Source organism: Pseudoclavibacter soli DSM 23366 (assembly GCF_000423505.1).
Lineage (GTDB): Bacteria > Actinomycetota > Actinomycetes > Actinomycetales > Microbacteriaceae > Pseudoclavibacter_A > Pseudoclavibacter_A soli.
Genome location: NZ_KE384027.1, coordinates 57,672 through 113,776 on the forward strand (window position 1 = coordinate 57,672; position 56,105 = coordinate 113,776).

Genomic DNA, 56,105 nt, shown 5'->3' on the forward strand with positions numbered 1-56,105 from the left:
AGTGCCTTAACCGCACGCGGCCCCGGCAGCAGACGCCAGATCAGACCGTACATCAGCCCTCCTGAAGATAGTCGAGCACGGCCGGAGCGCCGGTCGCACGTGGAGTGAACGAGTCAAACACTGCGTACGCGATGATGCGTTCACCGTGCGAGAGCGGGTATGGGTTGCAGCTGGTGAGCGTGAGCAGTCGCGCCGTCGCCGTGACCCCGTCGCGCTGAGGCACCGCGTCGAGCACGCTGACTGCGGTCTCCATCACATACTCGGTGTTACGGAACGTGTAGACATACCACCCGTCAGGGGTCTCAATGGTGATCTTGTCACCGACCTGCAGTGTGTCGATATACCGAAAGCTCGAGCCCTGGCCGCCTCGATGCGCCGCGATGGCAAAGTTGCCGACCTGACCGGGCAGTTGCGTACTGGGGTACCACCCAGCGCCGATTGAGTCGAGCACCGGCTTGCGCTCGACGCCGCGAGCGATTGGACGCTGCCAGGTCGCGCCGAGACGCTCAGCATAGACCACGCCGAAGACCTCATTGCCCTGCGGATCGATGGTGGGGTCGGGGGGTGTGGTCGTGGTCTCGGTGTCTCCTGAGGTGTCTGGCGCCTGCGCCCACTGGTCTGAGTATTCGCTGGCCGCCTGCTCCTGTGCCGCATCGACCACCCCGTCATTGACCCAGAGCTTCCAGCCGATGAACAGCAGCACAAGCACGCCAGCCGTGAGCATCAACTCGCCGATCACGCCGACAACTGCACGCCAGCCTCCGCCAGATCGCCGTACAGCAGCCGCCGAAGCACGATCGCCGGAGCGTGCACGACGCTCGCGACGGGTCTGCGGTTCACTCACAGCTCAAAGCTCCTTAGGCTACACTCGTATCCGTGGCAAAGAAGACGAAAACGAACCGCAAGCCTGAGACCGTCGAGACCACCACTGGTGGCCGTAAGGTGCGCAAAGGCAACTCGCCGTGGTTCAAATACGTCATGTTCGGGCTCATGCTCATCGGCTTCGCCTGGATCATTGTCTACTATATAAGCCTGCCATCACAGTGGCCCATCCCCGCTCTCGGCCAGGGCAACATCTTGGCTGGCTTCGGCGTGCTGATGGCCGGCTTCCTGATGTCAACTCAGTGGCGTTCCTGAGTCTCGCTCAGCGGTACCACATGATGGCCGGCGTCAGATAGAAGAGCCCGACCACCACAAGCCCGAGAATGGCAAAGTAGACCTTCTGCAGTCCGCGGTCTTTGGGTGCACGCGTCTCGGCCAGAATCACACCACTGAGCAGACCGATGATCAGCCCGCCCAAGTGCGCCTGCCACGACACCCCACCAACGGAGAAACCGTAAACCAGGTTGATTGCGAGCAGCACGACCAGCTGCCCAATCTGGCCGCCGGCACGGCGCTGAATAACCAACACTGCGCCCATCAGGGCGAACAGTGCACCAGAGGCCCCCACGACCGCAGAGTTCGGCGAGAGAATGAACGCACCAAGCGCGCCTCCGGCAAGCCCGAACAGGTAAACCGTAATGTACCGAGCTCGGCCGATTGCTGGCTCTAGCACCATGCCGAACACCCAGAGGGTGTACATGTTCAGCAGCAGATGCCAGGGGATGAAGCTGCTGGTCGAGTGCACGAACCCGTAGGTGAGCACGCGCCAAGGCTCGAACTCGAAACCGCCGGTCAGTGCCCAGTTCGGTAGGTACTCGGTGGTCGTCAGGGTGCTGATGCTGGGCTCACCGGCCACGTAGGCGGGGTAGAACAGCATGAGGTCGGTGAACCCGGGCCACACCACTTGAATGGCGTAGGCCAGCACGCACAGCGCGATGATGGCATAGGTAGCCACGGGTGCCCCCGGTCGGCTGAGCCGATATCGGAGGCGCTGAGCGTATGTGCTCACCTCAAGCCTTGACGACGTCGATGCTCGTGATCACCACATCGTCGACCGGGCGATCGGCACCGGCGGTGGGCACTGCGGCGATCTCATCGACGACCTTGCGCGATGCCTCGTCGGCAACCTCACCGAAAATGGTGTGCCGGCCGTTGAGCCACGGAGTGGCGTCGACGGTGATGAAGAACTGCGACCCGTTGGTGCCGTGGCCGAAACGCTGACCGGCGTTGGCCATGGCCAGCAGGTATGGCGAGCTGAACTGCAGCTCGGGGTGAATCTCGTCGTCGAAGTTGTACCCCGGGCCACCGGTACCGGTGCCGATCGGGTCGCCACCCTGAATCATGAAGCCGGGAATCACACGGTGGAACACGACGTCTTTGTAGAGCGGGCCCTCCTGCGCCTCACCTGTGGCGGGATGCTTCCACTGCTTCTCACCGGTGGCGAGGCCCACGAAGTTCTCAACGGTTGCGGGGGCGTGCAGGCCGAACAGATCGACCACAATGTCGCCGTGGTTGGTGTGGATGGTTGCGGTGTGGGTGTGCTGAGTCATGCCTGCAATTCTTCCACACCAATCTAGGGCATTCGGTATGCACCCGCTGTGCCGTGGGCGAACGTCACCACCCAGATCAACAGATGTCAGACGAAGATGGCACAATGGGCATGAGGAGGTCATCATGGCTGAGAACACATCCGAGAGCATCGAAACCCTCAAGGCTCGTCTCGAGAAGGCGGTCGGCGATTTCGAGAAATTCACCGAGCATACCGTCAAGCCGTTGGCACAAAAGGGCGCTGAGGCGGTCAAGCCCCTCGCGCAGAAGGGCGCCGATCAGGCAGGCAAGGCCGCACAGGTCGCCAAAGATCGTTTCTACGCTGATGTCGTTCCCGCCGCGGTCGCGGCAGTCGGCACAGCCAAAGCTGTGCTTGAGGCGCTCAAAGACGCCCCAGCGAGCACCGAGGTGCGCACCAAGGTCTCCGAGGGGCTTGAGAAGGCCGCCGAGGCTGCCAAGCCCGCCAAGAAGCGCGGCGTCGGTCGTTTCATCCTCATCGGTGTCGCCGCTGCAGCGGCCATCGGCGTCGGCGTTGCCGTGGTTCGCGCAGTGACCCTCGCAGATGAACACTGGATCGGCATCGACGACGAGTTCGACTCCGACGCCCAGTAGTCGCACCCAAGCGTCATCTCAGAACGCGTCTCGTGGTTTCTCACCGCAAGGCGCGTTTCTGTCATGATTGAGCCTCCACCATGTCACCTGACCCCGGAGGCAGCATGACCGAGACATCGAAAACCACCCCAGACGGGTTCAGCGAAACCGAACGCGCAGCTATGCGTCAGCGAGCCGCCGAGCTGCAGGCTCAGAAAGGCCTGAAGGGCGCCGCGAAACGAGCCCTCGACTACACCGCCTGCCTCGAGGCCATCGCAGCCCTGCCAGAGCCAGATCGGCACCTGGCTGAGCGCTACCACGTCATCGTCTCTGAAGAGGCCCCACAGCTGAATCCCAAGACATGGTACGGCTTTCCCTCCTATGCCATCGATGACCAGGTGCTGACCTTTTTTCAGTCGGCCTCGAAGTTCGACACCCGCTACGCGACCATTGGCTTCAATGACGTCGCCACGCTCGACGACGGGGCGCTCTGGCCCACGGTGTTCGCTGTCACCGAGGTGACCCCAGCGGTCGAGCAGCGGCTGCGTGCACTCGTGCGGCAAGCTACCGCGCACCAGGGGTGAAAACCCGCACCAAGAGGAATTTCGCACCAGGGGTGAACGTGTGCGGTAGGGGTGAAGGTGTGCACTGGGGGTGAAAACCCGCGGTAGGGGTGAAGAAACCCGGATTTGTGCGGTGGGGGTGAAGCTGCATCACCCCTGCCGCGCAATTTCACCCCTACCGCGCACGCGCCGCGCGCAGCGCAGGTAAAAAGGGGTGAGAGGGTGCAGCCAGAACTGTGGAGCCTAGGGGAATCGAACCCCTGACCTCCTGCTTGCAAAGCAGGCGCTCTACCAATTGAGCTAAGGCCCCGTCTCGAGATGTGGGGGAGTGGATCACAGCCTCACGCTCGATGGCTGTGTGTTGGTGGGCCTACCTGGACTTGAACCAGGGACCTCTTCGTTATCAGCGAAGCGCTCTAACCACCTGAGCTATAGGCCCGTACACAGCACTGGAAGAGTCTACCCCATCAGTGCCGCCCGACTCAAACTGAGCCGAGATTTCTACTTGGCGTTGGTGAATGTGAGCTTCAGCCCGCCCACCACGCGAGTCACCGCGTTGTAGATCACGGCAAACAGCGCGCCCACCAAAGTGCCGAAGATGACCACGACGATGCCGCCAAGCACGGCCAAGCCGAGCACCGTGCCGAAGCTGAAGATCTTGGCGATGTTCTCGGCACCGTCAGAGGTGGTGGTCGCGAACAACTCGTTGATCGGAGCAAACAGCCCGAGCTGCGCGATCAACAGCCACAGCACGAACGCCACCACGATGCCGGCGATCGCCAGCCCGAGCGAGACGAGCAGCGAAACCTTGGCGGCAGAGAGCACGTTGATGTTGACCAAGCGCAGATGCACCAGGCGACGCCCGCCGTCGGAGCTCTTACCGGTCAAGCGCTGTGCAGTCGAGTTCATCGGGGTTCCTCTCAGTGCTGCGCGCCAGCCGCCGACTCTTCAGCTGCCGGGGCGGCCTCTTCGTCGACGTCGAGGCTGCGCTCCTCGTTGCGTGCCACCGAGATCACTCGGTCGTTGTCATCGGGCCGGGCGAACACGACGCCCATGGTGTCGCGGCCCTTGGCGGGCACCTCGGCCACTGATGAGCGTATCACCTTGCCACCAGCCAACACGACGAGCACTTCGTCGGCCTCGCCCACGATCAGCGCACCCGCCAGATCACCGCGGTCGTCGTTGAGCTTGGCCACCTTGATGCCCTTGCCACCGCGCCCCTGCACTCGGTATTCGCCAACGGATGTGCGCTTGGCATAGCCGCCTTCGGTCACCACGAAGACAAATGCGTCGTCGTTCGTGCTCTCGTCGCCTTCGGTGTCATGTGCAATCACCGATGCTGACAGCAGGCAGTCGCCTTCGCGGAACGAGATGCCCTTGACGCCCGAGGTGTCACGCCCCATTGGGCGCAGCGCCTCGTCATCTGCGGTGAACCGCAGACTCAGCCCCTTGCGAGACACCAGCAGAATGTCGTCGGTGGAGTTGACCAGCAGCGCCGAGACGAGTTCGTCGCCATCGCGCAGGCTCACCGCGATGAGACCGGCCGAACGGTTCGAGTCGTAGGCGCCGAGCGCAGTCTTCTTGACCAAGCCATTGCGGGTAGCCAGCACCAAGTACTCTGCCTGCTCGTAGTCGGCCAAATCGAGCACCTGGGCGATCTTTTCATCGGGTGCCAGCGCCAGCAGATTGGCCACATGCTGGCCCTTGGAGTCACGACCAGCCTCGGGCACCTCGTAGGCCTTGGCACGGTAGACCCGGCCGGCGTCAGTGAAGAACAGCAGCCAATGGTGCGTGGTGGTCACGAACAGGTGGTCGACGATATCGTCGGCCCGCAGCTGCGCGCCCTTGACGCCCTTGCCGCCGCGGTGCTGCGAGCGGTAGTTGTCTGAGCGAGTGCGCTTGATGTAGCCCCCGCGGGTCATCGTGATGACCACTTCTTCTTCGGGAATCAGATCTTCAACCGACATATCGCCGTCGTAGCCCAGCTGAATGTGCGTGCGGCGATCGTCGCCGAACTTGTCGACGATTTCGGTGAGCTCTTCGGCGATGATCTCGCGCTGACGAGCCTCGTCGGCCAGAATCGCATGGTACTCGGCAATGCGCGCCTGCAGCTCGTTGTACTCATCGGTGATCTTCTGGCGCTCCAGGGCAGCCAGCTGACGCAGCTGCATGTTGAGAATGGCGCGCGCCTGCAGCTCGTCGATGCCAAGCAGCTTCTGCAGCCCCTCGCGGGCGATCTCGACCGTGGCGGACGCCCGAATCAGCGCGATGACCTCGTCAAGCGCGTCAAGCGCCTTGAGATAGCCCTCGAGAATGTGGGCGCGCTCTTCGGCCTTGCGCAGACGGAAGCGCGTGCGCCGCACGATGACCTCGACCTGGTGGGTGACCCACAGCGACACAAACTGGTCGATCGTGAGGGTACGCGGCACCCCATCGACCAGCGCGAGCATGTTGGCGCCGAAATTGTCTTGCAGCTGGGTGTGCTTGTACAGATTGTTAAGCACGACCTTGGCCACGGCGTCACGCTTGAGCACGATGACCAGACGCTGACCGGTACGGCCCGAGGTCTCGTCGCGAATGTCGGCAATGCCTGCGACGCGCCCATCTTTGACCAGCTCGGCGATCTTAATCGCCAAGTTGTCGGGGTTGACCTGGTACGGAAGCTCGGTGATCACCAGACAGGTGCGATTGTGAATCTCTTCGATGTTGACCACGGCACGCATGGTGATCGAACCGCGCCCGGTGCGATACGCCTGCTCGATACCCTTACGGCCGAGAATCAGGGCACCAGTGGGGAAGTCTGGGCCCTTGATGCGCTCAATCAGCGCATCCTGCAGCTGTTCGCGAGTGGCCTCCGGGTGCTGCAGATGCCAGATGGCTCCCTGGGCGACCTCACGCAGGTTGTGCGGCGGAATGTTGGTGGCCATGCCCACGGCGATGCCCACCGAGCCGTTGACCAGCAGGTTGGGAAAACGCGCCGGCAGCACGACGGGCTCTTGGGTCTTGCCGTCGTAGTTGTCTTGGAAGTCGACGGTCTCTTCGTCGATATCGCGCACCAGCTCGAGAGCCAGCGGGGCCATCTTGGTCTCGGTGTATCGCGGCGCGGCTGCGGGGTCGTTGCCCGGCGAGCCGAAGTTGCCCTGACCCAGTGCGAGCGGGTAGCGCAGGCTCCACGGCTGCACGAGGCGCACCAGGGTGTCGTAGATCGCCGAGTCACCGTGCGGGTGATACTGACCCATCACCTCACCGACCACACGCGAGCACTTGTTGAACGCCTTGTCGGGGCGGTAGCCGCCGTCGAACATGCCGTAGACCACACGACGATGCACCGGCTTCAGGCCGTCGCGCACGTCTGGCAGCGCACGCCCGACGATCACGCTCATCGCATAATCGAGGTACGACTTCTGCATCTCGACGTTGAGGTCGACCTGCGAGATCTTGCCGTGGTTGTGCTCGGGTGCGGCCGCCTGGCCCTCACCGGTGTCTTCGGGGCCCTGGGTGTCGTTCGCCATGTTCTCGTCTCTCCTGTGGTGCGATTCGTCTGCTGTGCTCACGCGCTGGCGCGTCAGATGGTCAGATGTCGAGGAATCGCACATCCTTCGCGTTCGTCTGAATGAACGAGCGACGCGACTCGACGTCTTCGCCCATGAGCACCGAGAACACCTCGTCAGCCTTGGCGGCGTCATCAAGCTGCACCTGCAGCAGCGTGCGGGTCTCGGGGTCCATCGTGGTCTCCCACAGTTCTTGGTAATTCATCTCGCCCAAGCCCTTATAGCGCTGGATGCCCGAATCTTTTGGCAGCCGATGGCCGGCTTCGCGCCCGGCGGCCAGCAATTCGTCGCGCTCGTCATCGGAATATGCGAACTCGTGCTCTTGGTCGCTCCACTTGAGCCGGTAGAGCGGTGGCTGCGCGAGGAACACGTGCCCGTGCTCGATCAGGGGCTTCATGTAGCGGAAGAAGAAGGTCAACAGCAGTGTCGCAATGTGCGCACCGTCGACGTCGGCGTCGGCCATCAACACGATCTTGTGATATCGCAGCTTCTCGTAGTTGAACTCTTCGCCGATGCCCGAGCCGAAAGCCGTGATCATGGCCTGAATCTCGTTGTTCTGCAGCGCGCGATCGAGGCGGGCCTTCTCGACGTTGAGGATCTTGCCGCGAAGCGGCAGAATCGCCTGCGTCTCGGGGTTGCGCCCCTGCACCGCCGAACCGCCAGCCGAGTCGCCCTCAACCAAGAAGATCTCGCAAATTTCGGAGTTCTTCGACGAGCAGTCTTTGAGCTTGCCGGGCATGCCGCCCGACTCGAGCACGCTCTTGCGACGGGTGGCCTCACGCGCCTTGCGCGCGGCCAAGCGGGCCTGCGATGCCTGCTGCCCCTTGCGCACGATGTCTTTGGCCTGTTGCGGGTTGCGGTCGAACCAGTCGGCAAGCTGATCGTAGGTGACCTTCTGCACAAAGGCCTTGGCCTCGGTGTTGCCGAGCTTGGTCTTGGTCTGGCCTTCGAACTGCGGTTCGCCCAGCTTGATCGAGACCACTGCAGTGAGCCCCTCGCGCACGTCGTCGCCGCTGAGGTTCTCGTCTTTGTCTTTGAGGATGCCCTTCTCGCGCCCGTACTTGTTGATCAGTGTGGTGAGCGCAGCGCGAAAACCCTCTTCGTGCGTGCCGCCCTCATGGGTGTTGATCGTGTTGGCGTAGGTGTGCACGCTCTCGGTGTATGCGCTGGTCCACTGCAGCGCGACCTCAAGCGACAGCTGCTTCTCGGGGTCTTCTGACTCGAAGTCGATGATCGGGTCGTTGATGATCTCGACCTTCTTCGACTCGTTCAAAAACTGCACGTAGTCGACTAGGCCGCGTTCGTAGTGGTAGCGCACCTCATGAGGCTCTTCGCCCCGCAGGTCGGTCAAGGTGATCGTCAGACCCTTGTTCAAAAAAGCCATCTGCTGAAAGCGCTGACGCAGCGTCTCGAAGTCGAAGACCGTGGTCTCGAAGATCTCGCCGTCGGCCCAGAACGTCTGAGAGGTGCCGGTCTCGTCAGTGGCCTCACCGCGCTCAAGGCTGCCGATGGGGTGGCCGCCCTTCTCGAACGACTGTCGCCACACGTAGCCGTCGCGCCGCACCTCGGTGTCAACTCGGGTCGACAGAGCGTTGACCACCGAAATGCCCACACCGTGCAGACCGCCTGAGACCGAGTAGCCGCCGCCGCCAAACTTGCCGCCAGCGTGCAGCACGGTCATGACCACCTCAACGGTAGACTTGTGTTCGGTAGGATGCTCCGCCACCGGGATGCCTCGGCCGTTGTCGACCACTCGCACACCGTTGTCGGGCAGCAGGGTCACCTCGATGTGTGTGGCGTACCCGGCCAGCGCCTCGTCAACACCGTTGTCGACCACTTCGTATACCAAGTGGTGCAGCCCTCGCGGGCCGGTGGAGCCGATGTACATGCCTGGGCGTTTGCGAACGGCTTCGAGCCCTTCAAGAACGGTGATGTCACTGGCGTCGTACGAGTGCGGCTGCTGCGTCATGTCTGTATGGGCTCCTTGTGTGATGCCGATCAGCCCCCGGCCGACCAGCCTGTACAGTCTACCAAGAAACGCCGTTGAGCGGCCTGTTTTCGGCCTTCTGAGCGGGTTTTTTCTTCTCTCTGGTGTGTTTCGGCCAGATCACCCATAGGTGTCGCGCGGGCCGCGCCCTGGCACCGACCGAATGCCGCGCTTCCACGAGGGCGCATCGGGGCCGATGAACCGCATATCGCTGACCTTCAGATCAGGCAGCAGCTCGGTGATGCGCCCCAGCAAGCGCGACTTCATAAGTTTGAGATTCGCCGCCCAGGCCGTAGAGGCACATTGCACCTCGACAACAGTGCCGTTGAGCCGCGCTGATGTGTGCTGAGCGACGTCGTCACCAACGATGGTGTGCCACTCAGTGGCCAGACGAGCCTTCTCGAGCGTCGGTTCCCAGCCTCGCTCATGCGCCAGGCGATCGAGCACACGACCGAGCCCACGCGGGTCACGCCCGGGTTCGAAGGCCTCCTGCCCTTGATCGGGAGTGCTCGCGGCCTTGCGACGGCGACCCGAGAAGCGACGACGAAGCCGCAGATAAACGAGCGATGCCTCATCTCTGATCTCGGCCATCCACACCCCCCTGACTCTGCGTCACAACCCCGTCACCAGTGAGCACCCCGTGGTCGACGTGCACCACACGGGTCGGTCGGTCACCAAAATGGGGCACGTCTTCGAGCACCGCGGCCGTGATGAGCACCTGCTCGTAGTCAGCAGCAAGCTCGATCAGGCGCTGGCGACGAGCACTGTCGAGCTCGGCGAACACATCGTCGAGAATCAGCACCGGGTCGCCGGCCGGGCTCACCGCGCGCAGCGCCTCGGCCCCAGCCAGACGAAACGCCAGCGCAAGCGACCAGCTCTCGCCATGGCTGGCATACTCTCTGGCCGGCAACCCGTTGATCTCGAGCAACAGGTCATCGCGGTGCGGGCCGACGCTGGTCACGCCACGATCGAGGTCATCCGTGCGCGCTGCGATCAACTGAGCTCGCAGACTCTGCGTCACCATCTCGATATCACCGTCAGCCTCAGCCACTACATTGGTCACCAATGTCGCCGTCGCTCGTGCGTCGCTGTCGGCGATCAGGTCGTAGAGCCGATTGAGTGGCTCGGCCAGGCGCTGCACCAAGTCACGCCGAGCCAGCAGAATCTGCGCTCCGAGTGCCGCCAGCTGATCGTCCCACACATCGAGGGTAGAAAGGCTGTCGGCCCCGAGGCGATTGGCTCGAGCCGACTTCAACAGGGCATTGCGCTGACGCAGCACCCGCTCGTAATCGCTCAGCGTTTCGGCGAAGCGGGCGCGCACGCCAACGCTCAGCTCGTCAAGCGCTCGGCGTCGAACCTCTGGCCCGCCCTTGACTAGAGCGAGATCTTCGGGAGCGAAGAGCACTGTAGCGAACTGGCCGGCAACTTCGCCGACCTTGCGAGCACTGCGATTCAAACGAATCTGGTTGGCCGCGCCCTCGTTGAGCTGCACATCGATCTGCAGTTGCCGACCCGCATGCACGATCGCTCCGCGAATGACCGCCTGGGCAGTGCCCGCACGCAGCAGGGGAGCAAGCGACGAGACCCGGTGCGAGCCGAAGACCGACAAATAGCGGATGGCCTCGATCAGGTTGGTTTTGCCTTGGCCGTTGCGCCCCGCAAAGACCCAGATCTGCGGACCGAGGCTCAGACGCGCATGGGTGTAGTTGCGGAAGTCGTGCACCTCCAGCGACTGCACATACACGGTGACCTGCTAGCGCAGCAGCAGGTTGGGCTGCAGCAGGTAGCGGAAGCGCGCGGGGTCGACGTCGTTTTTGCTGGTCTGCCCGGTGATCAGCACGGGTCCGGGCTTGTGCGGGTTGTCGGTCTTGGTGAAACCGAGCTTGGCGAACTCGCTGCGCGTCGAAGCCAAACCGTCGATTAAGAACTGCGGCTTGAGCGAGAGCACCACGTCGTCTCCGGTGAGGAACGCCTCGACGTGCTCGCTCGCCTGCGCCTGGTCGGAGCCCAGCGCCTCAAGGGTGACCCCATCGAGGTTGAACGTGAAGCGCAGTGGGCTGTCGCGCTCAAGCACGACCTGCACGCGACGCACGGCCTCGATGAGCTCGGCGGTGTTCACGACTGCCGAATTCTCGACGGTCTCGGGAAACAGACGACGCACCGGCGGGTAGTTGCCCTTGATCAGCAGCGACGTCACCGTGCGACGATTCGCACTGAAACCCACGATCTCTCGGTCGTCGTTCTTGACCAGGGCGATCTTGACCGTGCCCTCGTGTGCGAAGGTCTTGGCGACCTCGCTCAGGGTGCGCGCGGGCACCAGGGCGGTCTCGGTCAGCTGTGCGGTGTTGTTCCAATCGATGCCGCGCACGGCGACTCGGTAGCGGTCAGTGGCCAGGAAGGTGAGCTCTCCGTCGGCGACCTCGATCTCGACACCGGTGATGACCGGGGTCACATCGTCACGAGACGCGGCCACGGCGACCTGTGAGATGGCGTCAGAGAAGCGCTCGGCGTCGACCTCACCCGACCAGGCCTCGATCTGCGGCAGATTCGGATACTCCTCAAGGGGCATCGTGAACAGCTCGAACCGAGCCGAACCACTGGTGACCAGCAGTTTGTTGTCTTCAACAGAGAGGGTGACCTCATCGGCAGGCAGCTTGGCCGCGATGTCGTTGAGCAGCCGGCCCGAGACCAGCACACTGCCCTCGGTCTCGACGTCAGCGGCGACTGCGGTCTGAGACGAGACCTCGTAATCAAAGGAGGCCAGGTTCAGATCTGAGCCGACGGCCTCAAGCAGGATGCCACCCAGGATGGGCAGTGTGGTGCGCTGAGGCAAGAGCTTGACGGCGAATGAGACAGCCTCGGCGAGCAGGTCACGATTGATCTGGAGTTTCACGACGCCTTCTTCTCGAAACACATGTGCCAACAGGCAGCAGGGCGCTGAAGACACAAAAACGGTGCTGACATTGTCTCACAGATGAGAGGTGTGTCGGTCGGCGAGATTTTGGTCACATGACGTATAGACGCGGGGAACACAACTCCGCTCAAGGTTCGTGGAATTCTCGTCGTCTGCAATGGAATTACATCAATCGCAATAACTCCTGTGGATTCCGTGGATGAATCTCGGAATCCCTTGTAATTCGCGAGAATCACATCCGTGTAAGTTGTGCACAGCTTGTGGAGAGAGCTGTGGAAAAACTCTTGTGGATAATTTTGCCGTGGCTGAATTACACAGATAAGACGTGGTTATCCACTGATTTCGACAGTTTTCCACAAGCCTGTGGAGAACTCTGTGGGTATTGCGAAGAAAAGGGTGTGGAAAAGTCAGCGATGTGCCTGTTTAACGGCAGTCGAGATATCGGTGACCTGGGTGTAGATGTTGCGACGCTCCTGCATGAGGCGAGCAATCTTGTTGTTGGCGTACATCACGGTGGTGTGGTCGCGATTGCCGAACAGCTGCCCGATCTTGGGCAGCGAGAGACTGGTCAGCTCACGGCAGATGTACATAGCGATCTGGCGGGCGAGCGCGATCTGCTGCGCCCTTGAGCTGCCGGTGATGTCGCTGACGCGCAGTGAGAAGTAGTTCGCGGTGGTCTGAATGATCGTCTCGGGGTCGATGACGTTGTCGTCGGCCAGGGTGATCATGTCTTTGAGGGCAGCCTGCGCGACTTGGAAGTCGACTGGGCGCTGTTCGATGCTGGCATAAGCGATAACCCGCAGCAGGGTGCCTTCGAGCTCGCGAATGTTCGACGAGACGCGACTGGCGATCAGCTCCAAAATGTCATCGGGTACGGCGCTGTGCTCGCTTTCGGCTTTGCGACGCAGGATGGCGATGCGCGTTTCGAGGTCGGGTGCCTGTACGTCGGTGGTCAGGCCCCATTCAAAGCGTGAAGTCATGCGCTCTTGAAAGCCGGTCAGCTGCTTTGGGGGCAGATCACTGGTGATCACCAGCTGCTTGTTGTGATCGTGCAGGGTGTTGAACGTATGAAAGAACGCTTCTTGGGTCGAGTCTTTGCCCTGCAGAAACTGAATGTCGTCGATCAGCAGAATATCGATGTCGCGATAGCGAGACTGAAACTCGGCGGTCTCATTGCGCTGAATTGAGTTGATGAAGTCGTTGGTGAACTCCTCTGAGCTCACATAGAGCACCCGAATGCCAGGAAACAGACTGATGGCGTAGTGGCCGATCGCGTGCAGCAGGTGGGTTTTGCCCAAGCCCGACTCGCCATAGATGAACAGGGGGTTGTACGCCTTAGCGGGTGTCTCTGCCACTGCGAACGCAGCGGCGTGCGAGAAGCGATTCGAAGCGCCGATGACGAAGTTGTCAAAGGTGTACTTCGGGTTCAGGCGAGAGTTCTTGGCGTTGCTGGTGGGTGTAGCGGCCGGCTGTGCAGGTTGCGCAGACACTACCGGCACGAAGCCAGTGGGCTCAGGTTCGGCTGGAGCGGTCACCAGAGCTGGAGCCGTTGTTGGTTCGGCCGGGTGAGTGACGTGTTCGGGGGCGCTGCGCAGTGACGAGTTGACCACTACTGCGAATGAGGTGATCACCGGGGTCTCTTGCACGACAGGCAGTGCGTCGATCAGGGGGCCGCGTGCCCGGTGCTCGATCATCTCGCGGGCGAGCTCGTCGGGTACCTCGAGAAAGATGGTGTCTCCGATGACGCCCTTTGGGTGGATGAGGCCCACGAAACCAGAGAGCTGGCCAGAGATGCGTTCATCTGTGCGCAAAGTGTTGAGAATCTCGGCCCAGAAGCCTTCGAGGTCGGCAGTCGCGTCGATATGCGGCATGCCTGCTCCCTGGGCGTCTTGAGAATTCCACAGAGTTTTGCACAGGGTTTCTCACATGTGTATAACTGTGGAAAGCGACTCGTTCCAAGCCGCTGTCGATACGCTACCGTGCTCTGCCCAATCATGGCAAATCAATTTCACAGCGTCATCGGCGTGTCATTGCGCAAACCGCATTGCAGCCAGTGATACTTGAGGGTTGCCGTTTTCCGCAGCTTGACCTGACCCCCCGCTTCGGATAGGTTTAAACGCTAGTTGCCCGACTCGCTGGCCGAGTCACACACAAACTTTCGGAGATACTCATGAGCAAGCGCACTTTCCAGCCCAACAACCGTCGTCGTGCCAAGAAGCACGGCTTCCGTGCCCGCATGGCCACCCGCGCCGGCCGTTCGATCCTGAACGCCCGTCGTCGCAAGGGCCGTACCGAACTCGCTGCGTAACACATGCTCGATCGGGCTCACCGCCTGAGGGCAGGCAGCGACTTTGCCCAGGTGAGCCGACGTGGTCGCCGTGCGCACACCGCTCATCTGATCGTGCATTTGCTGCGCACTGATGCGCAGCATGTCACACGCGTGGGTTTCGTCACCAGCAAGGCCGTGGGCAACGCGGTTACTCGCAACCTCGTCAAGCGCAGGCTTCGCGAGATCGCTCGAGAGCTGCTGCGCGAGCATCCGAGCGGCCTCGACGTGGTGGTACGAGCTCGCCCTGGCGCAGCCGAGGCAACCTTTGCCCAGCTGCGTGAGCAGGTGCTGTCAGCGGCGAGTGATCACAGAGGGCATGAGAGCAGGAGACCTTCATGAATGTGAGAGTGGTGCTGATGCGTGCCGCCGCATTCGTCTGGATGCTGCCGCGTAACGTCGCCATTTTCGTACTTCGGCTTTGGCGCAGATTCGTCTCTCCACTTTATGGTGACGTCTGTCGCTTTTATCCCACCTGCTCCGCTTATGCGGTCGAGGCTTACCAGCAGCGAGGCTTTGTGGTCGCAACCGGTCTTGTAACCTGGCGCCTACTGCGTTGCAATCCCTTTGGCAAGGGGGGCATAGAACCTGTGCCACATCGCCATGAGGGTTCTGGGCAATCTGATCTCACGTTCGGCCACGGTCGACTTCGTGTTCCGGCTCCCGTGCTGAGCACCGGCATCGGCACCCTTCCCCCGCAGAGAGAGAGTTGATGTGAACATCCTCGACAGCATTATGTGGCCCATCAAATGGATCATCGAGCTGGTTCTGGTTGGCTGGCACTGGCTCTGGACAGCCGTGGTCGGCCTGCCCAGCGCCTCCGGTGTTGCCTGGGCGTTGTCGATTGTCGGTCTTGTGCTGGTGGTGCGTGCGGCGCTGATTCCGCTGTTCGTCAAGCAGATACGGTCACAGCGAGTATCGCTCGAGTTGGCGCCCAAGATGCGCGCGCTGCAACAGAAGTACAAAGGCAAACGCGATCAGGCATCCCGCCAGGCCATGGCCGAAGAGCAGATGGCGCTGTACAAAGAGGCCGGCACCAACCCCCTGGCCGGGTGTCTGCCGATTCTGGTGCAGATGCCGATCTTCTTCGGTCTGTTCTCTGTGCTCAATGCCAGCTCGCGCGGTCAGGCCGGCGTCGGCCTGCTGAACGCAGATCTGGCAAGCGACTTCTCAGAGGCGCACCTGTTCGGCGCCAAACTCGCGACCACACTGATGAGTGCGATCAACGAGAATCCGGTGCAGTGGCCGGTTGTTGGCCTCGCTGCCGCGCTCGTGGTGTTCATGGTCGGCTCACAGCTCTATACGAGCGTGCAGATCATGGGCAAGAACATCTCAGCCGAGGCCAAAGAGTCGCCGATGTTCCGCCAGCAGAAAATGCTCATGTACGGCATGCCGTTCATCATGGTGTTCTCGGGTGTGGCTTTTCCGATCGGCGTGCTGCTCTACTGGTTCGTCAGCAATCTCTGGACGATGGTGCAGCAGTTCATCGTGATTCGCAACATGCCGACCCCGGGCAGCGAAGCATATTTCGAGCGTCAGCGTCGTCTGGCTGCCAAGGGCAAGCTGACCGATGCCGAGCAGGCGCAGCTCGAGAAGCGTGAGGGGCGACCTCAGGGGCAGCGGCAGCAGCCTGTGGGCAAGAACCGGGCAAAGAAGCAGGGTTCGAACACCGGGGCGGTGGCCAGTGAGAGCGATTCGCCGAGTGCCCCCAGCGGAGAGTCAGCCCAGGCAGCATCTGCCGATGATGAGACATCAGCCCCGAAACGCCCGCAGGGCAAGGGCTCAAACACCAGCAGGAAGAACAGGAAGGGCAAGTGATGAGCGAGCAGGAGACCACTGAGCCAGTGCAGGCAGAGACTGACGGCCGCAGCACTCTCGAAGTCGAGGGCGATATCGCCGCCGATTACATCGAAGAGCTGCTCGACATTGCTGATCTCGACGGAGACATTGATATCGATGTGCGCGACGGCAGGGCATATCTCGAGGTGAACTCTGACGAAGAGGGCACCAACCTTGACCGCCTGTCTTCACCGGCAGCGGTGAATGCCCTGCAAGAGCTGACTCGGCTGGCGGTGCAGCAGAAGACCGGTGAATTCACCCGTCTGGTGCTTGATGTGCAGGGTTCGCGTGAGCGCCGTGCCGAAGAGCTCGAGCAGATTGTCGCGAATGCTGCAGAGCGTCTCCGCGGTGGGCGCGACCGTGTTGATCTGCAGCCACTTTCTTCTTATGAGCGCAAGCTGGTGCACGACTTCGCGCGTGAGCGCAGCCTGAACAGCGAGTCTGAGGGGGAGGGGCGCTCTCGTCACGTGGTGCTGACACTCGCCGACTCTGCTGACGAGCAGCACTGAGTCACTCAGGCGGCTGACATGACACAGGAGCAATCGGAACTCGAGCCGGAACCGGCCGTTGTCGCTGAGCGCTTCGCCGATTCACGAGAGCTGCTCGTGCGTCTGGCTCATGATCTCTATGAGCACGGCGAGCGGCTGGGGCTGCTTGGCCCACGTGAGTATGCGCGTCTCTGGAGCAGGCATCTGCTGAATTGTGCGGCGATTGCCGAGGCCATCCCACAGAACGCTCGGGTTGCCGATGTGGGCAGTGGCGCTGGGCTGCCGGGCTTGGTGCTCGCGTGTGTGCGGCCTGACGCTCATTTCGTGCTTATTGACCCGATGGAGCGGCGTTGTGCCTGGCTCGAAGAGGAGAGTGCCCGGTTGGGCCTCACCAATGTGCAGGTGGTGCGTGCTCGGTCGCAGGAGGTATTCGACGAGTTTCAAGTCGATGTGGTCACTGCGCGTGCGGTGAGTGCACTGAAGACCCTGCTCGGTTGGACAGCGCCACTGCTGGTGCCGGGAGGCGAGCTGCTGCTCATGAAAGGGCGCTCGGCTCATGACGAGATCGAGGCAGCGGCCAAGGCGATTCGCAAGCAGCATCTTGAAGATGTGCGCGTGGAAGTGGTCGGCTCTGAGTACCTTGACGAACCGACGACGGTGGTACGCGGTCGACGCGCGGTCATTGTTGGCGAAGAATAGTCGGTGAGGTTTCACGTGAAACAGCCGAAGGTCAGGGCGAGCGAAGGAGCGCATAATGAGTGAGCCATTGCCTGGTGTGTCAGCGGAGGTCGCACCCGGATTGGGCGCTCCTGCTGATGAACTGCCGGTCGGGTCGAGTCTGGGGTGGCCCACTGTGGCTCCGGTGGGTCAGACACCTGATCAGGAGCGGGCTGACGAGGCGGCTGCGCAAGCGTAGGGCATCCAGCGGTCACTGGAGCATCGTTTGGCGGCCGTGTTTCACGTGAAACATGCTGTGGAGACACGCGGCGCGCCTGTCGGTGGGGCGCACTAGACTGGGTGCTGTTCACCATCACGCTGCAGGAGGGTTTCTTCGTGGATTTCGACGCATCGACCCCTCTGGCTCAGGAGATCGCGCGACTTTCTGATCGCCGCCGCCGCGCCGAGACGCTCGAGTTTCGTAAGCCAGCGCATACTCGCATTATCAGCGTGACCAACCAGAAGGGTGGCGTGGGCAAAACCACCACCACGGTGAATCTGGCGGCCGCTCTGGCCCGCGCTGGGCTGTCTGTGCTGGTGATCGATCTTGACCCACAGGGCAACGCCTCCACTGCGCTCGGTGTCGACATTCGTGATGGCCGTCCCGGCATCTATGACGTGCTCATCGGGGAGCAGTCGCTCGCCGACGTCATCACCACCAGCGGAGAGAACGAGCACTTGTTGGTCGCTCCGTCGAGTCTCGACCTCGCCGGCGCAGAAATCGAACTCGTGAGCATGCCCTCCCGTGAGTTTCGACTCTGGCAGGCGATCGACGCTTACCTGAGTCATCGTGAACACCACATCGATTTCGTGTTCATTGATTGCCCGCCGAGCCTGGGGCTGCTCACGATCAACGCGTTCGTCGCCGCCCGCGAAGTGCTGATTCCCATTCAGTGTGAGTATTACGCGCTCGAGGGGTTGAGCCAGCTGCTCAAGAACATCCTGCTCATCAACGACCATCTGAATCCTGATCTGACGCTGAGTACGATTCTGCTCACCATGTATGACTCGCGCACGCGTCTTTCTGAAGAAGTCGCGGCTGAGGTGCGCGAACACTTTGCCCAAGAAACGCTGACCACTGCAATACCGCGCACGGTGCGCATTTCTGAGGCGCCGAGCTACGGGCAAAGCGTTATTGCCTACGACCCGGGTTCAAAGGGCGCACTGTCATATATCGAGGCTGCATCTGAACTCAGCCAGCGAGAGGAGCATCATGCCCAGTAAACGCGGAGGACTCGGCCGTGGAATCAGCTCGCTCATTCCCACCAGCACCGAACAGCGCATTACTCACACCAAAGACGAGACGCACGCGAAACGCCCAGTTGATGTGTTCTTCGATGGCGCTCCGCGGCAGTCGAGTGACGAGGCGACGCAGGATGCTCCTGCTGCGGTTGATACCACCTCTTCGACTGCTGCCTCAGAACAGCCCGCAAAATCGGGCAAGTCGAAGGCGAAGCGTGCGGCCATGCCTGGGCTGGGTCTTGCTGCACATCGCACTGCGGTGTCGACCACTACGGCTGCCACACAGGCCCCGGCACCTGCCACCTCTAATAACACCTCGCACACCGAGGGAACCGACGTGACCGTCGCCCAAGATGAGACGCTCACTGAAGTGCCAGGGCTTCGTCTGCTCGAGGTCAATCCCAATGACGTCGTGCCCAATCCGGCACAGCCGCGCAAAGAGTTCGACGAAGAAGCGCTGAATGAGCTGATTCACTCGGTCAAAGAGTTTGGTGTGCTGCAGCCCATCGTGGTGCGATCACGTGCCGAGGGCGGCTATGAGCTGATTATGGGTGAGCGTCGCCTGCGGGCATCGAAAGCTGCAGGGCTCAAGGCGATTCCTGCGGTGCTGCGCGAGACGGCAGATGAAGACCTGCTTCGTGATGCGCTGCTCGAGAATCTGCATCGCTCCAACCTGAACCCGCTGGAAGAGGCGAGTGCCTATCAGCAGCTCCTGCAAGACTTCGGCATCACCCAAGATGAACTGGCCACTCGCATTGGCCGTTCACGCCCGCAAGTGAGCAATACTTTGCGTTTGCTCAAACTGCCGACCTCAGTGCAGACCAAGGTTGCCTCAGGTGTGCTCAGTGCTGGGCACGCTCGTGCGTTGCTGTCGCTTTCGGGCACGCACGATATTGAGAAAGCGGCCGAAAAGGTCATCAACCAGGGTCTGAGCGTGCGCCAGACCGAAGAGCTTGGTGCGTCTCCTACTCGGAAGAAGCGCTCGGTGGCTCGTGCTGGCCGGGTGCAAGACCAGCTCGGCGAGGTTGCTGAACGACTGGAAGATGCGCTCGACACCAAGGTGCGCATCAGCTTGACTCGCAAGAAGGGCCAAGTGGTGATCGACTTCGCGACCATTGGTGACCTCAACCGCATCGTCAAGCAGATGGGTGTGAAGGGGTTCGGCGAATAGGGTTCGCTGGGCGAGTGGGTCGCCGTCCGTTTCACGTGAAACGCGCAGCAGTGACGCGAAGCAGTTTTCATTGACGCAGTGCTTTCTTGCGGCAGGCGATGTTTCACGTGAAACGCGCAGCGGCGTCTTTTCATGCACGCCTCGGGTTTCACGTGAAACATCCAACTCGCAGATGACGTCATTTACGGTGTGCCGGCGCTCATGGCTCATGGAGAACACTGAGCAAGCTGCGCGACGTGCATCGTGATGCGCCGGGGTGACGCGGGGTGTTCGTGGGCGGATGCGCATTCTTCAGCGACAGGTGATTCGACTGCAGTGACGAGGCTGCCGTGATGAGGGGGTGCCGCTGTTTTAAGAGCGGCACCAAAACAGCACCAAAATAGCAGACCGGCATCAACATCGGCATTGACGCACCCAGCGTCCCGATACGGGCATCAGCATGCTTTGCGGCGGTGTGGAGGGGGAGACTGGGTGCTCAGCCTACGCCGCACAGTAGACGCCGGAGGTTGATGCGTGGCGCAGGAGGCCTCGGTGAATCCCAAACGCTGGTTGAGCATGCCTTGTTCGGCAGCGGGCAGCCAGGCCGATGTTGACGCAGTCACACTGGACGAGTCTCCGGCATGTCTGCCGGTCGGATGCACGGAGAGCCACTCTGGGTGAGTGCCGAAATCAGTTTGGTGCAGGTGCGAACCGAAGGCACGAACGGGCGCTGAGAATTCAGGCGTGCCGAGCGATGGCGGCCTGAGCCAATTCGAGATACACCGCACCCTCAGACCGAGAGGCACCGCGCATGGCCAGCGGAGCAAGAGAGGTTTCGGTGACACCGGGGGTGACGTTGGCGTCGATGAACCACGGCACTCCTTCTGCGTCGACGATAAAGTCGATACGGCTGAAGTCGACCAGGCCGATGGCTTCGTGCACGGTGACGGCTGCAGCGGCGACCGATGCGGCTACCTCGGCTTCGAGCCGAGCGGGCACAAAGAAGTCGGTTTCACCCGCCGTGTAGCGAGCTTCATAGGTGTACTCGCCCTTGACCGGATAAATTTCGACGATCGGCAGCGCCTCTGGGCCGTCGCCGGTGTCGACGATGGTCACAGCGACTTCGGTGCCGTCAATGAAGTCTTCGACGAGCAGTCCGTCTGCGTAGCTGTACGCGTCGACGAGTGCGCGCCCGAGATCGGTCTCGTCACGCACGATGGTCACACCCTGCGCTGAACCGCCCTTGATCGGCTTCACGACCAACGGCAGACCATGCTTGGCGATGATCGCGTCGAGTACGCTGCGCACGTCGAGTTCGCTGAAAGTCTCTCGTGGAAAAGCGGCAAAGGCCGGCGTAGCAACGCCGGCTCGGTGAGCCAGTTCTTTCGCGGATGACTTGTCCCATGCCAGCCGGGCCGCGGCGGGGCCACTGCCCACATACGGAATGCCGGTGAGATCGAGCACGTCGCGAAGTGCGCCATCCTCGCCGCTGGCGCCATGCAGCACGGGCCAAATCACGTCAGGCGCGAGCTCGCGCACCTCATTGAGCAGCTTTGCGTTGGGCTCAAGCACAGTGACATGCGCTCCCTGGTGTTTGATCGCGTCGGCCAGGCGGTTGCCGCCTCGCACCGACACGTCGCGTTCATGGGAGATGCCGCCGGCGAGCACCAGCACGTCGAGGGGTTTCTGCTCTGCAGTCATCGTCTGCCTCTTTCGTCTCGGGCATCGGGTGGATGCCGGTGGCCGCTGCGCTGTGCGTGTGCGGTCAGCTGTGGTCGGTTGGTGGTCTGGGGTGAGCCTTTGTGATCAGTTGGTGTTCGGCGGCGGTGTGGTGACAAGGTGCGCCTGATCTTCACCATGGGCGCGGCCCGGACCGAATGTCTCGAGGAGGTCGCGCTCACGGTTGATCACACGAGAGAGTCGCTCGATGCCGGTACGGATCTCTTCGGGCGTGGGGTAGCAGAATGACAGCCGGATTTTGTCTTGACCACTGCCATCGGCGTAGAACGCTGTGCCGGGGGTGTAAGCCACCAGTTCGCGCACCGCCAGCGGCAGCATCTCTTTGCTGTTGAAGCCCTCGGGCAGCGAGAGCCAGACGTAGAATCCGCCGTTCGGACGGGTCTTGTCGAGGGTGGGCAAGAAGTCGTCAAGTGCTTTGAGCATCGCATCCCGGCGATCGCGGTAAACGCCGCGGAAGGTGTCGATCTGGCCCCGCCAGTCATTATGTGAAAGGTATTCGGAGATCATGATCTGACCGAAGGTGGTGGGGGAGAGAATCGCTGATTCATTGGCCAGCACGAGCTTCTCGCGAATGGCGTGCGGCGCTAGGGCGTAGCCGATCCGGAAACCCGGGGCGAAGATCTTTGAGAAGGAGCCGAGGTAGACAACGCCGTCACCATCAAGCGACCGAATGGCTTCTGGAGGCACCCGATCGAACCAGAGGAGCCCATAGGGATTGTCTTCGAGCACGAGGATGTTGTGCTTATGTGCGATGTCGAGCACTTCACGACGGCGCTCCATGGTGAGCGTGACCCCGGCCGGGTTGTGAAAGTTGGGAATCGTGTACAGGAACTTGATGTGCCGACCCTGTGCTTCGAGGCGAGCGATCGTCTCGCGAAGCGCCTCGGGCTGCAGCCCCTCGTCGTCGAGCGGAACATGCACAGTCTCGGCCTGATAGGAGCGGAAGATGCCGATAGACCCGACGTAACTGGGACCTTCGGCGATGACGACGTCACCGGGGTCGAGGAACAGCCGACACATGAGATCGACCGCCTGTTGAGAGCCGGTCGTCACCACCACGTCATCGGCGTGCGCGTGAATACCCTCGAGGCTCATGATCTCGGTGATCTGTTCGCGGAACTGCGGGATGCCCTGGCCGGAGCCGTATTGCAGTGCTTCGCTGCGGCGGGAAGAGGTGGCGATATTGGCCGCCTGCTGGAGGTACTCCTGCGGCAATGCCGAGACATAGGGCATGCCTCCCGCCAGTGACACGACTTCGGGGCGAGAAGCGACGGCGAAGAGCGCGCGCACCTCTGAGGCGCTTAGGCCGGATGTGCGTTCGGCATAGTGGTCAAGCCAGGGATCGAGGCGGATCGAACCGGGCGTGGTGGTGGGGCGCTGCGTAGAGCGTGATGAGTCTGACACCGTTGTACCTCCAGATTGTTCAAGCTTAGTACCGGTGCGTCACAGGGCGGTGGGCGTGTCGTGCGCAATTCTGAAGGTTTCGGTGTGCCATGTTTCACGTGAAACACCGGGTGTCAGCGGGAGCCCTCAGATGCGCATCCGTGCCAGCATGCGAAGAGCGGGCCACGGCAGTTGCCATGACCCGCTCTTCGTGGTCGATCGTCGAGGAACCCTCAGTCGATGTACGCCGCCAGATCTTTTTCGATCTGCGCCTTGGGCCGAGCCCCGATCAGTTCAGTGACGACCGAGCCGTCTTTGAACAACTTGATCGCGGGAATCGAAGTGATGCGGTACGCTCCGGCAATGTTGGGGTTCTCATCGACGTTGAGCTTGGCGACGATGAGTTGGCCCTCATGGTCAGCGGCGTACTCTTCGAGCACGGGTGAGACCGCACGGCACGGGCCGCACCATGCAGCCCAGAAGTCGACAAGCACGGGCACTTTGGAGTCGATGACGAACTCTTTGAAGTTCGACTCGTTGACGTTGATGACGGTCATTTGAGATCCAATCTGTTGTGGCTGGTGATGGGCGGGGTTCAGGCGTCGGCCGAAACGGCCTCGGTGGCAGCTCGATCGTCGAGATCGGCCAGATAGTGCTCGGCGTCGAGTGCAGCGACACAGCCGGAGCCCGCCGCGGTGATGGCCTGGCGATACGTGGGGTCAAGCACGTCGCCGGCGGCGAAGACGCCGGGCAGGCTGGTGCGTGAGCTGCGGCCGTCGACGCTGATCGTGCCGTCGGCGTCGAGGTCGATCTGGTCGGCGAAGAGTTCGGTACGCGGATCGTTGCCGATCGCCACGAAGAGCCCCTCAAGGGCCAACGTGCGATGCTCGCCCGTCACGGTGTCTTCGAGCTCGACGGATTCAAGCGCGTTGTCACCGTTCAACTGCACGACCTGTGCGTTCCAGACTGGCTCGATCTTGTCGTTGGCCAGCGCTCGCTGCTGCATGATCTTGGAGGCGCGCAGTTCGTCGCGACGATGAATCAGGTAGACCTTTGAGGCGAAGCGGGTGAGGAACGTGGCCTCTTCAAGAGCGGAGTCTCCGCCGCCGACGACGCCGATGATGCGATCTTTGAAGAAGAAGCCGTCGCAGGTGGCACACCACGAGAGGCCATGGCCAGAGAAACGCTGTTCGTTCTCGAGGCCCAAGGTGCGGTAGGCCGACCCGGTGGCGATGATCACGCTGCGTGCCTCGTAGGTGTCGCCCAGCCCAGTCTTGAGCACTTTGAGGTCACCGGTCAGTGAGACGTCAGTGACATCGTCGTAGATGACCTCGGCACCGAAGTGTTCAGCCTGCTCTTGCATCTGCGCCATGAGTTCGGGGCCCTGGATGCCAGTGGGGAAGCCGGGGAAGTTCTCGACCTCGGTAGTTTTCATGAGTTCGCCGCCGGTCTCGACAGAACTGGCGATCACAATAGGCTTCAGCCCCGCACGAGCGGTGTAGATGGCGGCGGTCCAGCCGGCGGGGCCGGAACCGATGATGACGACGTCGTGCACGCTCATGCGGCATACTCCTGTGTTCGGTGAATTCTCCTAGGCTCAACCGATCCTATCGGCGAGGTATTCCCTCAGGGAAGACGTGTCAACGGTGTCGGAGGCGACCAGCGATGCGCCGCACGGGTGTGACAAAGGTGGCCAGCTCATCCACACGCATCAGCCGAAGCAGCAGCAGATAGACCGCGGCAGTGGGGATGGCCACAGCCACCACTGTCACCAGCGCGCTCAGGCGGGTGCTGATCGCGAAGCCGCCTGGCGTGTAGCTGCCAAGGAGATTCGCCACGATGACCCCAACGGCGGCGCTGATCAGTGCTGCAACGAGCAGCCGCACATGTGTGCGCAGGATGTGGGCACCATCGATGCCGCCAAGACGCCGACGCAACAGCATGGCCAGCACGATTGTGTCGAAAGTGATCGCCAGGCTGGCGACGATGACCAGGCAGAATACAACCCAGTGGGCTTCGGCCTGCGAGGCAGCCCAGTATGCGGGCAGTACGAGCACCATGCGAGCCGCGGCGACCAGAAACGGCGTGCGAGTGTCGTCAAGTGCGTAGAAGGCGCGGATGAAGAACAGGTCGGCGCTCACGACCACGAGAAAGGGCAGAAGCACCATCAGGATGCGTCCGAAGGCTTCGATCTGCCCATACTCGGCGGTGGTGAACACTCGGGCGATGGGGTTGGCGAGTACCGTCATCAGGGCTGCCGCGAAAACGGTGAGCACACCGGTGTGACGAAGGCTGGCCGAGAGGTCGCCGATCAGTGCGGGGCGATCATGCTCGGCGGCATGCTCGCTGAATCGGGTGAAGTACACGGTGGCGATCGACACCGCGATGATGCCGTGTGGCAGCAGCTGAATGAGGCTTGCCGTCTCGAAGCTGGTCAGACCCATGAGGCTGGTGTCACCTGCGACGCGGTGAGGTTCGGTCGAATTGGCCACGATGGTCTTGACGAAAGAGTGCACCCAGTCGAGGGCGACCATGCCGAGGATCCAGACTGCGGCTTTGAACGTCGGGCCGAGCCCCACGTGCCGCCAGTGCACATCGACGGAGTAGGACAGCCCCGAGCGGCGCCACCACACGAACATGATCAGTGCCTGGGCGGCCACGCCGAGCGTGGCGCTCAACCCGAGGGTGGCGATCATCGACGGTGTCCAGTCGGCCACCGGAGTCGTGCCCTGAGGGTCGGCACCGAACAGCCACAGAAAGATGAGGAAGCCAGCGATCGAGACGACGTTGTTGAGCACCGGGGCCCACGTGAAAGGCCCGAAAACCTTACGAGCGTTGAAGATGCCGCCCAGCAGAGCGTAGAGGCCGTAGAAGAATACTTGGGGCATACACCAGTAGGTGAACGCGGTAGCCAGCGCCAAATCTGGCCCCGACCAGCCCTGCGTGAACGCGGCCGTGATCAGCGGTGCGATGAGCACGAGCAGTGCGGTGATGCCGAGCAGACCGATCAGCACCAGCGTCATGATCTTGTTGATGTAGCCCCGGCCGCCGTCTTCGCCCTTTGTCGCCTGCACGATCTGCGGCACCAGCACCGCGGTGAGCACACCCCCGGCGGTCAGCTGATAGAGCAGCGACGGAATCTGGTTGCCGGTCATGAATGCGTTGGATGCGGTGGTGCTGACACCGAGCACAGCCACGATCAGAAACGAGCGCACGAAACCCAGCACGCGTGAGACCAGCGTGCCCATGGCCAGAATCAGCGAACTGCGGCCAACCGAGGCCTCACTCGCGGTCATTCGGACTCCTCGACTGCGCGTCGCTGCCGTCGATGGGTCACGATGCTTTTGATCAGACCGAACCCGAACAGGCTGCCGGTTGCTGCGACGAATGCCACGATGGCGATGCTCTCCCACTCGGCTTTGACGTCCATCTGTCGACTGACCGGCGCCCCGACAGTGTCACCGGCCGCATTGGCCAGATGAATGTCGAGCACCACAGTGCCATTGGCAATGGCGCGCACCGGTACGGTCGCAGTTGCGGAGGAGTGCGGATCGACAGACACACGCACGGGAGAGTCGGTGGTGACTCGGCCCGAGTTCGGTGCGATGACGACGCCGACGGTGATCGGCTGGTCGGAGTCGTTGCGTACGGCGACCGGAATCTGCGAACTGCCGGAGATCAGCGTGAGGTTGGTCGTCGAGGTGATGCTCACCGCTGAGGCGAGGGCGCTGTTGGCCTCGGCCAGGTCGGTCACCGCCTTGCGCCAAGAGTCATCGCGCTGCTGATTGGCTGCGGCCAGCGATGCGATTCGCCGCACATCGGCTGCGGCGACCCCCTGCGCGTCGTCGCAGACCGAGGCGAACAATGCTGCGGCGTCGCGAGAGGTGGCCAGGGTGTCGAGGGCGGCTCGGTCGTCATCGTTGAGGTCGTCTGCGGTGGTGACGACCGCCGTTCCGGCCTGCGAGATCTCGGCGGTCACCTGTACGCCAGGGGTGAGCGTCAGGGCTGAGCCCTGCAACGCGGAGAGTACGGCGTGCGCCTGAGTGGCCTGCTCGTACCAGTCACGGGGCAACACCGTGGTGACGGCAGAGAAGTCGCGCATCGACACGGTGAGCACGGCGGCGGTGGCGACGACCTGTGACTGCCGTTGCGCCGAGGTGCCGTCGCTGGCCGACAGGGCTGCGGTGATGGCATCAGAGAGGTTGCTGTTGGCTCCGATGATCGGCGTGCCGTTGAGCTGGGAGACGGTGACGTCGCTCGATTCGTCGTTCAGCTGTGCGGTTGGAACGATGAGTGCCGCAAGATTCGACTGCGTGAGCAGCGACAGCGCCTGATCGCTGAGCGGGTGCGTGGGGTCGGTGGTGAGCACGGTGTTGGTCGGGTCGGTCAGGATGCCCGACTCAAGCCGGGTGACCCCGGCGGCAGCCAGCGCGGTCGGGTCGGCATCGCCCCAGAGCAGTGACTGAGTCGATGCGAAGTCGTTCAGCCGATCGGCCCAGTCGCGCGCCGACTGCGGTGCGCTGTCGCCCAGGGCAGCGATGGATGCGGTGATGCGCGGATCGACGGCCAGCTGCACGTCGAGACCGTCGACGGCATCCAGCTGGCGGGTGAGTGAGCCAGTCGTCGAGGTGAGCGAACTGAGCTGGTTGGCGGTGTACTGGTCGGTGGTGATTGAGCTCGCAGTGATCGGCACCACGACGTTGACTGGGGCCGTCGTCGTTTGATCGAGGCGCCACGGCAGTGCGGTGGTCTGCCAGACGGTGTCGCTGGTGGAGGAGGTCAGTCGCACGCCGAAGCCGAGCACGCCAGACTGCGAGTTGTATCGCCAGGTCGGCAGCTGGTCGCCATCAATCTCGAAGGTGGTGGTGGCGCTCGCACCCGGTTCGATGGTCTCGAGCGAAGAGGTTGTGATCTTGGTGCGAGCAGTGTTCGTGGTGGCTGTCGACTCGTACCACTCACGCACCTGACTGGTCATGGTGAACAGACGAGACGACATGAACAGTTCTGCCGAGGGTGTGGTCACGGCCTCATCGGCATTGTTCGTCACGGTGACATCGAGCTGCAACTGCTGATCGGGAGCCAGTGCGGTCTGACTCGATGTGACGGTGAGGGCGATGTCGCCCGAGCTGACGCGCATGGTGGTCGCGGTGTCGGTGGGGGTGGCGGTGGCGGTGGGCAGCCAACCGCAGAGCACCAGCATCGCGACCAGTAGCGCAGTGACCAGCCCACCACCCGGCGTGGTCGCCGCGAGCACGCGCGTGCGCGGCGTGCGGCATGATGCGTGCATGGATGTCCTCTGGTCGGTGCACCCTCCACTCTAGCGGCGACGGCTGTGCATGCGGCTGAGGGCCAGACCGTGTGCGGCGGCCGGTCTGTGGGAAGATTGGAAAGCTATGAACACCACTCCGCGCACCATCGTCGACGCCCTCGGCAGCCTGCACGCCTTTCTCGACGACCCGTTGCTCGACCGGCTCGGGCGAGCTTTCGAGGCCGCGGGTCACGAGTTCTCGCTGGTCGGCGGGCCCGTGCGCGACGCTCTGCTGGGGCGCCCGGCCACCGATCTCGACTTCACCACCAGTGCCAGCCCAGACGAAGCGCTCGCGGTGCTTGCGCCCATCGCCAGCGCTCACTGGGATATCGGCCGCGAGTTCGGCACCGTCGGAGCGCGCATCAGCGGGCAGCAGGTCGAGGTGACCACCTATCGCGCCGACTCGTACGATCACCAGACTCGCAAACCTACGGTCTCGTTCGGCGACAACCTCGAAGACGACCTCAAGCGCCGAGATTTCACGGTTAACGCGATGGCGGTGCGCCTGCCGGGTCGTGCTTTGGTCGACCCGTTCGGCGGGGTTGCCGATCTGCTCGCGGGTGTGCTGCGCACCCCGGGGGCTCCCGAGGTGTCATTCGAAGACGACCCGCTGCGCATCATGCGGGCCGCGCGCTTCGTCTCGCAGTTGGGGTTCGTCATCGACGAGGCAACACTGACAGCGGCTACTACGCGTGCCGACACCATCCGTATGGTCTCGGCCGAACGTGTGCGCGACGAGCTCACCAAGCTGTTGCTGGCCGACGACCCGGTGGCCGGCCTGCGCGTGCTGGTCGACACCGGCGTGGCCGAGCGGGTGCTGCCCGAGCTGCCCGCGCTGTGCCTCGAGACCGACGAGCATCATCATCACAAAGACGTCTACGAGCACTCGCTGACCGTGCTGCAGCAGGCGATCGACCTCGAACCGCTCGAGTGGGATGCCGAGGCAGCTGAGTGGCCGCACGCGGTTGGTGCCACCGGGGTGGCGGCGAGTCCCGACGAGGTGCGCCCAGATCTGGTGCTGCGCCTGGCCGCACTGCTGCACGACATCGGCAAGCCGGCCACCCGCCGACTCGAGGCCGGGGGAGTGGTCACCTTTCACAACCACGATCTGGTCGGGGCCCGCCTGGCGACCAAGCGGTTGAAGGCGCTGCGTTTCGAGAAAGACGTGATCAAACAGGTGGCGCGGCTGGTCGAGCTGCACATGCGCTTCTTCGGCTATGGCGAGGGTTCGTGGAGCGACGCCGCTGTGCGCCGCTACGTGCGAGACGCGGGGCCGCTGCTGCACCGCTTGCATCGGCTCACCCGGGCCGACATGACCACCCGCAACCAGCGCAAGGCCTCACGCCTGCGCGGCGCCTACGACGATCTCGAGCGGCGCATCGGCGCCTTGGCTGCCCAAGAGCAGCTCGACGCGGTGCGCCCCGACCTCAACGGTGCGCAGATCATGCAGGTGTTGGGCATCGCGCCCGGCCCCGAGGTCGGCGAGGCCTATCGTTTTCTGCTCGAGGCCAGACTCGATGAGGGCCCGCTGGGCGAGACCGAGGCCACCCAGCGGCTGCAGGCCTGGTGGGCATCGCGCACCGCGGCGCAGAGCTGAGCGCTGGCTTGGGCATGAAGAAGGGGCCCTCGCGGGGCCCCTTCTTGGCGGTATGGATGCTCGGGTCGGCTACTTGCCGAGTGCGTCCAGGTGCTCGATGGCTGCCGAGAGCTGCTTCACAGCCTCTTCTGAAGCGGCAACTGCGGTCTTGATGGCCTCGGCGCTCTGGTCGGCCGAACGAGCGATCTGCTCTTCGTTGACCGCCTGAGCCGCCTGCAGCTGCAGCTTGAGGGTGTTGGGGTGGATGTTGGTCACCCGCATGATCGTCTCGATTGCGGTGCGCGACACCGTCGAGGTGAGGGTGGCCACCGACAGGCGACGCCACTGCGCCGGGTCGGTGCCGGTCTCAGCGGCCAGCAGTGCGGCGTCGGCCGCGGCCTGCAGCGCATCGCTGACGTCTTGCAGCTTCTGCACGTCGATGCCAGCGAACTCCTCGGGAAGTTCGATGTTGGAAAGGTCAGCCTTCTTGGCGGCCATGTGAGCTCCTTTGCCTCAATGTGGTTCGTGTGAACACGTCTGCCCGAACGGCGCTCGCATTCGACTGAGCGTCATCGTGACTCTCGTCAAGAATCTTACGTCGCCCGGGCGCGGCGCGCGAAACCGGGGGGCAGACCCTTGACGAGCGGCCCGGGGGTGCGAGTAGTATTTCGGCGTCAGTGCCGTCATCGGCGACTGTCCCCGTGCTGCGACCCAGCCCGACAGCCCCCATTACGCAGACCCAGAGGCGATCCAGGCGACACCGAGGTGGCCTGACCGCGTGGCGACCCGCGCGCATCCATGCAGCGAACCTGATCGACCAACCGTCGACCGGGCAGATCAGTGCGCCCGCCTGCCAGCCGTCAGCGCAGTCGTGGTGCCCCAGAGAGAAGAGACCCCTATATGAATGCGATTCAGCGATTCGGCGACTGGATGACCCGATGGTTCACTGTCATCGTCGTGGTCTGGACAGTGCTGAACTACTTCGCACCCGCGACCAGCCTGTGGGCGAAGTCGTACACCAGTTATCTGCTCGGCATCATTCTGTTCGGCATGGGGCTGACGCTGACCATCCGTGACTTCGCGCGCATCGTGAAGATGCCGCTGATGGTGATTCTGGGCACGATCGCACACTTCGTGATCATGCCGTTGCTCGCCGTGCTGCTGTGCTGGGTGTTCCAGCTCGACGGCATGCTGGCGGTCGGCGTGATCCTGGTGGGCACCTGCCCGTCGGGCACCTCGTCGAATGTGATGTCGTTCTTGTCACGCGGCGACGTGGCTCTCGATGTGTCGATCGGGCTGCTGTCGACGCTGTGCGCGCCCTTCCTGATTCCGCTGATGATGGAGGGCCTGGCCAGCCAGTATGTCGAGATTCCCACGCAGCAGCTGTTCGTCACCGCGCTGCAGGTGGTGCTCATTCCGATCGTGCTCGGCCTGATCGTGCATGCGATCTTCGGCGAGCGGGTGCGCACGGTCACGGCCGCGCTGCCAGCGGTGTCGCAGCTGGCCATCCTGCTCATCATCGGCGTGGTGGTGGCGGTGAATCACGAGAAGCTGCTTTCTGCCGAGACGGCCATCCTGATTCCCGTGGTGATTCTGCACAACCTGCTCGGCTACCTGCTGGGCTGGCTGTTCAGCCGCCTGATGTACCGCGTGTACCCGAAGGGATTCGGCTACGCACAGCAGAAGGCGATCACCTTCGAGGTGGGCATGCAGGATTCCGCGCTCGGAGCCACCCTGGCGCTCAAGGCCTTCGCGGCGAATCCGATTGTGGCCATTCCGTCGACGTTCTTCAGCGTGTGGCACAACATCTCGGGCTCGGTACTGTCGTCGCTGTGGCGTCGCTACGACGATCGGCACGGCATCGCCGCAGACTCGCACCACGGCGAGCACGGCTCGGCGACGTCGGCTGCCGCCTAACAGCTGGCGCTTTGGGCAGGGGGTTCGCTTCGTTCGGAGCGGGCCCCCTTGTCGTTGGGGTGCGCGAGTGTCTCTGTGAGGGGTCAGCGTGCGTCGAATGGATGCGCGCTCGGCTGCCTGCCGTGGGCTCAGGCGCGCGGGGCGTCGTCTTGTGCGCCCGGCTCGTCTTCGGTGCGCGGTGAGATGTCGACCCCGGCGGCAGCCAGCCGCTCGGCGTTCGCGCGGATGCGCGGGCGCAGCAGCCAGTAGGCCAGAGCCAGCAGCACGAACCACAGCGGGGTGACCGCCAAAGCCAGCGCTGTGTCAGGCGCCTGTGTGAGGGCCCAGAGTACGAACACGAAGAATGCCAGCACGATGTAGGTGCTCACGACGCCGCCGGGCATCCTGAATGCCGAAGCCTCGTGCAGCTCGGGACGCTTGCGCCGATAGCTGAGGTAGCTGAACAGGATGATCGACCAGACGAAGATGAACAGCACTGCCGAGATCGTGGTGACGAGGGTGAACGCGCCGATCACCGAGTCGCCCGCGTAGAGCAGAATCACGCCCGAGAGCAGAAACACGCACGAGAAGAACAGCGCGTTGACCGGCACATTGCGCTTATTGAGCTGGCTGAGCCAGAATGGAGCGTCGCCCTGTGTGGCCAGGCCGTAGGTCATGCGTGAGGTGGAATAGATGCCCGAGTTGGCCGACGAGGTGGCCGAGGTGAGCACCACGAAGTTGACCACGTGCGCGGCGATGCCGAGCCCGGCCAGGGTGAACATGTTGACGAAGGGCGACTGGGTGGGGTCGACTTCGTTCCAGGGGGTGACGGTGAGGATCACGAACAGCGCGCCGAGGTAGAAGATCACGATGCGCCACGGGATCGAGTTGATGGCCTTGGGCAGGTTGTGGTGCGGGTCGTGGGTCTCGGCTGCGGCAGTGCCCACGAGCTCGATGCCGACGAACGCGAACACGGCGATCTGGAAGCCAGCGATGAACCCCCAGAACCCGGTGGGGAAGAAGCCGCCGTGCGACCAGAGGTTCGAGACCTGCGCGATGTCGCCCGACGGTGACTGGTAGTGCGTCACCAGCATGTAGGCGCCGACCAGGATGAGCGCGACGATGGCGACGATTTTGATCAGCGCGAACCAGAACTCGATCTCGCCGAAGTTGCGCACGGTCGGCAGGTTGAGCGCCAGCAGCAGAGCGATCAGCAGCACGGCAGGCACCCACAGCGGCAGATCGGGGAACCAGAACGACACGTAGCCCGAGATGGCCACCACGTCGGCCACGCCGGTGACGACCCAGCACAGCCAGTATGTCCAGCCGGTGAAGAAGGTGGCCCAAGGGCCGAGCAGGTCGCCGGCGAAGTCGGCGAATGAGCGGTAGTTGAGGTTCGACAGCAGCAGCTCGCCGAGTGCTCGCATCACGAAGAACAGCATCGCGCCGATCAGGGCGTAGACGAGCAGGATGCTCGGCCCGGCCAGCGAGATGGTCTTGCCGCTGCCCATGAACAGGCCGGTGCCGATGGCGCCGCCGATCGCGATGAGCTGCAGATGCCGATTGCTGAGGTTGCGAGAGAGTGTGCGACGTGCCATTTGGCTGATTGTAGTCGGCGGGGTGCCTGGTGCGGCAAGGGGGGTGGCGCGGGGCGTGGAGTGCGGGTGCTGTAGGGGTGAAGCAGCATCACCCCTGCTGCGCATAGAGCTCGGCGTAGGCTCCGCCGGCGGCAAGCAACTCGGCGTGCGTGCCCTGCTCGATGATGCGCCCGGCAGACAGCACATGGATGCGGTCGGCACCTTCAATGGTCGACAGCCGGTGGGCGATCGCGATAGTGGTGCGATCACTGCGAGCCTCGTCGAGTGCATGCTGCACCGCCCGCTCGTTCACCGTGTCGAGCGCGCTGGTGGCCTCGTCAAGCACGAGCAGCCGCGGGTTCTTCAGCAGCACGCGCGCGATCGCGATGCGCTGCTTCTCTCCGCCCGACAGGCGATATCCGCGCTCGCCGACGATGGTGTCGTAGCCGTGCTCGAAGCCCGCGATGGTCTCATGGATGTTGGCCTGTCGCGCCGCATCCACCAGCTCCGCATCTGTGGCATCAGGTTTCGCATACCGCAGGTTGTCGGCGATCGACGCGTGAAAGAGGTACGGCTCTTGCGTGACCACACCGATGCGCTGCATCAGCGCCTCCTGCTGCAGGTCGCGCACGTCGTCGCCCGCGTAGCGCACCGTGCCCGCGCTCGCGTCATACAGCCGAGAAACCAGGTTGCCGATGGTCGTTTTCCCCGATCCCGACGCGCCGACGAAAGCGACGAACTCACCAGGTTTCACGTGAAACGTCAGATCGTCGAGGGTGGGCCTCGAGCCGGGGGAGGCATCCGGATAGCTGAAAGACACGTGTTCGAAGCGCACGTCTCCAGCGAGACCCGGCGCGTCGTCGGGCTGGTGCGCGTCTGGAGCATCCTGAATCGCAGGCTTCAGATCGAGGTACTCGAAGATGCGGGCGAACAGTGCGCGCGAAGTCTGCAGGTCGAGCGCGACGCGCATGAGCGCCATCATTGGAAAGAGCAGCCGCGACTGCACGGTGGTGAAGGCGACGATCGTGCCGGCCGTGATCGTGGCGGTCTGGCCCTGGCCGAGCTGGTCGGTAATGATCCAGCCGGCGATCAAGTAGATCAGGGCGGGCACCGCCGACATCATCAGCTGCACGATGCCGAAGAACACCTGCCCGCTCATGGCTTGGCGCACTTGCAGGTCGATTTGGTGCCGGTTCTCGTCGGCGTAGCGCGCGACCTCGCTGCTCTGGCGCGAGTAGGTTTTTGCGAGCAGCACGCCAGAGACCGACAGCGCCTCCTCGGTGATGGCGGTCATCTCAGAGAGTGACTCCTGCGTCTCGCCGGCGATGCGGGCACGCACTTGGCCGACTTTGCGCTGCCCGATGACCAGTACGGGCAGCAGCACGACCGCGACGACGGTCAGCTGCCAGCTGAGCATGAGCATCGCCACGAAGGCGGCGATCACGGTGACGGTGTTGCCGACCACGCTCGAGACGGTGTTCGAGAGCACGTTGGCCACGCCGCCGACGTCGTTCTGCAGGCGTGACTGGATCACGCCGGTCTTGGTGCGGGTGAAGAAGCCCAGCTCCATTGACTGCAGGTGGCTGAACAGGCGCACGCGCAGGTCGCCCATCACGCGGTTGCCGACTTGCGCGGTCAGGCGCGTCTGCACGATGCCGATCAGCTGCGCGAGGGCGAAGGTGACGAGCATGGCGACCACCAGCCAGAGCAGCACCGGCAGGTTCGGCGTGCCGGATGCCGGAAACAGTCCGTCGTCAAACACCCGCTGTGTGATCAGCGGCGGCAGGATGCCCAAAGTCGCCGACACCAGCACGAGCGTCACCAGCACGGTGAGCCGCGCGCGATATGGGTGGAACAGTGCGGCGATGCGCCTGCCGAGCCCCGCTACCTGCGGGGCGTGGCTGTTGATTTCGCGCTGCTTCTCGTAGTCGCCGTCGGAGATGCGCGCGCCGCGACCCGGTGGACCCATGCCCATACTCATGCGTCAAACGTACCCTGTGCGGTGGGGGTGAGGGAGCTTCACCCCTCGTGCATGTGTCGGGCTGGGGTGTGTGCTGCGGGAGTGCTGCGCGTGTTTTCACGGGCGTGCGCATGTTTTCGACATTTTGGGGGGGGTCTGGGTGAGATGTTGCGCATCCTGGTAAAGAGGTGCGCGGGTGCAGTGGGGCCGGGGCGTGGCTGTGTCGTAGGGGTGAAGGAGCATCACCCCGAGTGCACGGCGGCAGGCCACGGGTACAGGTGTGCGGCGGCGGCACGGCCACCGGCGCGGGGTGCAGCGGTGCGGGGTGCAGCTGGAGGCAGTGCGCACAGTGCGCGCCCCGACAGTCAGCGCAGCTCAACCGTGAGGGCGTCGGCGACGGCATGTGCCCGCTCACGAGCTTCAGCCACAGATGCGCCGCGAGCCAGCGCTACTGCCACGCGGCGCTCGCCGTCGACTCGAGGCTTTCCGAACAGGCGCAACTGGGCGGTGGGGGCGGCGGCGAGTGCCGCATCCACATGATGAAAAACTGGTACACCGGTGCCTGATACCTTGACCGGCACGCTCGCCGCAGCGCCGGCGAATCGCTCGGGTGCGGCGACGGGCAGGCCGAGAACGGCGCGGGCGTGCAGGGCGAACTCGCTGAGGTCTTGGCTGACGAGGGTGACCAGCCCGGTGTCGTGCGGGCGGGGCGAGACCTCGCTGAAGATCACCTCGTCGCCCTTGATGAACAGCTCGACGCCGAACAGGCCCCAGCCGCCGAGGGCATCGGTGATGGTGGCGGCGATCTCTTGCGCGCGCGCCGCGACGGCCGGGCTCAGTGCCTCGGGTTCGGCGACGACCCCGGGCTGCGACTCGTGCGCGTACTGCCACGATTCGGCGTAGTCGCCGTCGACCTGCACGTGGTGCACGGGGTCGAGGAACGCGGTGCCCCCGGCATGGCGCACGGTGAGCTGCGTGATCTCGTCGTCGAAGTCGATGAAGCCCTCGACGATGCAGCGCACGGCGTGCCCCTCGGCAGCATGCCCGCGCGAGCCGGTCTGCGCGGCCTCCCACGCCGGTTCGATGTCGGCGTTCTCGCGCAGCACCGACTGGCCGTGGCCGGATGACGACATCACCGGTTTGATGACCGCAGGCAGGCCGAGCTCGGTGACTGCCTGGCGCAGCTCGTCGATGCTGTCGACGAAGCGGTACGGGCTGGTGGGAAGGCCAAGGGTTTCGGCGGCGAGACGGCGGATGCCCTCGCGATCCATGGTGAGCACGGTCGCGCGGGCGGTGGGCACCACGCGCACCGGCCAGGGCTGCTCGGCCTCGAGGTCGGCGAGCACACTGGTGGCGATGGCCTCGATCTCGGGGATGATCAAGTCGGGGCGCTCGGCCTCGAGCACGCGGCGCAGCTCGTCGGGGTTCTGCATGTCGATCACATGCGCTCGGTGGGCGACCTGGTGCGCGGGAGCGTTGGCGTAACGATCGACCGCGATGGTCTCGATGCCGAGACGTTGCAGCTCGATCACCACCTCTTTGCCCAGCTCGCCCGAGCCCAGCAGCAGTGCGCGTGTGGCGTGCGGGGTGAGGGGCGTGCCGAGGGTGATGTCAGTCGCAGAGGTCATGGCTCTATTGTGGCGCATGGGAGCGGGGGCCCGGGCATCCGCCGGCCCTGGCGGGTTTGTGCGTCGTTTCTGTCGTCAAATATGCGGAATGAGGCCTTGAACCACGCACAAATCCTGTGGCGGCCCCGCTGGCGGCGGCCAAGATGACACCTCTAGCCGCATGCGGGCGAGAGAAGCGGCGTAAATGGTCACCTCGGTGTGGGGCGACCGCGATAGGCTGACGGGAACGAACGTCTGGAGGCCCCCGTGAACAGACCCGCATCATCTGGCGACCCCGAGCGGGCGGTGAACGCAAGCGTGCAGCATCCTGCCGACAGCGCCGCCCCGCACGGCAACTCGCGCCGCCTGCCCCGCTGGCTGCGCATTGTGCTGCCCGCCGCGCTCATTCTCGTGTGGTTCGTTGCCGGCAGCATCGGCGGCCCCTACTTCGGCAAAGTCGGCGAGGTTTCGTCGAACGATCAGACCACTTACCTGCCCGCGTCGGCCGACGCCACACAGGTGCAGCAGCTGCGCGGTGAGTTCAGCGATTCCGACGCGATTCCGGCGGTGCTGGTGTTCGCATCCACCAGCGACAGCGCGCTCACCGAGGCACAGCAGGATGCGGTGGCCCAGGCCGTCGACAACCTCGCCTCGATCGACGGGGTCGAAGCAGGCACATCGCCGCTGATCGGCTCAGACGACGGGCGCGCGCTTGAGGTGTTCGTGCCCATCGCATCCACCGCAGACGTTGGCGATACTGTGGTGGCGGTGTCTGCCGCCCTGCGTGAGGCGAGCCCCGAGGGCGTGAACTCGTACGTGACTGGTCCGGCCGGATTCTCGGCCGACCTCATCGAGGCGTTCTCGGGTATCGACGGGCTGCTGCTGATCGTGGCGATCGCGGCGGTGTTCGTCATTCTCATCGTGGTCTATCGCTCGCTGCTGCTGCCGGTGGCCGTGCTGGCGACCAGTGTGTTCGCGCTCACCGTGGCCCTGCTCACCGTGTGGTGGCTGGCCAAGGCGCAGGTGCTGCTGCTGAGCGGTCAGACGCAGGGCATTTTGTTCATCTTGGTGATCGGCGCGGCCACCGACTACTCCCTGCTGTATGTGTCGCGCTATCGTGAGGCGCTGCGCGAGCATCGCGATCGCGGGCAGGCCACCCGCGTGGCCCTGCGCGGATCGATCGAGCCGATTCTGGCATCTGGCGGCACGGTGATCGCCGGGCTGCTGTGTCTGCTGCTCAGCGACCTGAAGTCGAACAGCACGCTCGGCCCGGTGGCGGCGATCGGCATCGCCTTTGCCATGCTCGCCGCGTTGACCTTGCTGCCCGCCATTCTGTTCGCGTTCGGCCGGGCGGCGTTCTGGCCGCGCCGACCGGCCTACGAGCCCGAGGTGGTCGCCGCCGAGCACGGCGTGCACACCACCGGCTGGTGGGCTGGGGTGGGCCGATTCGTGCGACGCGCGCATCGACCGATCTGGGCAGTCACCACGCTCGTGCTGTTGGCCGCAGCGTTCGGGCTCACCCAGCTGCAGGCGCAGGGTGTGGCGCAGTCTGACCTGGTGCTGGGCGCCTCTGAAGCCCGCGACGGGCAGCAGGCGCTCGGCGAGCACTTCGCCGCGGGATCGGGCAGCCCGATGCTGGTCATCGTCGACGAGAACCAGCTGCAGCAGGCCGCCGACGTGCTGCTCGACAACCCCGGCATCGACGCGGTCACTGTGGTCAGCGCCGACTCCTCGGCTGGTTCGGCGCCGGTCACCGCCGACGGCATCACGGCCTACGGGCCGCCCGGCACGCCGACGCCAACGCCCACCGTGGTCGACGGGCGAGTGCTGCTGCAAGGCACACTCACCGATGCGCCCGACTCGGACGCTGCGGCGCAGACGGTGCGCGAGGTGCGACAGACATATGCCGATAACGGCATGGATGCACTGGTCGGGGGAGTGACCGCCACTGCGGTTGACACCAACGACGCGTCAGTGCACGACCGAAACCTCATCATCCCGGTGGTGTTGGTGGTCATTCTGATCATTCTCATGCTGCTGCTGCGCTCAGTGCTCGCTCCCGTGCTGCTCGTAGCCACCACGGTGCTCTCGTTTGCCGCGGCGCTCGGGGTTTCGGCGTGGGTGTTCAACGGTGTGTTCCACTTCGCGGGGGCCGACCCTGCGGTGCCGCTGTTCGGGTTCGTGTTTCTGGTGGCGCTCGGAATCGACTACAACATCTTTCTGGCCACGCGCGTGCGTGAGGAGTCGATCGCCCACGGCACCCGCGAGGGCGTGATTCGCGGGCTGGCTGTGACCGGCGGAGTGATCACCTCGGCCGGGCTGGTGCTGGCCGCGACCTTCGCGGCACTGTCGGTGATTCCGATTCTGTTCTTGGCACAGATCGCGTTCATCGTGGCCTTCGGCGTGCTGCTCGACACGTTCGTGGTGCGTGCACTGCTGGTGCCCGCACTGTTCTACGACTTGGGGCGCGTGGTGTGGTGGCCGTCGCGCCTGGCGCGTGGCAGCACACAACAATCCAACACCGCAGGAGGCCGTCATGCGTGACGATCGCGTGGTCATCGCCGGTTCGTCGGGGCTGATCGGCTCCGCGCTCACTCGGTCGCTGCAGGCCGACGGCATCGAGGTCACTCGCCTGGTGCGACGCCCGGCGCGCAGCACCGACGAAGTGCAGTGGCAGCCCGACACCACCGACCTCGACCCCGGGGTGCTCGCCGGCGCGACCGCGGTGGTCAACCTCTGCGGCGCGAGCATCGCGCACCTACCCTGGACTTCGACGTATCGCACCACGCTCGCAGCCTCGCGGCTGCAGCCGACGATGCGGCTGGCGCAGGCCATCCATGCGCTTGCCGGTGACGCCCCGCAGTTTGTGTCGGCCTCGGCAGTCGGGTTCTATGGCAACCGTCCAGGCGAGACGCTCACCGAGACGAGCACCGCCGGTGACTCGTTTCTGGCCGAGCTCAGCGCCGATTGGGAGCGTGCGGCGCTCGCGGCCGGGCCGGGTGCAAGGGTCGCGCTGCTGCGCACCGCGTCGGTGCTGCACCCGCAGGCCGTGCTGAAACCGCTGCTGCTGCTGACTCGAGCAGGGGTGAGCGGGCCGCTCGGCGGCGGTGAGCAGGTGTGGCCGTGGATCTCGCTCGACGACGAGGTGCGCGCCATTCGGCACATCATCGACCACGGGCTGACGGGCCCGGTGAACCTCGCGGGGCCCGTGCCGGCGAGCGCCAACGACATCGGGCGCGATCTGGCGCGGCGGCTGCACCGACCATTCGTGCTGCCCGCACCAGCCTGGGCGCTGCGGCTTGCCCTCGGGCGCGATGCCGCCGAATCGCTGCTGCTGGCCGACGCCACGGTCACCCCGCAGGTGCTCACCGACACGGGGTTCGCATTTGTGCACGACACGGCCGCCGAGGCGATCGGTGCTGTCTTGTCTCGGTGAGTGCCTCCGGTGGGTCTGTGCGCGGCGGCGCGGCGGCGCGGCGGCGTGATGCCATGACGCTGCATGACGTTTTCCGACGTTTCGTGACGTATTCGCTCGCTGTGTTTCCACAGGGTTTGAGCTGTGATTCTTGAAGTTCGTATCGTCGGGGTTCTGCAAGACGACACAGCAACCGACAGGAAACTCCTTCATGCGCCTACTCACAAGAACCGCCCTTACAGCGGCGCTCACCGTCACCAGCGTGGTGGCTCTGAGCGCATGCTCATCTTCCGACGGCTCATCCTCTGACGTGGGGGAGGTGACGCGTGGCGGCAACCTGACCTTTGCGCTCTCGGTCGACAGCCACTGCATTGACCCGCAGCAGGTGGGCAACAACGACGCCATCGCTGTCGCTCGGCAGACGGTGGCTTCGCTCACCACTCAAGACCCCGATTCAGGCGAGATCAAGCCGTGGCTGGCCGACTTTACACAGAATGACAACGCCACCGAGTTCACCTTCACGCTCACGGGCGATGCCACGTACAGCGACGGCGAGCCCATCGACGCCGCCTCAGTCAAGACCAACTTCGAGGCGATCAAAGAGCTCGGCAAAGCGGGCAAGTCTTCGCTTGGCAACACCTACCTGAAAGACGTCGCCTCGATCGAGACCACCGATGACAAGACCGTGGTGGTAACCTTCGCCGAGCCGAACGCACAGTTCTTGCAGGCCACCTCGACCTTCACGCTCGGCCTGCTCTCCCCGGCCAGCGCCGCGCTGTCGGTAGAAGACCGCTGCGCCGGCAAGTTCGCCGGTTCTGGCCCGTTCACCGTCGAATCGTATGAGCAGGATCAGCAGGTGGTGCTGCGCAAGCGAGACGGCTACAACTGGGGCCCTTCCACCAACGATCACACTGACGAGGCCTATCTCGACACGGTGACGTTCAAGGTGATTCCCGAGTCGGGCAACCGCACCGGCTCGCTCCAGTCGGGGCAGATCGACGCCACGGCGGGCATCGCATCGCAAGACTTGGCCACATTCGAGGGTGGTGGCTTCTCACAGAACACCCGTTCGAACCCGGGCGTGGTCTACAACCTCTACCCCAACGAGTCGAGCCCCAAGCTCAGCGATGTGCGCGTGCGCCAGGCGCTCTCGAAGGGCATCGATCGCCAAGAACTCGTCGACACCCTGCTGGGCGCGAACGACAAGGCCGCGACTGGTGTGCTGGCCTCGACTACGCCGTTCTACACCGACTTCAGCGACCTGCTCACCTATGACCCCGACGGGGCGAAGGAATTGCTTGACGAGGCCGGCTGGACGGTCGGATCCAACGGCATCCGTGAGAAAGACGGCACGAAGCTGAGCTTCTTGGTCACCTACTGGCAGTCACCCAAAGAGCTGCTTGAGCTGGTTCAGCAGCAGTGGAAAGAGATCGGGGTCGACCTGCAGCTGAAGTACACCTCGAACGCCGAGGCGAGCGCTGCCAACAGCGTGGGTAAAGAGAACACGTACGAACTGTTCTACGGCAACCTCACCCGGGCCGATCCAGACATCATTCGCACGGTGCTGGCCGCAAACGGTCCGGGCAACTACAACCGCCGCGACTCCAGCGAGGTCGACGAGTGGCTGACCAAGCAGGCATCGGCCACTGACCAGGCCGAGCGACAGGCCGACGTTGACGAGGCCCAGCGCCTGCTGCTTGAGGATGCTCACTCGATTCCCACCCATGAGCTGTCGACGACCATCGTCAGCAGTGACCATGCACAGGGCGTGAAATTCGAGGCTTCCAGCCGCATCGACTTCTATGACGCCTGGGTACAGCAGTAGGCAATGACTCGGTCAGCAGGAGGGGAACGAACAATGCATGTCAATCGTGATGTCGTGGCCTACGCGGTCAAACGGGTGCTCCAAGGAGTGTTCGTGCTGTGGGCGGCGTATACCGTGACATTTCTCGTGCTCTTCCTGCTGCCGGGTGATGCTGCCACTGTCATGGCCGGCGGGGAAGACGCCGGAACGAGCGACGAACAATTGGCGGCGCTGCGAGCCGAGTTCGGCCTCGATCGGCCGATCTACGAGCAGTACGTGATCTCGCTTGGCAAGGCGCTGACGCTCGACTTTGGCAGTTCGTTTCGCAGCGGACAGCCAGCGTTGGAGGCAATGACCAGCGTGCTTCCGCAGACCTTGGCCCTCGCGGCCCTCGCTCTGCCACTGTCGCTGCTGGCGGGGGTAGCGCTGGCGCTGGGCGGGGTATTCAGTCGGCATCGCTGGATTCGCCAGGCCGTCGGCTCGCTGCCTCCTCTCGGAGTCGCAGTGCCGACTTTCTGGATCGGTCTGCTGCTGCTGCAGCTGTTCTCCTTCCGCATCCGTCTGTTTCCATCGATGGGCAATGAGGGGCTGATTTCGCTGGTGTTGCCGGCGGTGACCCTGGCCATTCCCACGTCTGCAGTGATCGCCCAACTGCTGGCGAAGAGCCTGAGGCAGACTCTGGGCGAGCCGTACATCCAAGTAGTGCGAGCCAAAGGTGCCAGCCGTTGGGTGGTCAATTTTGGCCACGCACTGCGCAATGCGGCGATTCCCACGCTGACGATGCTGGGCATCTTGATTGGCAACCTGCTGGCCGGCGCAACGGTAAGCGAGACGGTCTTCTCGCGTACCGGCATCGGCCGGCTGACGGTGACCGCGGTCAACGATCGCGACATCCCGGTGGTGCAGGTCATCGTGCTGTTTGTGGCGTTCGTGTTCGTTGTGGTCAATCTGCTGGTCGATGTGCTGTACCCGCTTGTCGACCCGCGCATCAGCGTGCGCCGCACGGCGCAGGCTTGAGAGAGGAGCTGTCATGTCAGACTCATCTGCTGTGCTCACTGGGGTGAAGGGCAGCGCTTTCGACGAACAGCAGCTTCGAGAGGATGCTCGAACACTGGTCGAGTCGGTGGCCGTTGGTGCCGATCAGCTTGAGGAACAGGCTGAACGACGCTGGAGGGCTCACCTGCGATTTCTGCGGGAACGGCCGGCGTTTGTGCTGGCAGTGGTGACGTTGCTGCTGGCTCTGGCGTGGGCGGTCGCACCGTCGTTGTTCACTTCGTGGGATCCGATCGACGGGGTGCCACGTGACCGGCTGAGTCCGCCCGGCGATGGCCACTTGTTCGGTACCGATCAGCTTGGGCGCGACCTGTATGCCCGCATAGTCTACGGCGCCGGCCAGTCGCTGGCGGCGACCGCCGGAGCGGTGGGCGTCGGGCTCGTGCTGGGCTCGGGGCTGGGGCTGCTCGCCGGGTCGGCCCGAGGCTGGGTTGACGATGTCATCATGCGCATTGTCGATGTGCTGCTTTCCATTCCCTCGTTGCTGCTGTCTCTGGCTCTGATTACCGCGCTGGGGTTTGGCACGATCAACGTCGCTATCGCCGTCGGTCTGGCATCGGTGGCGAGTTTCGCTCGCATCATGCGTTCGGAGGTGCTGCGCGTGGGCGGCGCCGAATACGTGGAGGCCGCGCGGGTATCCGGTGTCAGTTGGTGGGGTGTGCTGATTCGCCACATTCTGCCCAACTCGGCCGGGCCGGTCATCGCCTTGTCTGCCTTGGAGTTCGGTCAGGCGGTGCTGGCCATTTCAGCGCTGAGCTTCCTCGGCTTCGGCGCTCCACCGCCGGCACCGGAATGGGGCGCATTGGTATCGGGTGGGCGAGATTATCTGGCCACGGCATGGTGGCTGATCACCTTCCCGGGGCTGGTGATCGCGGCAGTGGTGCTGGCGGCGAATCAGGTCGCGCGCACGTTCGAACGACCAGAAAGGTAGAAAGATGACCGCACTGCTGCAAGTCACAGATCTGCATATCGACTACGATCTCGGCCGCGGCCGACGACAGCATGCCGTGGCCGGGGTGAGCTTCGCACTCGACCCGGGTGAGGTGGTTGCCATTGTGGGAGAGTCTGGCTCGGGTAAGTCGACCACCGCACACAGCATCATCAACCTGCTGGCCGGCAACGCCCGGCGAGTCTCTGGGGACATCTCGTTCGACGGTGCCGATCTCACCCAGCTGACCGAGAAAGAGTGGGAATCAGTGCGTGGTGCCCGGATTGCACTGATTCCACAAGACCCGACGGTATCGCTCGACCCCGTGCGTCGAGTCGGTGATCAGGTGGCTGAGGTGCTGCGCCTGCACGGGCTGGCCGATCGCGCCGACGCGGCGCACCGGGCGGTCGAACTGCTGGAGCTTGCCGGCATCCCAGATGCCGAATTGCGCAGTCGACAGTACCCCCACCAGTTCTCCGGCGGCATGCGACAGCGTGTGCTCATTGCCGCAGCTCTGGCCGCCGATCCGCGGCTGGTGATCGCTGACGAGCCCACTAGTGCTCTCGATGTCACGGTACAAAAGCAGATTCTCGACCACATCGAACAGCGGGCGGCTCAGCTGGGCACAGCTGTGCTGCTGATCACCCACGACTTGGGCGTGGCAGCCGACCGAGCCTCCCGCATCATCGTGATGCAGCACGGTCGCATCGTCGAACAAGGGCTAGCAGAGCAGGTGCTGCGTGACCCGCAGCAGGACTACACGAAGCAGCTCATCGCCGCGGCGCCGAGCATTTCGGCCACAACAGCCCGACCGACCGCTCAGGTGAGCGTCGCAGCAGCTGAGGGCATACCCGTGCTCGAGCTGCATGATGTGGTCAAAGAGTTCGCGCTGCCTGACCGAGGTCTCCTACGAGCCGTTGACGGAGTGAGTCTGCAGCTGCATCGAGGAGAGACCCTGGCCTTGGTGGGTGAGTCGGGCTCGGGCAAATCGACCACGGCACGCCTGGCACTGCGCATCGATGAGCCCACGGCTGGGCGCATCGTTTTCGACGGAGAGGACATCACCGCAGTTGATCGACGAACGCTCAAGGCGTTTCGTCGCAGAGTGCAGTTCGTCTATCAGAGCCCCTATGCATCGTTGAACCCTCGGTTCACCCTCGAGCAGATCATCGCCGAGCCGCTGCGCGCTCACCGTGTGGGATCGCGTGACCAACGGCATGAGCGTGCGCTCGAGCTGCTCGATCAGGTTCGGCTGCCGGCGAGACTGGCCACCAGACGCCCAACCGAGCTGTCGGGCGGGCAGCGGCAGCGCGTGGCGATCGCTCGGGCACTTGCCCTCGAGCCTGATGTGGTGGTGCTCGATGAGGCCGTGTCTGCGCTCGACGTGTCGGTGCAACGGCAGATACTCGATCTTCTCGCTGAGAATCAGCAGCGACACCAGCTCTCATACCTGTTCATTACGCACGACTTGGCAGTGGTCAGTCAGATCGCTGATCGGGTCGTCGTGCTGCAACGTGGTCGGGTGGTCGAGACCGGAGCGACCGAACAGGTGCTGCGCCATCCTCGTGAACCCTATACACAGCAGCTGGTACAGGCCATCCCGGGGCGACGCCTGCACGAGCCGGCCTTCGCCGAGGTCTGAGAACCTGAGTCAACGTCCGACGGCGTAGCCCTGTGCACCACGTGGGTTGGCACCAGCGCGAAGCCAACCGTCAGCCTGTTGAACGGCGCTGAGCCGGCCTTCACTCTACGGCGCCCCGACTTCGAGACGATGGCCGCGCGCCCGAAGGCCCTCGATGACCTCGGCGGCGGCGCGCGACTCAATGCGCAGATGGCCGAGACGGGCGGCACGGGGAGCGAATGAGCTGGGCGCATGCTCAGTGTGAAACGACACCGCGTCGATGGCGGCCTGCAGCGGCTGCCCTTGCAGAGCACGTAGTGCGAGCTGCGCTGACCACTGGTCTTGCGAGTCGCCGCCAGGGGTGCCGAAAGCCATCCAGCCGCGGCCATCACGACTGGCCAAGGATGGCGAGAGGGTGGTGCGTGGTCGTCTGCCGGGCCGCAGCGAACTGGCGAGCCCCGGTTGCAGCCAGAACATCTGAGCCCGCGTGCCCAGAGCGAACCCGAGTTGTGGAATCGCCGGAGACGACTGCAGCCAGCCTCCTGACGGTGTGGCACTGATCATCAGACCCTGCGCGTCGACGACGTCGAGGTGACAGGTATCACCGCGCACTTCACCGTCTGACGCAGTGGTGGGCTCGCCGGTGCCGGCAGTCATTTGCTCGGCTTCGGCAACGGGTTGAACGGGCAGCCGGGGCTGTCGACCCTGTGGTGATCCAGGCTGCAGCTGCACAGACGCATCTGATCCGATGAGTTTCGCGCGCTCGTGGGCGTACGCGCGGCTGAGCAGTGTCGTAAGCGGCACATCCGTGCTGAGCGGGTCACCGTACCACGCCTCGCGGTCAGCTAAAGCGAGTTTGTCCGCCTCTACCACCAGGTGGATCCACGCTTCGGAGCCGGGCTCGAGGTCGAACACATCGGTTTGCTCGAGCAGGCGCAGATGTTGCAGCATGACAGGCCCCTGACTCCAGGGCCCGGGCTTGTGAAACGTGGTGCCGGCGATCTTGACGCTGATCGCGGGTTCGACAGTCGCTCGCCAGCCGGCGAGATCGTCACCGGTGAGCAGACCGCGGTGGCGATCCCCAGACGAGTCACGTGCGGGGATGCGACAGAACGCATCGACCGCCTCGGCGACAAACCCGGAGTACCACGCACGGCGCGCGCGTTCGATTTGCGCGCTTCTCGAGCTCGAGCCGGCCTCTGCCTCAGCGAGAATGCGTCGATACGTCTGCGCAAGTCGAGCGTTGCGCACACGAGAGCCCGCGAGAGGCACCTGGCCGTCATGCAGCCACAGTGCCGCCGACGTCGACCACTCGTCAATGAACAGCCGCTGCACCGAAGCGATCGCTTGATGCGCGCGCTCGAGCAGCGGATGCCCCTGCTCGGCATAATGGATGGCCGGCTCGAGCACGTCGCGCAACGACCAGGTGCCGTAGCGGTCGAGCAGAGACAGCCAGCCTCCGAAAGCACCGGGAACGACTGCAGCCAGCAAACCGCTGCCAGGAATGACATCTAGCCCCAGTGAGGTGAACGCTGCGATGTCGGCGGCGACTGGCACCGTGCCTTGGCCGCAGATGACGGCAGCGTCGCTGGCGGCTGGATCCCAGATCATGATGGGCGCGTCACCGCCGGGGCCGTTGAGATGTGGCTCGACAACCTGCAGTGTGAAGCCAGCAGCCACCGCGGCATCGGCGGCGTTTCCGCCGCGCTCGAGCACTCCCATGCCGACCGAGGAGGCAAGCCAGTGGGTGGTTGCCACCATGCCGAAGTCTCCGGTGAGTTCAGGGCGAGTGGTGAACGTCGGCATGGAGCCTCCTCAGGTCAGTACCGGCAGCGTACCCTTCCGTGACCGCGTGTTGCGCGGTCTGTGACGCCGTGTGCGGCGCACTCCTACAGTGGGGACATCCACGGCGCGCGCGAGGCCGCAACCTCGATCGGCGCGCGAACCCGCAACCGATTGGAGTCGCATGACCCGCACCACCCGCCTCGCTGTCGCCCTCGACGGTGCCGGTTGGCATCCCGCCGCCTGGCGCGAGCCGAGCGCCCGCCCCACCGAGCTGTTCACCCCCGATTATTGGGCTGATCTCGTGCGCACGGCGGCTGCCGGCGGCGTCGACTTCGTGACCATTGAAGACTCGCTGGCGCTGCAGTCGTCTGACCGTCTGCACCCCGACGACCGCGTCGACGAGGTGCGCGGCCGCCTCGACGCCACCATTCTCGCCAATCGGCTCGCCCCGGTCACCGCAGGCATCGGCCTGGTGCCCACGGTCACCACCACCTACACCGAGCCGTTCCATGTCTCGACCGCGATCGCCACCCTCGACTTCGTCAGTGGTGGTCGCGCTGGCCTGCAGGCCAAGCTCTCGCTGCGCGACGAGGAGCGCACCGGCACCGGACATGAACCCAACACCGCCGAGGCCGTCATCGAGCAGCGGGTCGAAAGCGATGAAGCGGCAGCCGCGTTCGCCGAGGCCGCCGAGGCGATCGAGGTCGTGCGTCGACTCTGGGACAGCTGGGAAGACGACGCCGAGATCCGCGACGCCGCAACCGACCGCTTCATCGACGCCGACAAGCTGCACACCATCGACTACGCCGGCGACGCGTTCACCGTGCGCGGGCCATCCATCGTGCCGCGCAGCCCACAGGGCCAGCCCGTGGTCACCGCGCTCGCGCACCACACCGTGCCCTATCGCTTCGCCGCGCAGCAGGCCGATGTGGTGTTCGTCACCCCAGACGCCGACACCCCGTTTTCGGGCCCGGTGGATGCGGTGCTCGCCCAGGTGCGAGACGCCGAGCGCGCGGTGGGTCGCCATGGCCTTCCGCTGCAGGTCTACGTCGATCTGGTCGTGCTGCTCGACGACCCCGCCCAGGGGGGCGAGCTCGCCGCAGACCGGCTGGCCCGACTCGACGCGCTGGGTCGGCCGCTGACCTCAGACGCGCGCATTGTCGCGGGCTCGGCATCCACCGTGGCCGATCGCATCGAGGCCTATGTCGCCGCCGGCTACGACGGTGTGCGCCTGCGCCCGGGCGTGGCCACCGACGACCTGCCGCGCATCGCGGCCGACTTGGTGCCCGAACTGCGCCGCCGTGAACTGCGCGATGCTGCACCTGCTGCGGCAGGAGCATCCCTGCGCGAGATCATCGGCCTGCCCGCCGCCGGCCCGAGCCGTTACGCCGGCCAGACCGGCCGCATCTCACCCGCCCCGGCCAGCGCGCTCTGAGCGCCCGCCCACACCCACCCACTTCACGCACCCGAAAAGAGACCCGCACATGACCGAGCACATCAGCGTTGACACGACCGCAGCCGCAGACCCCACGCGCGATGGCAAGCCGCGCAAGCAGATCATCCTCGCCGCCCATATCGGCGGGGTCAACGAGCACACCCTGTGGGAGGCGCCCGGCGCCGCCAGCCAGATCGCCTTCGACACCTTCAAGCACATCGCCCAGACCGCCGAGCGGGGTCGCTTCGACTACTTCTTCCTGGCCGAGGGGCTCGCCGTGCGCCAGCGCGGCAACGAGTTCTTCGACCACGACATCGTGGGCCGGCCCAACACCCTCGCGGTGCTGGCGGCGCTCGCGGCGGTCACCGACCACATCGGCCTGATCGGCACGCTCAACTCGACATTCAACGAGCCGCTCGAGCTGGCTCGCCAGTTCGCCAGCCTCGACCAGGTGTCGCACGGCCGCGCCGGCTGGAACGTCGTCACCTCGTTCGAGGCGTTCACGGGTGCGAACTTCCGCCGCGGCGGCTACCTGCCCCGCGAGCAGCGCTACGAGCGCGCCGAAGAGTTCGTGCAGGCGGTCAAGCAGCTGTGGGATTCGTGGCCGGCAGATGCGGTGGTCGCCGACAAGGCGGCTGGCCAGTTCGTGCGCGATGCCAATGTGGGCGCCTTCGGGCACCATGGCCGGCAGTTCGACATTCACGGCCGCTTCACCGTGCCGCGCAGCCCGCAGGGGCGACCGGTGATCGTGCAGGCGGGCGTCTCGGGGCAGGGGCGTGACTTCGCGGCGGCCAACGCCGACGTGATCTTCTCGCCGTTCCACGAGGTGAGCCAGGCCAAGGCGTTCTATGCCGACGTGAATCAGCGGCTCGAAGAGCTGGGCCGCCAGCGCGGCGATCTCAAGATCATTCCGGCAGTGGGCTATGTGCTGGCCGACAGTGAGGCCGAGGCGCGCGACAAAGTGGTGTACGTGCGCGAGCAGATCTTCACCCCGAAGACCGTGCGGGTGCGCGCCGAGCAGATCTGGAACCGTGATCTCTCGGGCTATGACCTCACCACTGACATCCCCGACGTCGAACCCGATCTCGAAGCTCCGCGCTTTATCAACGGGCGCACCTATCACTGGGATCGCTCCAAGGCTGTCGCCGACATTCGGGCGTTCGCCGAGGCGCGAGGTGGTGCGAGCCTGCGCGACTGGTTCCTCGAAACCGAGGGGCGCATCCAATTTGCCGGCACCCCGCAGCAGGTGGCCGACAAGCTCGATGCCTTCGTGCAGCAGGATGCGTCGGATGGCTTTGTGATCGCCCCGCCGGTGCTCGCTGACCACGCGGGTGTGGCCGACTCGCTCGACGAGTTCGTTGACAAGGTGGTGCCGCTGCTGCAGGAGCGCGGCTCGCTGCGCACCGAATACGCGGGCTCGACGCTGCGCTCGAACCTCGGGCTGCCGGTGCCCGAGCGTGGGGCGACCTCGCCGTCGATCTTCGGTCGTGCCGCGCAAGATGCCCTGGTCGGCTGAGTCATTTTCTGCCGGTGATGAGCACAAAGATGTACATGAAGATGTACATCTCGGTAGAATTTCGGCATGAAGCCAAAGAACAGTACCCACGAATCAGAAGGTATTCGCGTGTTGAGCGTCGCTGAGGCACGGGAAAGCCTCAGCCGCCAACTTCAGGCCTTTCGCCGAGATCCCGATGGGGTATCCCCGGTGCTTCTCGGCACCCACCGCAGACCCGAGGCGGTCCTTCTGCCCGTTTCTCAGTACGACAAGATCCACACTCATGCTGATGATGTGCTCACGCTTGATAATGTTCGACGGCTCCGCATTGTGCTTGAACAGTTGGCTGCAGCCAACAACATTGAATCCGATTCGCTGCGCGTGTTCGGCTCAGTGAGCCGCGGGGAGGCCTCGGCAAATTCAGACCTGGACCTCATCGTCACCCCACGAACTGGAGCGACTCTGTCAGACTTCGCCCGTTTCGAGATTGGGCTTGAAGCGTTATTCGGATGCGAAGTCGATGTCGTCTCGTCACATTCACTTGATGTTGAACGTGACGCAGGTATTCTGCGCGAGTCGATTGCAGTGTGACCGAGATGGGTCAGCCCGAATTAGGCAATCGCACGAAGCGGTGGTTGCAAGATCTCGATCGCGTCCTTGATCAGAGCAGTGCGCTGGCTGCGCGTGGGTACGAGGCGTACTGCAGCGATCCGGCATTGCCATTGGCCATCGAAGCACTGTGCCTACGGGCTGGCGAAATCGCCAAGCGTCTGATCGCCGCGGATCCAGAACGTTTCAGTGATGAAATCTGGATCCTTGTTGCGAGAACCCGGGACTTTCTCGCCCATCACTACGATCGTGTCGACGTCGATGTGCTCTGGGCCACGGCCAACCGAGACTTTCCTGCGCTGCACGAGTTGGTGCGAGGGCTGTGAACGATGACGACAGTGGCGATTGATCTTCTCAAGCTGCACCTTTAGCGCTGACAGGGCTGGCCGGAGTCGATTTCCGGGCGATCGGGGCCAATAGCTACGCGCAGATTGCCCCGGCATATGACGTGACCTTTGCGTACAATCCGACCGGGCAATGGACGAATCAGCATCAGATGAGCGTCAACGGCAAGTTCTCAGACATCGGGTACGACGATCTCATGGCTGTTGCCGATCAATTCGGTGTGCAGCGAGCCCGTTCCGCGCTCAAAGATATCCGCAGTGCACTGCAAGCCTGGCCGCGGGTTGTCGCAGACGCTGGGCTCAGCCAGGCGAAGTCCACCGCGGTCGGCGAACAGTTTCATCTGGAGGCGCTGGGGTAGGGCTTGCACCTGTAAGAAGTAGATGTGCATACGCAGAGATTCTGCGTGAGTCGAGAGCAGTACCAGCTCAGGAGAGCAGGCGACGGCGATAGTTGAGCTGTTGCTGCCACTCCCGCAGCGTATTTGGCGCGAAGGGCAAGCCGAGCGACTGTACGTCGCTGAGCGCCGGAGCCGTTGCCTTGAGAAGAAGAGCAAGGTGCCGTTGCGCTGCCCTTTGGGGTAGATCAATGGCATCTGCGAACTCCAGTAGTCGTCGGCGTGAGACGTTCTCGGTGCGATTCTGCAGAGTCAGTGCCATGCTCTGGTCACCGTAGAGCAGCGTCGAGGGCAGATCGTAAAAGGGGGAGAGCCGCCAACGCCCACTGACATCCCGAATGATCGAGAGGTTTTTTGCATGGAGGTCGCCGTTGCCGGTGATCAGCGCAAAACAGAATCGTCGAAAAAGCTCTAACCGCGTGACGGCCGGTGCGAAGGTCAGGTCTGCGAGTGCGACGGTGACCTGTTCTGACGAGACGTTGTATTTGTCTGCTGGCCACAAACCGAGTATCTGCGCAGCATCTTCAACGGGAAGCGGGGCCGGTGCGCGGTCGAAACGGGTGATGATGAGCGCGTCAACGCCATCCCGGTCGGTAACGAGCTGCCAATCGGGAACGGTGAAGCCAACCTGGCGGGCGAGGCCGAGCATCGCCGCCTCGTTCCGGGTGAGATGCGGGTACCCCGGCGGGTCGAGTTTGACGATCACTTGCCGCTGACCGAGTGCGCCGGGCAGATTGATCATTGATCCGGATGCCTTGCGCTGTACCCCGGCGATGCCGGCGGGGTCGGGCAGATCCTCTGCGCGCAGCTCGTGGAAAGATATCTCGGACGGATCGCGGGTGAGCTCTGCCATTGGGTGTGGAGAGAATGGCTGATTCCGGGCGACAAGCACCTCGTCGGTAGCATCGTCGGTCAGTGGCAGCGCCCGCACGTCGCCGACGGTGTCTGCGCCGATGGCGAGCAGCAGGGTGAGCTCGTCGTCTGCAGAAGCCTTCAACGACCGCTGTAAGACGCTCAGACGATGGCCTTCCGGCAGCAGACCGGCAAAGAACGGGGGGATGGCGCCGGCATACGTCGTCACGATCTGATCACGTTTCGGCAGAGTCGTCGCTACTGCTGGTAGGTCAGACGCGAGGTACGGGGCGAGATACCGGAACTCTGTGCGGTCTGAGTATTTATCGATACGGGCGGCTGGATGTTCACCCTTGTACACGAGTGCACTGCGAAGTGGGGGAGTCATTGGCCGGTGTCCTGAACGTGAGGCGTTTGAGTGCGAGGTGTGAGCGACAGCTCGAGCCCGAGCACCGTGACCACGGGTGTGAGCACATCGAGCCGGAGCGTGGGCTTGTCGTGCTCGACCTCGTGCACGCTGCGCACCGAAACCCCGGCGAGATCAGCGAGATCCTGCTGAGTGAGCCCGAGCGCACGACGCTCTGCGCGAATGCGCGTGCCGAACGATGAGGGATCTGTCATTATGGCCTCGCTCTCAAATCTGCACGATCTTGCATTTAATGGCAATAATACTTGATCTCAGCGAGCGAGGGAAGCAATTTATGAATGATCGTGCAGATATGGTTGCTTGTGGTGGTCTGACTGAAGTGGGAGCGGCGCAATCTGCACGTTCGTACAGATCTGGGCGCGCCAGCATTTTACGTAGCCAGCCCAAAGCTTCACCCAGATGTAAAGACTGCGCGGATAGAGTTTCACGTACGAAGAGTGGCGTACAGCTTATGCCTCAGCTCAACAGGGGAGAACACGATGGGTAAACACGCAGCGCCCGATGCCGGGTCAGGTCTCACCCTCACCCCCGAGTTCGTCGAAGCCCTGGAATTGCTCGACAGCGGCAGCAACATGTTTCTCACTGGCAAGGCCGGCACTGGTAAGTCGACGCTGATTCGTCTGGATCTTGAGCACACCGATCGTCGTGCGATCACCGTTGCACCGACCGGCATTGCGGCGCTTCGGCGAGCTGGCGGATGTGCGCAGACGCGTCTGGGAGATCACCCGACCGCGAGCTCGACGAGGTGTTAGCACTTGCTCCGGCCGTGGCGATCGATGGTCCTAAGGGTATTGGCAAGACCGATACTGCGCGTCGCCGCGCAGACGAGGTGTGGTACCTAGACGATCCTGCCCAGCGTGAGATTGCTCGCGCTGACTTCCAGTTCACTGGGGCGCCAGCCGGATGTCTGCTGCTTGATGAGTCGCAGCGACTTCCGCAGATATGGGACTCCGTGCGGCGAGCGGTAGACGCGGGTGTTCCTGCCGGGCGTTTCTTGCTGACCGGATCAGCAACCCCACAGTCCGGAAGCGGCACACATAGCGGGGCCGGCCGCATCCTCTCGCTGCGAATGCGGCCGATGGCGCTTCATGAACGAGGTAGAACGGAGCCGACCGTCCTCCTCTCAGATTTGCTGGCCGGAACGGCCGGACACATTCACGACACTTCGCCATTCACCTTGGTCGACTACACGCAGGCGATTGTCGAGAGTGGGTTTCCCGCGATTATGCAGGCACCTGAACGGCTGCGCCGAAGCATCAGCTGGCCGCTCCGGCCCTTGCGGCTCGGTTGCTGGGGCTTGATGCGGCCTCGCTGCGGGATGGACGTGGGGCACACATGGTCGGGCCGTTGTTCGAGTCGCTTGTGGCGCTCGGGGTGCGGGTACTGGCGCAGGCGGTTGAGGCGAGCGTGAATCATCTGCGCGTGCAGGGTGGGGAGCACGAAATCGATCTCATCGTCGAGGGTGCCGACGCATGTATCGTCGCGATTGAGGTCAAACTTGCGCCCGAGGTCTCGTCTGCAGATGTCAAGCATCTGCACTGGCTACGAGAGCGCATGCCAGATCGCATCGCTGATCTGGTCGTTGTGACAACAAGCACTAAGGCATATCGCCGACCTGACGGTATCGCGGTGGTGCCCTTGGCGCTGCTCGGGTGAGCGGTGACTGCTCGGTCACAACTCAGGAGTCAAACCGTAGGCTTTCGCGGCCAGATGGTGTAGCTCACCGCCCAGAAGAAGTCGATCGCGAGCACGATGCCGAGAATGCGCCAAGAGTCGTGCAGTGCCTGTGCTGCTTCAGCGTTGGTGGCTGACCAAATGAGCGCACTGATAAGTGCACCCGCGATGCTCACCGAGAGGAGTGTGCGTCCGGCATCAGCCCAACAATCCTTGGCATAAGCTCGCCCAAAACGTCGAGGTGGGCGTGGGGCATGGTCGGCCCAATATGCGGCCCAATTGTCGGCCCACCGAACCAGGCGACGCCCATAGACCAACGAGAAGCCCAGATACAGCGCGGCTAACGTATGTGCGAACGTCGCGGTGCCGCCTGTGCGCAGATCAACGAAGGTGACGGTGAGTAGAACAAGGTCGACCAAGGGGGACGCGGCCAGCAGGGCAGCGCCCAGTTTTGGACGACGCAGCAGGTATCGGCACACGAGGCCCAAGATGATGAACACCCAGAAGGCGATCTCGCACGCAACGATCATGGCGATGAGCATGTCGGTATGGTAGCACGAACGTGCTAAAACCCTAGACTAGTCGGTATGCCGAAGCTCATCGACTTGGAACAACGGCGCGAGGAGATCGCCGAGGCGCTCTGGCGCGTCGTTGAGCGTGATGGAGTTGCCGCGGTATCGGTTCGTCGGGTGGCTGACGAGGCCGGTCTCGCACTTGGCTCCCTGCGCCACGTATTTGCCACGCGAGCCGATTTGCTGACGTTTTCAACCGAGTTGATGCTGCAGAAGGTGACAGAACGTCTGCGGCAGGTGCATCCTCACGCCGATGTTGAAGAGCACGCCGTGGAATTGCTCGAGCATTTGATTCCGTTGACTGCAGCGTCACGGGCAGAGTTCGCGGTGAATCTTGCGTTGTACGCCGAAGCTCCCGCTGTTCCGGAGATCGGCATCGCACGTGATCGCGCCATGGCGGCGCTGCGTCAAGGGTGCGAGCGCATGGTGCATCAGCTCGGGGTTGCAGCAGAGCGGGTGGAGTTGGAGGGGCGCCGTCTGCACGCGCTGCTTGATGGGCTGGCCCTACATTTGAGCAGCACCGATGACGAAGGCGAAGCGGACTGGGCCAGGCAGGTGTTGGCCGAAGAGGTGCACCGATTACATGCCGCCAAAAGCTGAAGATCCGGGCTGCGAAATGAGAGGGTTTCGCGCCCGCTCAGGCGCTTTGTCGGTGCGGCACACCGTCGGTGATCAGCGAGTAGGCGATCGCCGAGGTCGCTTCGATGAGCTCATCGTCGATGACCCCAGTGACCGGCATCAGTGAGCGCGAGATCATCGGCGAGACCAGCACATCCATGATCAGGCACAGGGCGTGCGGTGTAGTTGGTCGACCCTCGAGTAACGCTGCGGAATGGTAAAGTTTCGATCTG

General features: G+C 63.7%; 54 protein-coding genes, 2 tRNA genes and 1 pseudogene (1 of these 57 only partly in view). 29 read left to right on the forward strand and 28 right to left on the reverse strand.

Annotated features, from left to right (window positions below; genetic code table 11):
• Nucleotides 1-53, reverse strand: the 5' portion of a protein-coding gene (locus G557_RS14155; RefSeq protein ID WP_169337765.1) for a hypothetical protein. 106 nt of this gene lie to the left of the window's left edge; the window shows 53 of its 159 coding nt (coding positions 1-53); the start codon lies at nt 51-53; the stop codon falls past the left edge of the window.
• Nucleotides 53-844: a class E sortase gene (locus tag G557_RS12440; RefSeq protein WP_051224874.1), complete on the reverse strand. Its 792-nt coding sequence runs from the start codon at nt 842-844 to the stop codon at nt 53-55. The genes G557_RS14155 and G557_RS12440 overlap by 1 nt, the downstream gene beginning before the upstream one ends.
• Nucleotides 845-876: 32 nt before the next feature.
• On the opposite strand from G557_RS12440, the gene G557_RS0107875 reads away from it, so the two are divergent.
• Nucleotides 877-1,137, forward strand: a complete 261-nt coding sequence (locus G557_RS0107875; RefSeq protein ID WP_028245612.1) for a cell division protein CrgA — start codon at nt 877-879, stop codon at nt 1,135-1,137.
• A gap of 7 nt (nt 1,138-1,144) precedes the next feature.
• Here the strand turns inward: G557_RS0107875 and G557_RS0107880 are convergent, their stop codons facing one another.
• Together G557_RS0107880 and G557_RS0107885 are read right to left on the reverse strand one after the other, a co-directional pair.
• Nucleotides 1,145-1,891, reverse strand: coding sequence for a rhomboid family intramembrane serine protease (locus tag G557_RS0107880; RefSeq protein WP_036961924.1), 747 nt, complete (start codon nt 1,889-1,891; stop codon nt 1,145-1,147).
• A gap of 1 nt (nt 1,892) precedes the next feature.
• Nucleotides 1,893-2,432 (reverse strand): peptidylprolyl isomerase, encoded by a 540-nt coding sequence (locus G557_RS0107885; RefSeq protein WP_028245614.1) that lies wholly within the window; start codon nt 2,430-2,432, stop codon nt 1,893-1,895.
• A gap of 124 nt (nt 2,433-2,556) precedes the next feature.
• On the opposite strand from G557_RS0107885, the gene G557_RS0107890 reads away from it, so the two are divergent.
• Together G557_RS0107890 and G557_RS0107895 are read left to right on the forward strand one after the other, a co-directional pair.
• On the forward strand, nt 2,557-3,042 hold the full coding sequence (locus G557_RS0107890) for a hypothetical protein (protein WP_028245615.1): 486 nt from the start codon (nt 2,557-2,559) through the stop codon (nt 3,040-3,042).
• A gap of 104 nt (nt 3,043-3,146) precedes the next feature.
• Nucleotides 3,147-3,605 (forward strand): hypothetical protein, encoded by a 459-nt coding sequence (locus tag G557_RS0107895; protein WP_028245616.1) that lies wholly within the window; start codon nt 3,147-3,149, stop codon nt 3,603-3,605.
• A gap of 216 nt (nt 3,606-3,821) precedes the next feature.
• Here the strand turns inward: G557_RS0107895 and G557_RS0107900 are convergent.
• The 9 genes from G557_RS0107900 to dnaA form a co-directional block, all read right to left on the reverse strand.
• Nucleotides 3,822-3,894, reverse strand: a tRNA-Ala gene (locus G557_RS0107900).
• Between the two features lie 52 nt (nt 3,895-3,946).
• Nucleotides 3,947-4,023: transfer RNA gene (locus G557_RS0107905), tRNA-Ile, on the reverse strand.
• Between the two features lie 62 nt (nt 4,024-4,085).
• Entirely contained in the window at nt 4,086-4,493 is a 408-nt protein-coding gene (locus G557_RS12445) for a DUF3566 domain-containing protein (protein ID WP_051224876.1), read from the reverse strand.
• Between the two features lie 11 nt (nt 4,494-4,504).
• On the reverse strand, nt 4,505-7,096 hold the full coding sequence (gyrA, locus tag G557_RS0107915; RefSeq protein ID WP_028245617.1) for a DNA gyrase subunit A: 2,592 nt from the start codon (nt 7,094-7,096) through the stop codon (nt 4,505-4,507).
• A 61-nt stretch (nt 7,097-7,157) separates the two neighbouring features.
• A complete protein-coding gene (gene gyrB / locus G557_RS0107920) occupies nt 7,158-9,104 on the reverse strand; it encodes a DNA topoisomerase (ATP-hydrolyzing) subunit B (RefSeq protein WP_028245618.1) in 1,947 nt (648 codons plus the stop codon).
• A 138-nt stretch (nt 9,105-9,242) separates the two neighbouring features.
• Nucleotides 9,243-9,713, reverse strand: a complete 471-nt coding sequence (locus tag G557_RS0107925) for a DciA family protein (protein ID WP_028245619.1) — start codon at nt 9,711-9,713, stop codon at nt 9,243-9,245.
• Nucleotides 9,694-10,866: a DNA replication/repair protein RecF gene (gene recF, locus G557_RS12450; protein ID WP_084627078.1), complete on the reverse strand. Its 1,173-nt coding sequence runs from the start codon at nt 10,864-10,866 to the stop codon at nt 9,694-9,696. Before recF ends, G557_RS0107925 begins: the two co-directional genes overlap by 20 nt.
• 9 nt (nt 10,867-10,875) lie before the next feature.
• Nucleotides 10,876-12,015, reverse strand: a complete 1,140-nt coding sequence (dnaN, locus tag G557_RS0107935; RefSeq protein ID WP_028245620.1) for a DNA polymerase III subunit beta — start codon at nt 12,013-12,015, stop codon at nt 10,876-10,878.
• A 428-nt stretch (nt 12,016-12,443) separates the two neighbouring features.
• On the reverse strand, nt 12,444-13,907 hold the full coding sequence (gene dnaA, locus G557_RS0107940) for a chromosomal replication initiator protein DnaA (protein WP_051224877.1): 1,464 nt from the start codon (nt 13,905-13,907) through the stop codon (nt 12,444-12,446).
• Nucleotides 13,908-14,206: 299 nt separating this feature from the next.
• Between dnaA and rpmH the strand changes: the two genes are divergently transcribed.
• The 9 genes from rpmH to G557_RS0107975 all read left to right on the forward strand — a co-directional run bounded on the left by rpmH (nt 14,207) and on the right by G557_RS0107975 (nt 19,819).
• Nucleotides 14,207-14,344 (forward strand): 50S ribosomal protein L34, encoded by a 138-nt coding sequence (rpmH, locus tag G557_RS0107945; protein WP_028245622.1) that lies wholly within the window; start codon nt 14,207-14,209, stop codon nt 14,342-14,344.
• Nucleotides 14,345-14,347: 3 nt separating this feature from the next.
• Nucleotides 14,348-14,704, forward strand: a complete 357-nt coding sequence (gene rnpA / locus G557_RS0107950; RefSeq protein ID WP_028245623.1) for a ribonuclease P protein component — start codon at nt 14,348-14,350, stop codon at nt 14,702-14,704.
• Between the two features lie 41 nt (nt 14,705-14,745).
• Nucleotides 14,746-15,075, forward strand: coding sequence for a membrane protein insertion efficiency factor YidD (gene yidD / locus G557_RS13765; protein ID WP_245542804.1), 330 nt, complete (start codon nt 14,746-14,748; stop codon nt 15,073-15,075).
• 1 nt (nt 15,076) lies between these two features.
• Nucleotides 15,077-16,180, forward strand: a complete 1,104-nt coding sequence (gene yidC / locus G557_RS12455; protein ID WP_084627079.1) for a membrane protein insertase YidC — start codon at nt 15,077-15,079, stop codon at nt 16,178-16,180.
• On the forward strand, nt 16,180-16,710 hold the full coding sequence (locus tag G557_RS0107960) for a Jag family protein (RefSeq protein ID WP_028245624.1): 531 nt from the start codon (nt 16,180-16,182) through the stop codon (nt 16,708-16,710). Before yidC ends, G557_RS0107960 begins: the two co-directional genes overlap by 1 nt.
• A gap of 18 nt (nt 16,711-16,728) precedes the next feature.
• Nucleotides 16,729-17,388, forward strand: coding sequence for a 16S rRNA (guanine(527)-N(7))-methyltransferase RsmG (gene rsmG / locus G557_RS0107965; protein WP_028245625.1), 660 nt, complete (start codon nt 16,729-16,731; stop codon nt 17,386-17,388).
• A 55-nt stretch (nt 17,389-17,443) separates the two neighbouring features.
• On the forward strand, nt 17,444-17,605 hold the full coding sequence (locus tag G557_RS13985) for a hypothetical protein (protein WP_156877140.1): 162 nt from the start codon (nt 17,444-17,446) through the stop codon (nt 17,603-17,605).
• A gap of 137 nt (nt 17,606-17,742) precedes the next feature.
• Nucleotides 17,743-18,630 (forward strand): ParA family protein, encoded by an 888-nt coding sequence (locus tag G557_RS0107970; protein ID WP_028245626.1) that lies wholly within the window; start codon nt 17,743-17,745, stop codon nt 18,628-18,630.
• Entirely contained in the window at nt 18,620-19,819 is a 1,200-nt protein-coding gene (locus G557_RS0107975) for a ParB/RepB/Spo0J family partition protein (protein ID WP_028245627.1), read from the forward strand. The genes G557_RS0107970 and G557_RS0107975 overlap by 11 nt, the downstream gene beginning before the upstream one ends.
• A 717-nt stretch (nt 19,820-20,536) precedes the next feature.
• On the opposite strand, the gene G557_RS0107985 is transcribed toward G557_RS0107975, so the two are convergent.
• The 6 genes from G557_RS0107985 to G557_RS0108010 all read right to left on the reverse strand — a co-directional run bounded on the left by G557_RS0107985 (nt 20,537) and on the right by G557_RS0108010 (nt 28,208).
• Nucleotides 20,537-21,499: a D-alanine--D-alanine ligase family protein gene (locus G557_RS0107985; RefSeq protein WP_028245628.1), complete on the reverse strand. Its 963-nt coding sequence runs from the start codon at nt 21,497-21,499 to the stop codon at nt 20,537-20,539.
• Between the two features lie 105 nt (nt 21,500-21,604).
• Complete coding sequence (locus G557_RS0107990) at nt 21,605-22,942, reverse strand: aminotransferase-like domain-containing protein (RefSeq protein ID WP_245542787.1); 1,338 nt, start codon at nt 22,940-22,942, stop codon at nt 21,605-21,607.
• Nucleotides 22,943-23,154: 212 nt separating this feature from the next.
• On the reverse strand, nt 23,155-23,478 hold the full coding sequence (gene trxA / locus G557_RS0107995) for a thioredoxin (RefSeq protein ID WP_028245630.1): 324 nt from the start codon (nt 23,476-23,478) through the stop codon (nt 23,155-23,157).
• A gap of 38 nt (nt 23,479-23,516) precedes the next feature.
• Nucleotides 23,517-24,476 (reverse strand): thioredoxin-disulfide reductase, encoded by a 960-nt coding sequence (trxB, locus tag G557_RS0108000; protein WP_028245631.1) that lies wholly within the window; start codon nt 24,474-24,476, stop codon nt 23,517-23,519.
• Between the two features lie 85 nt (nt 24,477-24,561).
• Complete coding sequence (gene murJ / locus G557_RS0108005) at nt 24,562-26,217, reverse strand: murein biosynthesis integral membrane protein MurJ (protein ID WP_028245632.1); 1,656 nt, start codon at nt 26,215-26,217, stop codon at nt 24,562-24,564.
• Complete coding sequence (locus G557_RS0108010) at nt 26,214-28,208, reverse strand: DUF6049 family protein (RefSeq protein WP_028245633.1); 1,995 nt, start codon at nt 28,206-28,208, stop codon at nt 26,214-26,216. The genes murJ and G557_RS0108010 overlap by 4 nt, the downstream gene beginning before the upstream one ends.
• A gap of 106 nt (nt 28,209-28,314) precedes the next feature.
• Between G557_RS0108010 and G557_RS0108015 the strand changes: the two genes are divergently transcribed.
• Nucleotides 28,315-29,826, forward strand: coding sequence for a CCA tRNA nucleotidyltransferase (locus G557_RS0108015; RefSeq protein ID WP_028245634.1), 1,512 nt, complete (start codon nt 28,315-28,317; stop codon nt 29,824-29,826).
• Nucleotides 29,827-29,895: 69 nt separating this feature from the next.
• Here the strand turns inward: G557_RS0108015 and G557_RS0108020 are convergent, their stop codons facing one another.
• Nucleotides 29,896-30,303: a hypothetical protein gene (locus G557_RS0108020; protein WP_028245635.1), complete on the reverse strand. Its 408-nt coding sequence runs from the start codon at nt 30,301-30,303 to the stop codon at nt 29,896-29,898.
• A 402-nt stretch (nt 30,304-30,705) separates the two neighbouring features.
• On the opposite strand from G557_RS0108020, the gene G557_RS0108025 reads away from it, so the two are divergent.
• Complete coding sequence (locus tag G557_RS0108025) at nt 30,706-31,722, forward strand: bile acid:sodium symporter family protein (RefSeq protein WP_028245636.1); 1,017 nt, start codon at nt 30,706-30,708, stop codon at nt 31,720-31,722.
• Nucleotides 31,723-31,850: 128 nt separating this feature from the next.
• Here G557_RS0108025 and G557_RS12460 read toward each other — a convergent pair whose 3' ends face one another.
• The 3 genes from G557_RS12460 to purT form a co-directional block, all read right to left on the reverse strand.
• Entirely contained in the window at nt 31,851-33,299 is a 1,449-nt protein-coding gene (locus tag G557_RS12460) for an amino acid permease (protein ID WP_051224880.1), read from the reverse strand.
• A gap of 88 nt (nt 33,300-33,387) precedes the next feature.
• The gene (locus tag G557_RS0108035) at nt 33,388-35,253 is read right to left on the reverse strand and encodes an ABC transporter ATP-binding protein (RefSeq protein ID WP_211220550.1); all 1,866 of its coding nucleotides are present in this window, start codon (nt 35,251-35,253) and stop codon (nt 33,388-33,390) included.
• Between the two features lie 350 nt (nt 35,254-35,603).
• Complete coding sequence (purT, locus tag G557_RS0108040) at nt 35,604-36,866, reverse strand: formate-dependent phosphoribosylglycinamide formyltransferase (RefSeq protein ID WP_028245638.1); 1,263 nt, start codon at nt 36,864-36,866, stop codon at nt 35,604-35,606.
• A 285-nt stretch (nt 36,867-37,151) separates the two neighbouring features.
• On the opposite strand from purT, the gene G557_RS12465 reads away from it, so the two are divergent.
• The 6 genes from G557_RS12465 (at nt 37,152) to G557_RS0108070 (ending at nt 45,687) form a co-directional block, all read left to right on the forward strand.
• Entirely contained in the window at nt 37,152-39,389 is a 2,238-nt protein-coding gene (locus G557_RS12465) for an MMPL family transporter (protein WP_084627150.1), read from the forward strand.
• Nucleotides 39,382-40,281 (forward strand): TIGR01777 family oxidoreductase, encoded by a 900-nt coding sequence (locus tag G557_RS0108050; RefSeq protein WP_028245639.1) that lies wholly within the window; start codon nt 39,382-39,384, stop codon nt 40,279-40,281. Before G557_RS12465 ends, G557_RS0108050 begins: the two co-directional genes overlap by 8 nt.
• A gap of 190 nt (nt 40,282-40,471) precedes the next feature.
• Nucleotides 40,472-42,085, forward strand: coding sequence for an ABC transporter substrate-binding protein (locus G557_RS0108055; RefSeq protein ID WP_028245640.1), 1,614 nt, complete (start codon nt 40,472-40,474; stop codon nt 42,083-42,085).
• A 33-nt stretch (nt 42,086-42,118) separates the two neighbouring features.
• Nucleotides 42,119-43,081 (forward strand): ABC transporter permease, encoded by a 963-nt coding sequence (locus G557_RS0108060; protein WP_036961932.1) that lies wholly within the window; start codon nt 42,119-42,121, stop codon nt 43,079-43,081.
• Between the two features lie 13 nt (nt 43,082-43,094).
• Entirely contained in the window at nt 43,095-44,048 is a 954-nt protein-coding gene (locus tag G557_RS0108065; protein WP_084627080.1) for an ABC transporter permease, read from the forward strand.
• A 4-nt stretch (nt 44,049-44,052) separates the two neighbouring features.
• Entirely contained in the window at nt 44,053-45,687 is a 1,635-nt protein-coding gene (locus tag G557_RS0108070) for a dipeptide ABC transporter ATP-binding protein (RefSeq protein ID WP_036961936.1), read from the forward strand.
• Between the two features lie 105 nt (nt 45,688-45,792).
• On the opposite strand, the gene G557_RS12470 is transcribed toward G557_RS0108070, so the two are convergent.
• On the reverse strand, nt 45,793-47,472 hold the full coding sequence (locus G557_RS12470; protein WP_342662183.1) for a gamma-glutamyltransferase family protein: 1,680 nt from the start codon (nt 47,470-47,472) through the stop codon (nt 45,793-45,795).
• A gap of 160 nt (nt 47,473-47,632) precedes the next feature.
• Here G557_RS12470 and G557_RS0108080 point away from each other — a divergent pair, with 160 nt between their 5' ends.
• The 5 genes from G557_RS0108080 to G557_RS14160 all read left to right on the forward strand — a co-directional run bounded on the left by G557_RS0108080 (nt 47,633) and on the right by G557_RS14160 (nt 51,693).
• The gene (locus G557_RS0108080) at nt 47,633-48,886 is read left to right on the forward strand and encodes an LLM class flavin-dependent oxidoreductase (protein ID WP_028245644.1); all 1,254 of its coding nucleotides are present in this window, start codon (nt 47,633-47,635) and stop codon (nt 48,884-48,886) included.
• A gap of 49 nt (nt 48,887-48,935) precedes the next feature.
• Nucleotides 48,936-50,402, forward strand: coding sequence for an NtaA/DmoA family FMN-dependent monooxygenase (locus tag G557_RS12475; protein ID WP_084627081.1), 1,467 nt, complete (start codon nt 48,936-48,938; stop codon nt 50,400-50,402).
• Between the two features lie 66 nt (nt 50,403-50,468).
• Nucleotides 50,469-50,972, forward strand: a complete 504-nt coding sequence (locus G557_RS13465) for a nucleotidyltransferase domain-containing protein (RefSeq protein ID WP_051224884.1) — start codon at nt 50,469-50,471, stop codon at nt 50,970-50,972.
• A gap of 5 nt (nt 50,973-50,977) precedes the next feature.
• Nucleotides 50,978-51,316, forward strand: coding sequence for a HepT-like ribonuclease domain-containing protein (locus tag G557_RS12480; protein WP_036961940.1), 339 nt, complete (start codon nt 50,978-50,980; stop codon nt 51,314-51,316).
• Between the two features lie 170 nt (nt 51,317-51,486).
• Nucleotides 51,487-51,693, forward strand: a complete 207-nt coding sequence (locus G557_RS14160) for a hypothetical protein (protein ID WP_028245646.1) — start codon at nt 51,487-51,489, stop codon at nt 51,691-51,693.
• A 67-nt stretch (nt 51,694-51,760) separates the two neighbouring features.
• Here the strand turns inward: G557_RS14160 and G557_RS12485 are convergent, their stop codons facing one another.
• Both G557_RS12485 and G557_RS0108110 read right to left on the reverse strand, forming a co-directional pair.
• Nucleotides 51,761-52,969, reverse strand: coding sequence for a type II toxin-antitoxin system HipA family toxin (locus G557_RS12485; RefSeq protein ID WP_036961943.1), 1,209 nt, complete (start codon nt 52,967-52,969; stop codon nt 51,761-51,763).
• Nucleotides 52,966-53,202, reverse strand: a complete 237-nt coding sequence (locus tag G557_RS0108110) for a helix-turn-helix transcriptional regulator (RefSeq protein ID WP_036961946.1) — start codon at nt 53,200-53,202, stop codon at nt 52,966-52,968. The genes G557_RS12485 and G557_RS0108110 overlap by 4 nt, the downstream gene beginning before the upstream one ends.
• 285 nt (nt 53,203-53,487) lie before the next feature.
• Here G557_RS0108110 and G557_RS0108115 point away from each other — a divergent pair, with 285 nt between their 5' ends.
• The 3 genes and pseudogenes from G557_RS0108115 to G557_RS14390 all read left to right on the forward strand — a co-directional run bounded on the left by G557_RS0108115 (nt 53,488) and on the right by G557_RS14390 (nt 54,664).
• Nucleotides 53,488-53,760 carry a hypothetical protein gene (locus G557_RS0108115; protein ID WP_028245648.1) on the forward strand — a complete coding sequence of 91 codons (273 nt, stop codon included), beginning with the start codon at nt 53,488-53,490 and terminating at the stop codon, nt 53,758-53,760.
• Nucleotides 53,706-54,041 (forward strand): annotated as a pseudogene (locus G557_RS14385) (AAA family ATPase); the annotation flags it as partial. The gene G557_RS0108115 and the pseudogene G557_RS14385, both read left to right, overlap by 55 nt.
• A gap of 254 nt (nt 54,042-54,295) precedes the next feature.
• A complete protein-coding gene (locus G557_RS14390; protein ID WP_342662184.1) occupies nt 54,296-54,664 on the forward strand; it encodes a DUF4143 domain-containing protein in 369 nt (122 codons plus the stop codon).
• 29 nt (nt 54,665-54,693) lie between these two features.
• On the opposite strand, the gene G557_RS0108125 is transcribed toward G557_RS14390, so the two are convergent.
• Entirely contained in the window at nt 54,694-55,224 is a 531-nt protein-coding gene (locus G557_RS0108125; RefSeq protein ID WP_028245650.1) for a hypothetical protein, read from the reverse strand.
• Nucleotides 55,225-55,269: 45 nt separating this feature from the next.
• On the opposite strand from G557_RS0108125, the gene G557_RS0108130 reads away from it, so the two are divergent.
• Nucleotides 55,270-55,854, forward strand: coding sequence for a TetR/AcrR family transcriptional regulator (locus G557_RS0108130; RefSeq protein ID WP_028245651.1), 585 nt, complete (start codon nt 55,270-55,272; stop codon nt 55,852-55,854).
• A 37-nt stretch (nt 55,855-55,891) separates the two neighbouring features.
• On the opposite strand, the gene G557_RS13990 is transcribed toward G557_RS0108130, so the two are convergent.
• The gene (locus G557_RS13990) at nt 55,892-56,032 is read right to left on the reverse strand and encodes a hypothetical protein (RefSeq protein WP_156877141.1); all 141 of its coding nucleotides are present in this window, start codon (nt 56,030-56,032) and stop codon (nt 55,892-55,894) included.
• Nucleotides 56,033-56,105: the final 73 nt, after the last annotated feature.

What these genes read in the sequence shown, in the direction of transcription:
- G557_RS0108020 (WP_028245635.1), bottom strand. Translation starts at nt 30,303, where the DNA reads ATGGCCGCCAAGAAGGCTGACCTTTCCAACATCGAACTTCCCGAGGAG.
- G557_RS0108010 (WP_028245633.1), bottom strand. Translation starts at nt 28,208, where the DNA reads ATGCACGCATCATGCCGCACGCCGCGCACGCGCGTGCTCGCGGCGACC.
- G557_RS0107885 (WP_028245614.1), bottom strand. Translation starts at nt 2,432, where the DNA reads ATGACTCAGCACACCCACACCGCAACCATCCACACCAACCACGGCGAC.
- G557_RS0108070 (WP_036961936.1), top strand. Translation starts at nt 44,053, where the DNA reads ATGACCGCACTGCTGCAAGTCACAGATCTGCATATCGACTACGATCTC.
- G557_RS0107960 (WP_028245624.1), top strand. Translation starts at nt 16,180, where the DNA reads ATGAGCGAGCAGGAGACCACTGAGCCAGTGCAGGCAGAGACTGACGGC.
- G557_RS0108110 (WP_036961946.1), bottom strand. Translation starts at nt 53,202, where the DNA reads ATGACAGATCCCTCATCGTTCGGCACGCGCATTCGCGCAGAGCGTCGT.
- dnaA (WP_051224877.1), bottom strand. Translation starts at nt 13,907, where the DNA reads ATGCCGCATATCGACGCGACTGCCGACCTCGAAGGCTTCTGGGCCGAG.
- gyrA (WP_028245617.1), bottom strand. Translation starts at nt 7,096, where the DNA reads ATGGCGAACGACACCCAGGGCCCCGAAGACACCGGTGAGGGCCAGGCG.
- G557_RS0108125 (WP_028245650.1), bottom strand. Translation starts at nt 55,224, where the DNA reads ATGCTCATCGCCATGATCGTTGCGTGCGAGATCGCCTTCTGGGTGTTC.
- G557_RS12480 (WP_036961940.1), top strand. Translation starts at nt 50,978, where the DNA reads ATGGGTCAGCCCGAATTAGGCAATCGCACGAAGCGGTGGTTGCAAGAT.
- G557_RS0107895 (WP_028245616.1), top strand. Translation starts at nt 3,147, where the DNA reads ATGACCGAGACATCGAAAACCACCCCAGACGGGTTCAGCGAAACCGAA.
- rnpA (WP_028245623.1), top strand. Translation starts at nt 14,348, where the DNA reads ATGCTCGATCGGGCTCACCGCCTGAGGGCAGGCAGCGACTTTGCCCAG.
- G557_RS0108115 (WP_028245648.1), top strand. Translation starts at nt 53,488, where the DNA reads ATGGGTAAACACGCAGCGCCCGATGCCGGGTCAGGTCTCACCCTCACC.
- G557_RS12470 (WP_342662183.1), bottom strand. Translation starts at nt 47,472, where the DNA reads ATGCCGACGTTCACCACTCGCCCTGAACTCACCGGAGACTTCGGCATG.
- G557_RS0108130 (WP_028245651.1), top strand. Translation starts at nt 55,270, where the DNA reads ATGCCGAAGCTCATCGACTTGGAACAACGGCGCGAGGAGATCGCCGAG.
- gyrB (WP_028245618.1), bottom strand. Translation starts at nt 9,104, where the DNA reads ATGACGCAGCAGCCGCACTCGTACGACGCCAGTGACATCACCGTTCTT.
- G557_RS12460 (WP_051224880.1), bottom strand. Translation starts at nt 33,299, where the DNA reads ATGGCACGTCGCACACTCTCTCGCAACCTCAGCAATCGGCATCTGCAG.
- purT (WP_028245638.1), bottom strand. Translation starts at nt 36,866, where the DNA reads ATGACCTCTGCGACTGACATCACCCTCGGCACGCCCCTCACCCCGCAC.
- G557_RS14160 (WP_028245646.1), top strand. Translation starts at nt 51,487, where the DNA reads ATGAGCGTCAACGGCAAGTTCTCAGACATCGGGTACGACGATCTCATG.
- G557_RS0108015 (WP_028245634.1), top strand. Translation starts at nt 28,315, where the DNA reads ATGAACACCACTCCGCGCACCATCGTCGACGCCCTCGGCAGCCTGCAC.
- G557_RS12445 (WP_051224876.1), bottom strand. Translation starts at nt 4,493, where the DNA reads ATGAACTCGACTGCACAGCGCTTGACCGGTAAGAGCTCCGACGGCGGG.
- G557_RS0108080 (WP_028245644.1), top strand. Translation starts at nt 47,633, where the DNA reads ATGACCCGCACCACCCGCCTCGCTGTCGCCCTCGACGGTGCCGGTTGG.
- G557_RS13465 (WP_051224884.1), top strand. Translation starts at nt 50,469, where the DNA reads ATGAAGCCAAAGAACAGTACCCACGAATCAGAAGGTATTCGCGTGTTG.
- G557_RS0108050 (WP_028245639.1), top strand. Translation starts at nt 39,382, where the DNA reads ATGCGTGACGATCGCGTGGTCATCGCCGGTTCGTCGGGGCTGATCGGC.
- G557_RS12475 (WP_084627081.1), top strand. Translation starts at nt 48,936, where the DNA reads ATGACCGAGCACATCAGCGTTGACACGACCGCAGCCGCAGACCCCACG.
- G557_RS0107985 (WP_028245628.1), bottom strand. Translation starts at nt 21,499, where the DNA reads ATGACTGCAGAGCAGAAACCCCTCGACGTGCTGGTGCTCGCCGGCGGC.
- G557_RS0108025 (WP_028245636.1), top strand. Translation starts at nt 30,706, where the DNA reads ATGAATGCGATTCAGCGATTCGGCGACTGGATGACCCGATGGTTCACT.
- G557_RS0107925 (WP_028245619.1), bottom strand. Translation starts at nt 9,713, where the DNA reads ATGGCCGAGATCAGAGATGAGGCATCGCTCGTTTATCTGCGGCTTCGT.
- G557_RS13985 (WP_156877140.1), top strand. Translation starts at nt 17,444, where the DNA reads ATGAGTGAGCCATTGCCTGGTGTGTCAGCGGAGGTCGCACCCGGATTG.
- G557_RS13990 (WP_156877141.1), bottom strand. Translation starts at nt 56,032, where the DNA reads ATGGATGTGCTGGTCTCGCCGATGATCTCGCGCTCACTGATGCCGGTC.
- murJ (WP_028245632.1), bottom strand. Translation starts at nt 26,217, where the DNA reads ATGACCGCGAGTGAGGCCTCGGTTGGCCGCAGTTCGCTGATTCTGGCC.
- G557_RS12485 (WP_036961943.1), bottom strand. Translation starts at nt 52,969, where the DNA reads ATGACTCCCCCACTTCGCAGTGCACTCGTGTACAAGGGTGAACATCCA.
- G557_RS0108035 (WP_211220550.1), bottom strand. Translation starts at nt 35,253, where the DNA reads ATGGGCATGGGTCCACCGGGTCGCGGCGCGCGCATCTCCGACGGCGAC.
- rpmH (WP_028245622.1), top strand. Translation starts at nt 14,207, where the DNA reads ATGAGCAAGCGCACTTTCCAGCCCAACAACCGTCGTCGTGCCAAGAAG.
- G557_RS0107890 (WP_028245615.1), top strand. Translation starts at nt 2,557, where the DNA reads ATGGCTGAGAACACATCCGAGAGCATCGAAACCCTCAAGGCTCGTCTC.
- G557_RS0108065 (WP_084627080.1), top strand. Translation starts at nt 43,095, where the DNA reads ATGTCAGACTCATCTGCTGTGCTCACTGGGGTGAAGGGCAGCGCTTTC.
- trxA (WP_028245630.1), bottom strand. Translation starts at nt 23,478, where the DNA reads ATGACCGTCATCAACGTCAACGAGTCGAACTTCAAAGAGTTCGTCATC.
- G557_RS0108060 (WP_036961932.1), top strand. Translation starts at nt 42,119, where the DNA reads ATGCATGTCAATCGTGATGTCGTGGCCTACGCGGTCAAACGGGTGCTC.
- yidD (WP_245542804.1), top strand. Translation starts at nt 14,746, where the DNA reads ATGCTGCCGCGTAACGTCGCCATTTTCGTACTTCGGCTTTGGCGCAGA.
- G557_RS0108055 (WP_028245640.1), top strand. Translation starts at nt 40,472, where the DNA reads ATGCGCCTACTCACAAGAACCGCCCTTACAGCGGCGCTCACCGTCACC.
- rsmG (WP_028245625.1), top strand. Translation starts at nt 16,729, where the DNA reads ATGACACAGGAGCAATCGGAACTCGAGCCGGAACCGGCCGTTGTCGCT.
- G557_RS0107975 (WP_028245627.1), top strand. Translation starts at nt 18,620, where the DNA reads ATGCCCAGTAAACGCGGAGGACTCGGCCGTGGAATCAGCTCGCTCATT.